Source organism: Burkholderiaceae bacterium (assembly GCA_024235995.1).
In the GTDB taxonomy this organism is placed as follows: Bacteria; Pseudomonadota; Gammaproteobacteria; order Burkholderiales; family Burkholderiaceae_C; genus Ottowia.
This window is the reverse complement of record JACKLI010000001.1, coordinates 893,484-950,490: the sequence shown is the minus strand read 5'-3', so window position 1 is coordinate 950,490 and position 57,007 is coordinate 893,484. Positions and strand designations below refer to the sequence as shown.

Below are 57,007 nucleotides of genomic sequence, written 5' to 3'. Positions count from 1 at the left end.
ACGCGTGCACCGTGCCGCGCAGCAGGCCCAGTACCACGAGCTGGAGCACGCCACCGGCTGGCGCAGCACCGGCGTCTATCACGAGCCGGATGCCAGGCGCAAGCTGGAGCGCCTGCTGGGCGTGCGCATCACGCGCTGGGACACCGATCCGGCGCAGGAAAACGGCGTCTTCTACCAGGGCTTTGCCGAAGGCGCCAAGGCCGAGGTGCCGGCCGTACACGCCGACTGGCCGCACGACGACGTGACCATCGTGGTCTACCTCACGCCCGGCCTGCCGGCCGACTGCGGCACCTCGCTGTGGTGCCACAAGCGCACCGGCCTGACGAACGCGCCGACGGCCGGCGACGCCCGGCGCCTGAAGCTGCCGCTGGCCGGGCTGCGCGCGCTGCTGGAGCGCGATGCCCGCCGGCGCGAGCGCTGGATCGAGACCGACCGCATCGGCTACCAGTGCAACCGCATGGTGGCCTATCCGTCGGGCTGCCTGCACAGCGCCACCCGGCACTTCGGCGGCGGCAACGACCATGGGCGGCTGTACCAGACCTTCCGCGTGGGGGTGGATTGGGCAAGCTTTCGCGCCAGTTGAGTCCGCGCTCAAACGGCGCCGTGGCGCACGCGCGGCTGGCTGAAGAACGCCAGCAGCAGACCCTGGTAGGCCCACAAATCCTTCGGCTTGGCGCGCACCATGCGCACCAGCAAATCGAGGCCCGCCGCATCCCGCACCGGCAACGCCTGGGCGATCAGCGCCACCTCGGTCAGCACTCGGCGCTCGTCGTCATTCAAGCGCCGGGGCAGGCGCACGAGCTGGCCCAAGCGCGCCACGCCATCGCGCTCGGCCGCGGCGCGATCGCCCCCGTAGGCGGAGGCGATCATCCGGGTCACCCGCGTGGTGACGTCGAACAGGTGCGGCGGCACCGCGCCGCCGAAGTTGAGCGCCACGTTGCTTTCGGTGAAGCGCAGCAGGGTCTTGTCGGGGCTGTGGTAGCCCGGCCGCGCGTCGATGCGCTTCTTTTCTTGTAGCGCCAGGCGCTGCAGCGGCGCCGACAGAGGCCGGAAACCATGCCGGTAATAGAACCAGAACGCGCCGCTGGCGATGCCGTCGGGGTTGTCCAGGCCGAACTGGTGCGCATCGACCTCGAAGTAGCGCACCTTGAAGGCCTGCCGGTAGGCGCGCAGCACCTGGCACATCATGAAGCCCGACTCGCCGCCGCGAAACGGCTCGAAGATGTTCATACCGAAGGCGGCGCGCTCGCCCATGACCCAGGCGCCGCCATACGCCACCGGCAGGCCGTTCTTGAACAGGGTGAAGCCGACGTAGGACTCCAGCGGCAGCTGGCGCTCGGGCGTCATGCCGAACAGGGCCACGGCCAGGCCGCGCTCCAGCGCGTACACGCGCAGCGCGCGCGCATCGAGGTAGGTGGCCGGATCGGTCTCGCGGCTGGTCAGGGCCATGGTGTTGCGCAGCACCCGGACCAGCTCGGCGCGCGCGTCGGCGCCCAGGCGGCGCGGCGGCGGCAGCGGCTGGTTCATCAGCGCCATGGGGTCGAAGCGGCGCAGCAGATCGGGCTGAAAAAAGACGCGCGCCACCGGCAGGCGGTTGCCGGCCTTGCTGAAGGCGGCGCTGGTGGGCTGCACGCGCACGTAGAGGTCGAGCGCGTCGAACAACTGGTCCTTGACGAAGGGCTGGGCGTCCAGGCGCGCCAGCTCGCCCACGATGAAGGCCAGCCGCCGCGCGGGCTTGACCTTGAGCGCGTCCAGCAGCGCGTCGTTGTCCAGGCTGGCGGTGGTCTCGTTGCGCTCCAGCGTGGGCAGCGTCAGCTTGAGCACCGCGTTCAGGTCCAGCAGCGGCTCGTCATAGCGATCGGGCACGACCTTGCAGTGCGGGTGCCCCAGCAGCCAGCGCACGCAGTCGTGCGTGAAGCGCGTGACGGTGTCGACCCACGGCATGCCGCGGTCGGCCCAGGCGGCCAGGTGCCGTCCGCGCCGGGCCTTGAGCCACACGGCCAGGCGGCGCAACTCGCGCTCGACCATGCCGCGCACCGCCTCATCGGGCGGATGCGCGGCGATGAACAGCAGCGTGTCGTGGTAGTCCGCCAGCGCGGCGTCGGCCGCCAGCGGCAGGGCCATCAGGCGCTGCAGCGCCTCGCGCTTGCGCTGGCTGGATTCGGCGTCGAACCGGTTGGCGCTCTCGCGCAGGGTGCGCAGCAGCGCGCTGCGTGACGGTGCTTGGGCCATGGCGCTCCTCCAGGGGACAACGGCGGCACCGGGCTGGCACCGCCGCGGCGGTGCGTGCGGGTCAGAACGGAATGTCGTCGTCCATGCCGCCAAAGCCGGCGTCGGGCCGGGCCGGCTCGGCGCGCGCGGGCGGGGGCGGCGGCCGGGCGGGCGGCGGGCGGGCGGGCCGCGGGGCGCGACGGGGCGTCGTAGCCGCCGCCGTAGCCGCCCTCGTCACCAGCCGGCGCGCCGGCGCCCTGGCGGCTGCCCAGCATCTGCATCTGGTCGACGCGGACCTCGGTGCTGTAGCGGTCCTGGCCGTCCTGGCCCTGCCATTTGCGGGTGCGGATGCTGCCTTCGACGTAGATCTGGCTGCCCTTGCGCAGGTACTGCCCGGCGATCTCGGCCAGCTTGCCGTTGAACACCAGGCGGTGCCATTCGGTGTGCTCGCGCGGCTCGCCCGACTGCTTGTCGCGCCACTTGTCGGTGGTGGCCAGGGTCACGTTGGCCACCTGGTCCCCGCTGGGAAACGAGCGCATCTCGGGGTCGCGCCCCAGGTTGCCGACGAGGATGACTTTGTTGACGGAGGCCATGGCGGAAGGGTCCCTGTGCTGTGCGTGGTGATTGGCCTCCCATTGTGCCGCATGGCCGCCGGCCGGCCCCGGGACGGTGGGTCAACGCGCCGGCGCGGCGGCGGCCGGGCGCAGCCCCGGCACGATCTGCGCCCAGCCCAGCACCAGCCACAGCGCCACCAGCACCGAGGTGCCGCCCAGCACGGCCGCATAGCCGCCGTGCTTGAGCAGCCAGCCGCCCAAGGCGCCGCCGGTGAACAGCCCCAGCGACTGCAGCGTGTTGTACACCCCCAGCGCCGCGCCGCGCGCGTTGGCCGGCGCCAGGCGCGAGATCAGGCTGGGCTGGCTGGCCTCGATCAGGTTGAAGGCAACGAAGAAGAAGAACATCACCCAGCCCATGGTCCACAGCCCCGGCGCCCGCGGCGCCAGCCACAACAGGGCCAGCTGCACCAGCAGCAGCAGCGCGATGCCGCCGCGCAGCACGGCGCGCAGGTAGCCGCGCCGCTCCAGCGAAAACAGCCCGCCCATCAGCACGAAGGAAGCCAGCACCGCCGGCAGGTACAGCTGCCAGTGGTTGGCCTTGGGCAGGCCGGCGCCCACCAGCAGCTCGGGCACCACCACCCACATCGACATCTGCACCGTGTGCAGCACGAACACGCCCAGGTCCAGCCGCCACAGGTTCGGGTGCAGCCACACGTCCTGCAGGCGCCCGCGCGGCTCGTCCTTGTGGCGCGCGGGCTCGTCGGGCGTGGCGCGCAGCACCACCACGACGCCGCCTACGGCCAGCAGCGCGGTCAGCCAGAACAGGCCCGACAGGTGGATGGCGCCGGCCAGCGGCGGCGCCACCACCAGCGACAGCGCGAACATGCCGGCGATGCTGATGCCCACCGCCGCCATGGCCTTGGTGCGCACCTCGTCGCGCGTCAGATCGGCCAGCAGCGCCGTCACCGCCGCCGACACCGCGCCCGCGCCCTGCAGCGCGCGGCCCACGATCAGCATGTGCACGCTGGGCGCCAGCGCCGCCACCGCGCTGCCCAGCGCAAACACCAGCAGGCCCGCCACGATCACCTTCTTGCGGCCGATGCGGTCGGACGCCAGCCCCAGCGGCACCTGCATCACCGCCTGCGTCAGGCCGTAGATACCCATGGCCAGCCCGATCAGCGCCGGGTCGTCGCCACCCGGGTAGCGCGCCGCCTCCAGCATGAACACCGGCAGCACCAGGAACAGGCCCAGCATGCGCAGCGCGAAGATGCCCGCCAGCGACTGGGTGGCGCGGCGCTCGTCGCCGGTCATGCGGTGGACGGGAGCGGTGGAGGGGGAAGTGGCAGTGGCAGCAGGCATCGACAGGCGGCACCCCAGAAAGAGCGTGGTGCGAAACGGTCAAACCCGGCATTTTCCGCCATCGCCGACCGAATGTCGCGAACGCGGCCCTGAAGGCCATCTTCAAGCCAGGGTGCCTGCCCGCCGCGCCCGCCGGCCAGGCGCGCATCCCGGCCAGCGGGTGCGTCATGCACGGCAATTTCCGATAATGGCAGGTTGCCCATGAACGACCTGTCCCACCACCACCCTCTGGCCGACGCCGACGCCGACGCGAGCGAGGGCCTGCCCCTGGCCGCCGCGCTGCGCCAGCAGCGCATCAGCGTGCGCGGCGCGCGCACCCACAACCTGAAGAACATCGACCTGGACATCCCCAAGGACCAGCTGGTGGTGATCACCGGCCTGTCGGGCTCGGGCAAGTCCAGCCTGGCCTTCGACACGCTGTACGCCGAGGGCCAGCGCCGCTACGTGGAAAGCTTGAGCGCCTACGCGCGGCAGTTTCTGCAGCTGATGGACAAGCCCGACGTCGATTTGATCGAGGGCCTGTCGCCGGCGATTGCCATCGAGCAGAAGGCCACCAGCCACAACCCGCGCTCCACCGTGGGCACGGTGACCGAGATTCACGACTACCTGCGCCTGCTGTTTGCCCGCGCCGGCACGCCGTATTGCCCCGAGCACGATCTGCCGCTGGCCATTCAGACCGTAAGCCAGATGGTGGACGCCGTGCTGGCCCTGCCTGCCGAGACGCGGCTGATGATCCTGGCGCCGGTGGCGCGCGAGCGCAAGGGCGAGTTCGGCGAATTGCTGACGCAGATGCAGGCGCAGGGTTATGTACGCTTTCGCATCGACGGGCAGATCGTGGAGGCCACGGACCTGCCCGCGCTGAAAAAAGCCGAGAAGCACGACATCGACATCGTGATCGACCGCCTGAAAGTCAAAGAGGACATGAAGGCGCGCCTGGCCGACAGCTTCGAGGCCGCGCTGCGCCTGGCCGGCGGGAGGGCGATTGCGCTGGAGATGGACTGCGGCGCCGAGCACCTGTTCAACAGCAAGTTCGCCTGCCCGGTGTGCAACCACTCCATCGCCGAGCTGGAGCCGCGCCTGTTCTCCTTCAACGCCCCGGCCGGTGCCTGCCCGCGCTGCGAGGGCCTGGGCAGCACCGAGGTGTTCGACGCGGAGCGCGTGGTGGCCTTTCCCAGCCTGAGCCTGGCCAGCGGCGCCATCAAGGGCTGGGACCGGCGCAACGCCTATTACTTCGCGCTGATCGAGGCGCTGGCGGCGCACTACCGCTTTGATGTGGAAGCGCCGTTCGAATCGCTGCCGGCGCGTGTGCAAGCCGCCATCCTGCACGGCTCGGGCGAGGAACAAATCAAGTTCAGCTACACCTTCGAGAGCGGTGCCTCGGCGGGCAAGAAGGTGAACAAGAAGCACCCCTTCGAAGGCATCCTGCCCAACATGGCGCGGCGCTACCGCGAGACCGACTCCACCGTGGTGCGCGAGGAGCTGGCGCGCTACCGCAGCCAGCAGCCCTGCCCCGACTGCGGCGGCTCGCGCCTGAATACCTCGGCGCGCCATGTGTTCATCGGCGAGGGCGCGCAGCGCCGCGCCATCTACCAGGTCAGCCACGTCACGCTGGGCGAGGCCAAGGCGTACTTCGACGCCCTGCAGCTGGCGGGCGCCAAAGCCGAGATCGCCGCCAAGGTGGTGCGCGAGATCGGCAACCGCCTGCAGTTCTTGAACGACGTGGGGCTGAGCTACCTGAGCCTGGAGCGCAGCGCCGAGACGCTCTCCGGCGGCGAGGCGCAACGCATTCGCCTGGCCAGCCAGATCGGCAGCGGCTTGACCGGCGTGATGTACGTGCTGGACGAGCCCAGCATCGGCCTGCACCAGCGCGACAACGACCGGCTGATCGCCACGCTCAAGCACCTGCGCGATCTGGGCAACAGCGTGCTGGTGGTAGAGCACGACGAGGACATGATGCGCGAGGCCGACCACATCGTGGACCTGGGCCCCGGCGCCGGCGTGCACGGCGGGCGCGTGATGGCGCAGGGCAGCTTCGCGCAAGTAGCGGCCACGCCCAGCTCGGTGACCGGGCAGTTCCTGCGCGGCGAGCGCGCCATCGCCGTGCCGCCCAAACGCCGGCAATTCAAAAATGATAGCTGCTTGCGCACAGTGGATGCGGGCCAGGGCCTCAAATCACCCAAAACTCCCGACGCCACCCCCACAGGCGTGCTACGCATCGTCGGCGCGCACGGCAACAACCTCAAGCAGGTCACGGCCGACTTTCCGGTCGGCCTGCTGACCTGCGTGACCGGCGTGTCGGGCTCGGGCAAGAGCACGCTGGTCAACGACACGCTGTACGCCGCCGCCGCGCGCGAAATCCACCGCGCCCACCTGGAGCCCGCGCCGCACCAGGCCATCGAGGGGCTGGACCAGTTCGACAAGGTCATCGCCGTCGACCAGAGCCCCATCGGCCGCACGCCGCGCAGCAACCCCGCCACCTACACGGGACTGTTCACCCCCATCCGCGAGCTGATGGCCGAGACCGCCACGGCGCGCGAGCGCGGCTACGGCCCCGGGCGCTTCAGCTTCAACGTGCCGCAGGGCTCGGGCGGCGGGCGCTGCGAGGCCTGCCAGGGCGACGGCGTGGTCAAGGTCGAGATGCACTTCTTGCCCGACGTGTACGTGCCCTGCGACGTGTGCCACGGCCGGCGCTACAACCGCGAAACGCTGCAGGTGCAGTGGAAGGGCCGCGACATCGCGCAAATCCTGGACATGACGGTGGAGCAGGCCAGCGCCTTCTTTGCCGATCAGCCCGCCATCGCGCGCAAACTGCAGACGCTGCTGGACGTGGGCCTGAGCTACATCACCCTGGGCCAGAGCGCCACCACCCTCTCGGGCGGCGAGGCGCAGCGCGTCAAGCTGGCGCTGGAATTGAGCAAGCGCGACACCGGCCGCACGCTCTACATCCTGGACGAGCCCACCACCGGCCTACACTTTGCCGACATCGAGCTGCTGCTGAAGGTGCTGCAGCAGCTGGTGGACGCCGGCAACACCATCGTGGTGATCGAGCACAACCTGGACGTCATCAAGACCGCCGACTGGATCATCGACATGGGCCCCGAGGGCGGCGACGGCGGAGGCACCGTGGTGGCACAGGGCACGCCGGAGACGGTGGCGGCCTGCGCGGGGAGTTTTACGGGGCGCTACCTCAAACCCCATCTGCGGCACGCAGCCGCAGGTGCTTGAAAACCCACCGGCCTCCACGAATCCCGGGACGGTTCACATTTCCTGACCTGCGCTATATTGGCCGGTGTCACACCCCCTCCAGGAGGACTGCATGTCGATCAAATCCATTTTCCAATCCACCGTGGCGGCACTGGCTTTCGTGGCCGCTGGGCCGCTGTTCGCCCAGGGCACGCCCATCAATGCCGCGGCGTTCGACGCGCTGGTCGCGCAGGGCCCCGTCGCCGATGCGGCGACCATCGCATCGAGCCCCTGGGCCAGCAAGATCAAGCAGGCCGGCACGCTGCGCCTGGGCGGCACGCAGACCTCGAATCTCTTCTCGCTGCTCAACGAAAAAGACGGCAGGATGCGCGGCTTCGACGCTGGCTTGGCGCAACTCATCGCGCGCTACATCCTGGGCGATGGGGCCAAGATCCAGTTCACGCAGGTGACTTCGTCCACGCGCGAGCAGGTGCTCATCAACGACCAGGTGGACATGGTGCTGGCCACTTACTCCATCACCCCCGCCCGCGCCGAGAAGATCTCGTTCGCCGGCCCGTACTACACCTCGCAGGCCGGGGTGCTGGTCAAGGCCAGCAACAAGGCGATCCAGTCGTACAACGATCTGGCCGGCAAGAAGGTTGCCACGCAGGCGGGCTCCACGGGGCCTGCGATCCTGGCGCAGTACGCGCCCAAGGCGGTCGTGCAGGAGTTCCAGACGCACCAGGAAGCCCTCGACGCGCTGCGCCAGGGACGCGTGGACGCCTACGTGACCGACTACACGCTGCTGCTCAACGCCCTGAGCCTCGGCTCCGGCGACACCAAGCTGGCGGGCGCGCCCTTTGGTGCGCAGGACCCGTACGGCATCGGCCTGCCCAAGGGTTCGGACGGCGTGGCCTTCGTCAATGCCTTTCTGAAGAAGGTGGAAGCCGACGGCACCTGGGCCAAGCTGTGGACCATCTCCATCGGCGAGCGCACCGGCAGCACGGCCGTGCCGACGCCGCCCGCGCTGCCCTGATCCAGCGCTGCACCGCTTTCCCCGTTTCGCTGGGCTAGCCCATGGGCGAGGTTTCCAGGCTCCTGGTCGACTACGGGCCTGCCTTCGGGCAGGCCCTTTTGCTAACCTGGAAGCTCACGGCACTGTCGTTCGTGCCCGGCTTCCTGCTGGGCGTGCTGGTGACGGTGCTGCGGCTGCTGCCGCTGCCGCCGCTGCGCTTCGTGCTGACCGGCTACGTCGAGATCTTCCGCAACATTCCCAGCGTGGCGCTGCTGATCTTCATCGTGTTCGCGCTGCCCGATCTCGAGGTCGTGATCGACTATGAGCCCAGCGTGATCCTGACGCTGGCGCTGGTCGCCTCCGCCTTCACGGCGGACTACCTGCGCGCCGGCATCAACACCGTCGCCAGCGGCCAGATCGAAGCCGCGCTCAGCCTGGGGCTGCGGCCGCTGCGCGTCATCACCGCCATTGTCTTGCCGCAGGCGCTGCGCGCGGTGGTGCAGCCCATGACCTCGCTGCTCATCGCGCTGATGCTGTCGACCTCGCTGGCGTCGCAGGTGCCGTTTCCGGGCCGGGAGCTGACCGCGCTCGTGTCCAAGATCGCCACCGACTCCGCCGCCGGCATTCCCGCATTCATGGTGGCCGCGGCGATGTACGTGGCGACGGGCCTGCTCATCGCCTGGGCGGGCGCCGCCCTGGAGAAGAAGGCACGGATTCTGAAATGAAACACCCCCAGTCTCCACTCGCTGCGCGATGTTTCGCCTCCCCCCTCAAGGGGGCATCGCCCCTGGCCGGGGAAACCCCAGCCACGGCGATCGCTGGCATGGCCTGCTCCGCGGCCACCGGACTCTTTAGGTTTCATGCCCTGCCGGTGATGCACAGCGCCATGGATCACTGAAATGGGCCGTCGGCTGCAAGACATCCTGTTTGGCGCGCCAAGCCCCCGGGCTCAGGCCGCCACGCGGGCGATGAGCGCGGTCTCGGCGGCCATGCTGCTGCTGCTCGCCGCGGGCATCGTGCTGCGCTTTCACAGCGCAGGGCAGCTCGACGCCCGGTTCTGGAACTTCTTCGCCTGGGCTACGACCTGGTCCTTCCTGGGCCAGGGTCTGCTCGGTACCATGGCGTCGGCGGCAATGGCCGCCGTCATCGCACTGGCCCTGGGGCTGGTGCTGCTGGTCGGGCGCCTGGCGCGGCCGCGGCTGCTGCGCTGGCCGAGCGTCGCGGCCATCGAGTTCTTGCGCGGCACGCCGACGCTGCTGCTCATCTATGTGTGTTTTCTGGTGCTGCCGCAAGTCGGCATCAAGCTCAGCACCTACTGGATGCTGACACTGCCCGTAGCCTTGAGTACCGCCGCCGTGGTGGCCGAGGTCTACCGCGCGGGCGTGCTCGCCGTACCGCGCGGCCAGACCGATGCCGCGCGCAGCCTGGGGCTGACCGAGGCCCAGGTGTTTTTCTCCATCGTCTTTCCCCAGGCCCTGCGCTACATCGTCCCGGCACTGGTCGCGCAACTGGTCATCGTGGTCAAGGACACCACCTTCGGCTACGTCGTGACCTACGGCGAACTGATGCAGAACGCCAAGGTGCTCATTGCCAACTACCACGCGCTGGTGCCCGTGTACCTCGTGGTCGCGGTGCTTTACTGCTTGGTCAACTACGCGATATCGAAGGCCAGCCAGCGGCTCGGTGGGCCGATGCATTGAGCTTCAGGCATGCGCGGCCTGCGCGGCAATGCGGCGCGCCAGTTGCAGGCGCTCTTCGGCGCGATCCAGCCCCTGGATGAAGCGCCGGGGTATGCCCTGCAGGCCCACCATGGCGCCCACCAGCGCGCCGGTGAGCATGGCACGCGCCTGGTTCTGGCCGCCGCCGTTGATGGCGTGCAGCACGGCGCATTCGAAATCGTCGGCAAAGCGGGCGGCCAGGTGATAGGCCGCCGGCAGCTGGTGATAGATGGCGCAGGGCATGCCGTAGACCAGCGAGACCTTCCACGCCGGCTCGATGCGCACGTCGGGGTCGAGCGCGGCGGCGGCGATGCAGCCCATGCCCAGCAGCGCGTCGGGCGAGGCGAACTGCCCGGCCTGGCGCGGCCGCTCCGGTCCGTCGGGCACGGCGTCCTCGCCCGGCTTGGTGACGCTGTGAAACGGCAGGCGGCCCTCGCGCACCAGGCCCATCAGCGTGCTGCTGATCTGCCCGTCGAAACGCACGCCCTGCACCAGCTGCCCCAGCGCCAGCGCGTAGGCGGTGGTCATCGCGCCCACCGTGGCGTCGATCTGCGTCAGCGCGGTGTTGCCGCTGACGTGGCGCGCCGCGGCCTGTGGGTCGCGCGCATCGCGCACGGCGATCGCCAGCACGCGCTCGGCGGCCTCGGTGGTGTCGGCCCAGCCGCCGACCTCGCCCCAGGGCTTGCCCAGCTTCACGCGCAGGCGGAACGACTCGCGCATCGACTGGCTGGTGTAGCCGCCGGGACCGTTGTTGGGCGTGCCGTCGATCAGCGGGAAGAAGTCGCGGTCCATGCGCTGGCAAAAATCGGACTCGTCGTAGCCGCCGCGCTCGGCCAGCGACTTCATGGTCAGCTCCAGCAGCCAGCCCGCCTGCGACGACTCGCCGGCCTTCAGCCCCGTGTGATAGCGCCCCGGCTTGGGCGTGGTGTAGTCGCTGATCCAGGGGCCGTGGGCGGCGTGCAGCTCGTCGAGGTCGTAGTACCAGTGCGGGCCCACGCCCAGCGCCTCGCCGATCAGCGCGCCCATCAGGGCGCCGGTGGCGCGGTCTTCAAAGGTGGTGGTGGACATGGCGGAACTCCGGTTCGATCCGCGCACGATAGCCCGATTGGCCGGCCGACGCTGCGGCCACCCGCGAAGCCTGCGTCGAGCACGTCAGTACTTCACTCGTACACCACCACCCGGTCGCCCACCTTCACCTGCTCGTACAGCCACTTGGCCACCTGGTAGTCGCGCAGCTGGCTGCAGCCGTGCGAGCCGCTGGCGTAGCCGTTCTCGGCAAAGTCGTCAGAGAAGTGGATGGCCACGTTGCCGGTGTAGAACAGGGCGTAGGGCATGGGCGTGCGCTCGCCGAAGATCTTGGACACCGTGTCGTTGTTCTTGTACCAGACGCGGAACTCGCCCAGCGGGCTGTCCCAGCCGGGGCGCGAAAACCGCGCCTCGCGCGTGAACTGGATCTGCCCGTCCACCACGTAGGACATCTTCTTCTGCGCCTTGGAGATGCACACCACCCGGCCGGTGGCGCAACGCGGATCGAGCTGCTGCGTGAGCGTGCTGGCCGGCGGCGCACTGAACAGCTGCGCGTAGCGCGGGTTGCGCGTGGCGGCGATCAGCCGGGCCCAGGCACGCTCGTCCATCACCTCGCTGGCGGGCAGGCCGGCCTTGACGCGCCAGGCGGATACGGCCTGCCGGGTGGCCGCGTTCAGCTCGCCGTCGGTGGGGCCGGTGTAGGAGCCGGCCTGCCGCAGGCGGTCCTGCAGCTCCATGATGTAGCCCGGGTGCTGCGGGCCGGTGAACCAGGGGCCGATGTCGGTGTTGTTCAGTTCGGCGGCGGTGGGGTCGAAGGACCTGGCGCGCAGCACGTCCCAGGTCTTCTGGTCGACCACGCCGGTGACGGGCAGGTCGTTTTCGCGCTGCAGCTTTTCGACCGCCGTGCGGGTGACCGCGCCGAACTGGTCGTTGGCGTCGTACGTGGCCAGGTAGCGGGCGTGCCGCAGGCGGATTTGCAGCTCGCGCACCTGGGGCGATGTCATCTTGAAGCGCAGCGGCTGCGCCAGCGGTGCGGGGGCACTGAAGGGGCGCGGCGGGATGTGGGCCTCGCGAGGGCTGGTGGACGCGGGCGGGGTGGTTTGCAGGTTGGCCTGGGCGGGCGCCATCGAACAGGCCAGGCCGCAGGCGGCGAGCAGGCTGAGGGAGAAAAAGCGTGACGGGTTCATGGGACGTGCAAGCGGTGCGGCGGTTTGGCAAGCGCAGCGGCGGATCGGATGGATGCGCTGCCGGCCCTCACCCCTGCCCTCGCCCAGAGGGAGAGGGGGTCAACAGCCTCTTGGTGAGTGGATGGGCGCAAGCGTAAGACACGCCCGCTGGCCTGCGATTGACGCCGATCAAGCCCCTAGCGCATGCGCCGCCACAGCGTGACCTCGGACAGCGTGTGCTGGAACTTGCGTTTCGTCTCGCGGATGACGAAGGGCACGCTGCGCGGTGCGCCCATCATGTCGAAGTGCGGGCCCAGCAGCGCCTTGAGGGCATCGAGCGTGCGCCAGCTCTCGCCGTCCTTCTTGAAGCCGCCCAGCCATTGGTCGCGCGGGGTGTGCTCGGCCAGCCAGGTGTAGGGCGAGGTGATCATCAGCACGCCGCCCACGTTCAGGCGTTCGTGGATGGTGGTGACGAACTGGGCCGGGTCGTACAGGCGGTCGATCAGGTTGGCGGCCAGGATCAGGTCGTAGCCGCCGAACTGCGGCTTGAGGTTGCAGGCATCGCCCTGCCAGAAGGCCACGCGCGCGGCGGTGTCCTGCAGGTCCAGGTCGGCCAGGTTGACGGCCTTGTATTCGACCAGCTCGCCCTCCTCCACCGCCGTGTAGCGCACCGTGTCGCCGCGCGCCAGGGCCACGCCCTGGTCGATGAAGCGGGCCGAGAAATCGACGCCCTCCACGTGGTCGAAGTGGCGCGCCAGCTCGAACACCGCGCGCCCCACGGCGCAGCCCAGGTCCATCGCCCGGCGGCGCGGGCCGTGGCCCACGGCCTCGACGGCGATCTGCGCCAGCGCCTGGGGGAAGTTGGGCACGCCGTAATACGTCGCCCCGTAGTGGAACTCCATGTACTGGGTGATCAGGTCGTCGGTCTCGTAGTGCGAGGCCGGCGCGCGCACCGGCGCCGCGGCCACCACGGTGCGAAAGCCCGCGTGCTGGAAGAAGTGGCGGCGGAAGGCGTAGCGCGACTCGGGCTCGGCCTCGTTGCCGCAGGCGATCCACGAGCCGCCCTTGATGAGGTTGTGCCGCTCGTCGAACGTAGGCGTGGTGAAGTCGTCATAGATCGGATGGGTCTTGAAGCCCTCGAACGGGTAGGTGGGCGTTTCGGTCCATTGCCAGGCGTTGCCCACCACATCGCAGAACGGCCCGTGCTTGAAATGGTCCACCGGGCAGGACGAGGCCCAGTGCCCCAGATAGAGGTTGGCGTTGGCCGGTTGCTCATCGCTCAATTGCCAGCCGCTGGTGGCCAGGATGCTGTGCCATTCGTCCTCAGTCGGCAGGCGCACCGGCTGGCCGGTCTGCTGCGCGCGCCAACGGCAGAAGGCGCGCGCCTCCAGGCAGTTGACTTCCACCGGCCAGTTCCAGGGCATCTCTACTACCTGCGTCATCAGGCGCAGGCGCCAGCCCTCACGGCCCTGCACCCAGAATGTTGGATGCATGGCCTTGGCGAAGTCGCGCCAGCGACGGCCTTCGTCGTCCCAGAAGGCGTCGTGCGCGTAGCCGCCGGCGGTGACGAACTCCAGGAACTCGCCGTTACTCACCAGCAGGCGGCTGGCCTGGAAGGCGGGCACCTCGGCAGTGTGGTGGCCGTACTCGTTGTCCCAGCCGTAGCGCTCGCTGTCGAAGGGCTTGCCCAGGGTGACGCTGCCCGCGGGCACGTCCACCAGCGTGTTGGGCGGCGCCTCGCCACTGTCCTGGCACACCGGCCACTGCGGCTGCGGGCGCACGTAGTCGAGGCGGTGCTGGCGGATCAGCACCGAAGATGTTTCCAGGTGGATGCGCTCGTGCTCCACGCCCATCACGATGGCCCACCAGGGGTTGTTCCAGTCCACGGGCAGGGTGAGCGGCGCGGTGTCGATCAGGCGCAGCACCAGGGCGCGCACCTGGTCGCGGTAGGCCTGCACCTTGGCCACGGGGGGCCAGTCGTAGTGCGCGTCGTCCAGGTCGTCCCAGCTCATCTCGTCCACGCCGACGGCGAAGATGGATTCCAGATGCGGGTCGATGCGCTCGGCGATCAAGCGCGTCAGCAGCAGCTTGTTGACGAAGAAGGTGGCGGTGTGGCCGTAGTAGAAGATCAGCGGGTGGCGCAGGGTGATGGGCCGCTGGACCCAGGCCGCGTCACACGCCAGGGTGCGAAACAGCGACTCGTAGGCGTCGAAGGTCTGCACGAAGTAATCGCGCAGGCGCTGGCGAAAGTCCTGCGGGTCGGCGGCGTGCAGGGCCAGGCGCCGTGGCAGCCTCACCAGGGCGGATGGCGATTTCAAGACGGTGGCGTCAACGCGGTTCATCGGTGTGTGGGACTCTTCGGGTCGTCGATGCCCGCAGGTTAGCACCGCGGCCAAGCCGCCCCGGCAGGCAGGGATTTGCCGCTCACCCCCGCGAGCGCGCGCGCTCGAACAGCTGCCCCAGCGCCTCGAAGGGCAGCAGGGCCGAGCCATGGCGGTTGGGCACGTCGCGCACCAGCGCGAACATCGCCAGCTCGGGCCAGTCGCTGTCCTCGCGCTCGCCCTTGAGGATGGCGCGCAGCTGCGCGCCCACGCGAAGCACCGTGGCCTCGTCCAGCTCGGCCAGGTGGTCGGCGACGATGCCGGTGCAGGCCTGGCCCAGCGCGCAGGCGCGCACGCTCCAGCCCAGCTGCTGCACGCGCCCCTCGGCAATCACCGCGTCCAGCGTCAGCGCGCTGCCGCACAGGCGGCTGCGCACGCTGACCGAATCGGCCGGCGGCACGGGCAGGCGCTGGTCGGCGTGCACGCGCCGCTGGTGGCGCTTGAGCGTGCGGTAGAAGTCCTCGAGGGATTCTTCGGTGAGTTCAAACATGGGCCGTTTCGCCAGGCTGGCGCATCTGATCCATGCCGCATTGTTGCGCGAGCGCGCGCGGCGCGCAGCAGCGGGCCGTCAGCCGGCGCGCGCGCTCGGCCGCTCGGCCACCCGGTCGCGCCAGGCCTGCAGCGCGGCAAAGCCCTCGGCGCCGGCGTTGAACTTCATCAGGCGCGCGAACTCGATGGCGCAAAAGGCGGTGATGTCGGCGATGGTGAAGCGCGCGCCGGCCATCCAGTTCTGTTTTTGTAGCACGTCGTCCAGCCAGCGTGCCGACTCGCGCACCTTGACGCCCTGCGACTGGCCAAAATCGGGAAACTGCGGCTGCTCCAGCGCGGCCAGGCCGGGGTGGGTGTGGCGCACGCAGTGGGCAATGGGCAGCAGCCAATACCACTCCACGCGGCGGTCGTGCATCTCGATGAAGGCGCGCTCGTCGAAGCCCTCGCCCATCAGATTGGGCTGGGGGTGCAGGCCCTCCAGGTAGCTGCAGATGGCGCGCGTTTCGCTCAGCACGCGGCCGTCGTCCAGCTCCAGCGCCGGCACGCGCGCCACCGGCACCTTGGCGCGATAGTCCGCCGCGCGGTGCTCGCCGGCGTTCAGGTCGATCGGCACGGAATCGATGCCGGTGATGCCCTTTTCATGCATGAACATCTGCACGCGGCGGGGGTTGGGGGCGCGGGGGGCAATGTAGAGTTTCATGATTTTGCTATTTTGTATGCAGCTGATTGCGGTTGATTGGTGCGGGCTGGAGCCATTTTTCGCTTAAATTTTTGCACCGGTGACCATGTTGCGCGCCTGGGCGGCGTACTCAGCCGCCTTGGCGTCGCCGTCGCGCGTCAGATCGACCTTGGCCGGGGGCTGCTCCAGGCCGCGCTGCACGGCCGGGCGGGCGCGGATGGCGCCGCGCCAGCGCTTGAGATGCTCCAGCCCCTCGATGTCGATGCCCGACCAGCGGTGCGTGCGCACCCAGGCCCAGTTGGCGATGTCGGCAATGGAGTAGTCGCCGGCCAGCCACTCGTGGCGCGCCAGATGGCCGTCGAGCACCTCGAACAGGCGCCGGCCCTCGGCCTGGTAGCGGTCGATGGCGGGCTGGATCTTCTGCGGGAAGTAGCGGTAGAACACGTTGGCCTGCCCCATCATCGGCCCCACGCCACCCATCTGGAACATCAGCCACTGCATGACGCGCGAGCGGCCCTTGGCGTCGGCGGGCATCAGGCGGCCGGTCTTTTCGGCCAGGTAGACCAGGATGGCGCCGGACTCGAACACGACGAAGTCATCCCAGTCGTGGTCGACGATGACGGGGATGCGGCCGTTGGGGTTGAGCGCCAGAAAATCGGGGCGCTTCTGCTCGCCGGCGGCCAGGTCGAGCACGCGCAGCTGGTAGGGCAGGCCCAGTTCCTCCAGCGCGATGGAGACTTTGTGGCCGTTGGGCGTGGCGGCGGTGTGCAGGGTGATCATGCGGGCATGGTAATAAGCATCTGAGAACTTTGTCTTTGGATGGCCGCGCCGGCGCGGGGACAATCGCAGCCCTTGTCCGTTTGCCCTTCGCCCCCCACCATGCGTTTCCTGCTTCGACTGCTGCTGCCCGGCCTGGCCTGGGCCGCCACCGGCCTGGCCCTGGCGGCGTCGCCGCTGGTCACGCCGCTGCAACTCAAGGCCCTGGGCGAGGCCGGCGCGCGCGTCATCGACATCCGCGAGGGCTCCGCCTACGCGCTGCAGCACGTGCCGGGCGCGGTGTCGGCCCCCTACGGGCGCTGGCGCGCCGCCGGCAAGAACCCCGGCCTGCCGCCCACGCTGTCCGAGATGACCGCGCTGGTGCAGGAGCTGGGCTTGAGCCCCGACACGCCCACCGTCGTGGTCTACACCGGCATCGACGCCACCGACTTCGGCGGCGCCGCGCGCGTGTACTGGACGCTCAAGTCGCTGGGCGTGCGCCAGCTGGCCATCCTCAACGGCGGCCTGACGGCCTGGAAGGCCGCCGGCCAGCCCGTCAGCGACCAGGCCGCGGTGGCGCCGCGCAGCCGCTGGCAGCCGCAGTTCAACCCCCAATGGCTGGCCACGCGCGAGCAGGTGCGCGCCAGCCTGGAGCAGCCGGGCGTGCTGCGCGTGGACGCGCGCCCCGCGCCCTACCACCAGGGCCGCATCGCCACCGACCTGGCGCACGCGCGCGGCACGCTGCCGGGCGCCGTCAACCTGGACAGCGAAAACTTCTTCGAGCTGGGCAGCGCCGCGCTGATGGACAGCATGGCGCTGGAGGACGAGGCCGACAAGCTGAAGGCCGCGCCCGGCGAACCCATCATCACCTTCTGCAACGCGGGCCACTGGTCGGCCACCGACTGGTTCGTGCTGTCCGAGCTGCTGGGCCGCCCCGGCGTGCGCATGTACGCCGGCTCGATCATCGACTGGACCAGCGCCCCCGCGCCCCTGCCCATGGACAACGAGCCCGGCCGCTGGCAGCAGCTGCGCTACGCCGCGCTGACCTGGGCGCACCGCAACCTCGGTACGAAAGCACCATGAACACCCTGGCTTCTCCTTCGATCACCGCACCGGGCGAGCCGACGGCAAGCCGCCCGGCCGCTTCCAGCGCCTGGCAGCGCCGCCTGCCGCTGTCCGTCGCCATCGCCGCGCTGTTCGGCTGGCTGCTGTGGTCGGTGTCGGCGCGCCAGGCGCTGCTGCTGCTGGTGGGCGTGGGGCTGGGCGCCACGCTGGCGGCGGCGCGCTTCGGCTTTACCACCGGCTGGCGCGTGCTGGTCGAAAAGCGCGACCCCAGCGGGGTCTACGGCCAGATCGTGCTGCTGGCCCTGCTGGCCGCGCTGTCGATGCCGATCGTGGCGCACTACGCCGAAACCACCGCCGCGCTGGGCCCGCTGTCCGTCAGCCTGCTGGTGGGCGCCTTCGTGTTCGGCCTGTGCATGCAGGTGGCCGACGGCTGCGGCTCGGGCCAGCTCTACAAGGCCGGGCTGGGCCTGCCGCTGAACATGGCCATCCTGCCGATGTTCGTGCTGGGCAGCTTTGCCGGCTCGGTGCAGCTGGGCGACTGGCTGGCGCTGGGCGCGCTGCCCGCCGTGGGCCTGGTGCAGCGCTGGGGCGCGGGCGGCGCGCTGGCGGCAACGCTGGCGGGCCTCGCCGTGGTCACCTGGCTCGTCGGGCGCTGGAGCGGCCAGCCCTTCGACCCGCGCCGCATCCCGCGCCGCTGGCTGTGGGGCGCGCTGGCGCTGGCGCTGCTGGCCACGCTCAACCTGTTCATTGCCGGCCAGCCCTGGGGCATCGTCTACGGCTTTGGGCTGTGGGGCGCCAAGGCGGCCACGGCGCTGGGCGTGTTCGACCCCGCTGCCAACGCCTTCTGGAGCGACCCCGGCCACGCCGAGCGCCTGCGCGAGACCCTGCTGCTGGACGTGACCAGCATCACCAACATCGGCATCCTGGCCGGCGCGCTGTGGGTGGCCGCGGGCCGCCAGCAAACGCCGCGCCCGCTGAGCGGCACGCAGTGGGCCGTGGGCCTGGTAGCGGGCTTCCTGCTAGGCTACAGCTCGCGCCTGGCCTTCGGCTGCAACGTGGGCGCCATGGTCAGCGGCATCAGCACCGGCAGCGTGCACGGCTGGGTGTGGGTGCCGCTGGCCTTTGCCGGCACCCTGGTGGGGCTGCGCGTGCGGCGCCGTTTCTTCTGAACGGAGCGCACCATGCTCAACGCCACCGCTCGCCGCACCCTGTTCTGGATTGCCCTGGTCGGCTTCATCGGCTGGGACTTCGTGCACTCGGCCCCCGTCAACCTGCGGCTGGAGCCGCCCATCATCACCGCCGGCTCGGGCACGCATGTGAATGCCGGGCACTGCGCGATGCCCAAGTAGGGCGCGGCCGAGGCGCTCGGCAAATCCTGATTTGATAGCTGCCGGGGCTTGTCCACCGGGCGCTGGCTGCTGATTGGGCTTGATTTGACCAGCGCGCGCCGCGCACGGCAGAATCGGGCGCATGAACCTGCGCCCGCCCCCTCTCTCCCGCACCGCCACCCACTGCGCCGCCTGGCTGGGTGCCGCCCTGCTGGCCGCCGGCTGCGCCAGCACCACCAGCGGCAGCGTGGCCGCGGGCGGCCAGGGCCGCTCGCAGCTGCTGCTGGTCTCGTCCGACGCGGTGATACAGCAGTCGCTGCAGTACTACGAGCAGCAGAACAAGCAGGCGCGCGCCAAGGGCGAGCTGATCACCAGCGGCGCCGAGTGGAGCCGCGTCAACGCCATCATGCAGCGCCTGACGCCGCAGGTGGCCGCGTTTCGCGCCGACGCCGCGCGCTGGCCCTGGCAGCTGGTGCTGATCGACGAGGACACCGTCAACGCGCACGTGATGGCCGGCGGCAAGATCACGGTCTACACCGGGCTGATCCGCAAGCTGAGGCTGACCGACGACGAGATCGCCGCCGTGATGGGCCACGAGATGGCGCACGCGCTGCGCGAGCACACGCGCGAGAAGATGTCGCAGGCGGCCGCGGGCGACTTGGCCATTTCCATCGGCGGCGCGCTGCTGGGCGTGGGCGAAGGCGGTCAGCAACTGGCGGGCCTGGGCAAGCAGCTGGCGCTGGACCTGCCGTTCTCGCGCGGCATGGAAAGCGAGGCCGACCTGTACGGGCTGGAGCTGGCGGCGCGCGCCGGCTACGACCCGCGCGCGGCGGTCACGCTGTGGCAAAAGATGGCGCAGGCCGGAGGCAGCAACGGCCCGGGCTTTTTGTCCACCCACCCGGCGCCGGGCGACCGCATGGCGGCGCTGCAGGCCGCCATCCCCAAGGTGATGCCGCTGTACGAGGCGGCGCGGCGCGGGCGCTGATTTACAGCGCCGCCTGGTGCGCAAAGCGCACCACGGTGACGCCGGCGCGCGCCTGGCGCGTGGAGGGCATGACCAGCACGCAGTCGTCGTAGGGCGTGCGCACCGCCTCCCCCTGCCCCGGACCGTCCTGATGGCCGATGACGGTGCCGGCCTTGTCGATCCGCTCCAGCCCGGTGAAGGGCCGCACGAAGGCGAAGCGCTCGCTGCGCGCCACGGCGGCGCCGTCCACCGTGAGCGCCCACTGGCGCGGCGCGTCGGGCAGCCGCCAGCCGGGCAGGGCCGCGTCGAGCGCGGCGCCATCCAGCGCGCCGGCCTGCTGCAGGAAGCGCAGGCACATGTCCTGCGCCACCCCGCGGCTGGACAGCGCGCCGTGAAAGCCGCACTCCAGCAGCAGCGAGCGGGTTTCGGGCGCCACGTGGTCGGGCTGGCCGAAGCGGCCGAAGTCGCGCATGCGCACGCCGTCCTGGTGGCCGGCGTCGATGACGATGTGGCCGGGCGTGCGCAGGCTGCGCGCCAGATCGAGGTTGCGCTCGTGCAGGCCCGTCAGCAGCAGGGGCGCGCCGGGCTCGTGCATGGAGTGCAGATCCAGCAGCCAGCTGGCGCGCTGCACGAAGGGCGCCAGCGCGGCGGCGCGCCGGCGCTCCAGCGTGTCGGCCGCCTGGATGCGCTCGGGCGTCCACTGGCGGTTCAAGTCCTGCTGGACGAAGCGCGCCGCGTCGGGGTCGGCGGCGTCGAAGCGGTCGAACGCGGCCAGGTTGCCAAACGCCAGCGTCAGCGTACCGCGCGCCGGGCGCAGGCCGGCCTCCAGCAGGCCCTTGAGCGCCCAGGCGCCGCACAGCTCGTTGCCGTGGATCAGCGCGCTGATCAGCACGGCCTCGCCGCTGGCGCCGCTGTCGAAGTGCCACACGCCCTCCACGCCGGTGTTGCCGGCGCGCCAGGGCGCGATGTCGGGGACGGGCAGATCGAAGGTCGGCATGGTCGGGCTCTCGGGCGAACGGGTCAGGGGCGGGCGGCGTTCAACTGATCGCGCGTGGCCTGCGCCGCCGCGCGCGCGGCCTGGGCAAAGCCGGCGCCGCTGCCGGCGTACAGGATGGCGCGCGAGCTGTTGACGACGATGGGACCATCGGCCCGCCAGCCGGCGCGCACCGTGGCCAGCGCATCACCACCCTGCGCGCCCACGCCAGGGATCAGCAGCGGCACGGTGGGCGCCAGCGCGCGCACGCGCTCGATCTCGGCCGGGTAGGTGGCGCCGACGACCAGGCCCAGCTGGCCGTTGGTGTTCCACGGCCCCTGGGCCAGGCGCGCCACGTGTTCGTACAGCTTCGGCTGCCCCTGGACATCGGCCAGCCGCTGGTTCTGCAAATCGTCGCCGCCGGGGTTGGAGGTGCGGCACAGCAGGAAGGCGCCCTTGCCCTCATACTGGAGGTAGGGCGCGACCGAGTCGAAGCCCATGAAGGGCGAGAGCGTGACCGCGTCGGCGCCGTAGCGCTCGAAGGCCTCGCGCGCGTACTGCTCGGCGGTGCTGCCGATGTCGCCGCGCTTGGCGTCCAGGATGACGGGCACCTGCGGCGCCATCTGGCGCAGGCGCGCGATCAGGCGCTCCAACTGGCTTTCCGCCCGGTGCGCCGCGAAGTAGGCGATCTGCGGCTTGAAGGCACAGGCCACATCGTGCGTGGCCTCGGCGATCGCCACGCAAAAGTCGTAAATGCCCTGGGCGTCGCGCGCCACGCCGGCGGGAAAGCGCGTCGGTTCCGGGTCCAGCCCCACGCACAGCATCGAGTGGTTTTGCTCTTGCGCCTGGCGCAGTTGGTCGATGAAGCTCATGGCCGTCAATTTTAGGGCGCGCCCTAAAATCGCCGTTTGCTTTTTCCTCACCCCCACCGCGCATGACCAAGCCCGCCCGCAAGCCCCAAGTCCCCAACTTCTCGTCGGGCCCCTGCGCCAAGCGGCCCGGCTACGACGTGGCCCGGCTCGACCTGCGCGCCCTCGGCCGCTCGCACCGTAGCGCCCTGGGCAAGGAGCTGCTGGGCGCGTGCAGCAGCGAGACGGCGCGCATCCTGGGCCTGCCCGCGGGCTACCGCGTGGGCGTCGTGCCGGCCTCGGACACCGGCGCGGTGGAGCTGGCGCTGTGGTCGCTGCTGGGCCCGCGCGGGGTGGACATGCTGGCGTGGGAATCGTTCGGCAGCGGCTGGGTGAAGGACGTGGTCAGCCAACTCAAGCTGCAAGACGTGACGCGCCACGAAGCCGGCTACGGCCAGCTGCCCGACCTCGGCAAGGTGAACTTCGACCACGACGTGGTCTTCACCTGGAACGGCACCACCAGCGGCGTGCGCGTGCCCGACGGCGACTGGATTGCCGATGACCGCGCCGGCCTGGCGATTTGCGACGCCACCAGCGCCGTCTTCGCCATGGACCTGCCCTGGCACAAGCTGGACGTGGTCACCTACTCGTGGCAGAAAGTGCTGGGCGGCGAAGGCGCGCACGGCATGCTGATCCTCAGCCCGCGCGCCGTCGAGCGGTTGGAAAACTACACCCCACCCTGGCCCCTGCCCAAGATCTTCCGCCTGACCAGCGGTGGCAAGCTGATGGAAGACATCTTTGCCGGCAGCCCCATCAACACCCCCAGCATGCTGTGCGTGGCCGACTACCTGGACGCGCTGGCGTGGTGCGACCGCGTGGGCGGCGTGGCCGGCACCATCGCGCGCAGCCAGGCCAACCTGAAGGTGGTCGAGGACTTCGTCGCCGCGCACCCGTGGATCCACTTCCTGGCGCAGGCGCCCGAGACCCGCAGCAACACCAGCGTGTGCCTCACGCTCGATTTGCCCGCCGACAAGGTCAAGGCATTGGCCAAGCTGCTGGAGACCGAGGGCGTGGCCTACGACATCGCCGCCTACAAGGACGCCCCGCCCGGCCTGCGCATCTGGTGCGGCGCGACGGTGGAGCAAAGCGACCTGGAGGCGCTGATGCCTTGGGTGGAGTGGGGATACAGGCAAGTCAGCGCCTGAGGGCCACGCGCTGGTACGGTCACCCCACCAGCCGGCTCATCGCCTCGCGGTACTTCGCCGCCGTCTGCGCGATCACCTCGTCCGGCAGTTCGGGCGCGGGTGCCGTCTTGTTCCAGGGCTGGCCGCCCACCTGCGCGGTTTCCAGCCAGTCGCGCAGGTACTGCTTGTCGAAGCTGGGCGGGTTGGCGCCTTCCTGGTAACCCTCCAGCGGCCAGTAGCGAGATGAATCGGGCGTGAGCACCTCGTCCATCAGCACCAGGGTGCCGGCGGCGTCCAGGCCGAACTCGAACTTGGTGTCGGCGATGATGATGCCCTTGGCCAGCGCGATGGCGGCGGCGCGCTGGTACAAAGCGATGCTGATGTCGCGGATCTGCGCGGCGAGCCCGGGGCCGATCATCTGCACCGTGCGCTCGTAGGTGATGTTCTCGTCGTGCTCGCCCACCTCGGCCTTGGCGGCGGGCGTGTAGATGGGCTGCGGCAGCTTGCTGGCGTTCTTCAGGCCGGCGGGCAGCGCCACGCCGCAGACCGCCCGGCCTTGCTGGTATTCCTTCCAGCCGCTGCCGGCCAGATAACCGCGCACCACGGCCTCGACCGGGATGGGCTTGAGGCGCTGCACCAGCATGCTGCGCCCGGCCACCTGCGCCACCTCATCGGGCGCCACCACGCTTTCGGGCGCGTCGCCGGTCAGGTGGTTGGGCACGATGTCCTTGAGCCGATCGAACCACCACAGCGCCATCTGCGTGAGCAGGGCGCCCTTGCCCGGGATGGGCTGGCCCATGATGACGTCGAAGGCGCTGATGCGGTCGCTGGCGACCATCAGGATGCGGTCGCTGCCGACGGCGTAGTTGTCGCGCACCTTGCCGCGCGCGAGCAGGGGCAGGCTGTGGAGCTGGCTGGTGTGCAGGGCGGCGGCGGTCATGGTGCTTGTCAAAAGTTTATGAAAGAAAAAAGCCGCTGGCGCCTGGAAAACAAGCGCGAGCAGCTTCTGGTTTGATAGCAATCGCGGCGCTTCAGACGACGCGCTGCGCCAGCTCGCCCTTGGCGTATTGGTCGGCCATGGCCGACAGCGGCAGGCCCTTGATCTTGCTGCCCTGGCCTTCGCAGCCGAACTCCAGGTAGCGCTGCTTGCACACGGCCTTGGCGGCCTCGCGCGCAGGTTTCATCCACTCGCGCATGTCGAACTTGTCGGGGCTCTCGGCCTGGAACTGGCGCACCGCGCCGGTCATCGCCATGCGAATGTCGGTGTCGATGTTGATCTTACGCACGCCATGCTTGATGGCTTCCTGGATTTCCTTGACCGGCACGCCGTAGGTCTGCTTCATCTTGCCGCCGTACTGGTTGATGATGGCCAGCAACTCCTGCGGCACGCTGCTGGAGCCGTGCATCACCAGGTGCGTGTTGGGGATGCGGGCGTGGATTTCCTTGACGCGCGAAATCGCCAGCACGTCGCCCGTGGGCGGGCGGGTGAACTTGTAGGCGCCGTGGCTGGTGCCGATGGCGATCGCCAGCGCGTCGAGCTGCGTCGCCTTGACAAACGCGGCGGCCTCCTCGGGGTCGGTCAGCAGCTGGCTGTGGCTGAGCTTGCCGGCCGCGCCGATGCCGTCTTCCTCGCCGGCCTCGCCCGTCTCCAGGCTGCCCAGGCAGCCCAGCTCGCCCTCCACCGTGGCGCCCGCCTTGTGCGCCATGGCGACGACCTCCTGGGTGACCGCGACGTTGTAGTCGAAGTCGGCCGGGGTCTTGCCGTCTTCGCGCAGGCTGCCGTCCATCATGACGGAGCCGAAGCCCAGCTTGAGCGCGCCGGCGCACACCGCCGGGCTGGTGCCGTGGTCCTGGTGCATCACCATCGGGATGTGCGGATAAGCCTCGGCCGCGGCCTGGATGAGGTACTTGATGAAGTGCTCGCCCGCGTACTTGCGCGCGCCAGCGCTGGCCTGCAGGATGACGGGCGCGCCGACCTCGTCGGCGGCCGACATGACGGCCTGCACCTGCTCCAGGTTGTTGACGTTGAAGGCGGGAATGCCGTAGTTGTGCTCGGCCGCGTGGTCGAGCAGCTCGCGCATGGAAACGAGTGGCATGGGGCAGTCCTCCGAGGGTTCAAAAAACCGGCGGGCGACACGCGCCCGCGAATCCCCCCGATTTTACCGGCCGGCGCCCGGTGGCACGGCTGGCGCGGCCTGGCCCGCCTGCACCAGCTGCACCGCCGCGCGCAGCGGCGCGTCGCCGATGGCGATGGCGCCCTCGAAGGGCCGGTCGATGACGTACACCGCGTGCACCTGCACGCCGATGAACAGGCCCAGCAGCAGCGTCATCCAGCGGCTGGCGCGCGCCTGGTTGGCGTGCGTCAGCGCGGCGAACGCCAGCACGATGACGGCGCAGATCAGCATGGCGCGCCACAGCAGCACGGGGATGTGACCAGCCGCCACCGTCAGGCGCATGTCGCGCGCGGCCGACAAGGCCTGCACGCCCCGCTCGAGCGCGCCGCGCAGCTCGGGCGGCTCGGCGGCAAAGCGCTGCAACGCGTCGGTGCGCAGGCGCGCCAGCTGCCGGCCGGTGGCGGCGTCGGCGCCGCTCCAGCTCATGGCGGGCCATTCGCGCGCCAGCACCTGCTGGCCGTAGGCGGCCAGCTGCTCCGACCAGGCGGCGGCCGTGGCCGGCGCGGCGCTGGCGCCCAGGGTGTGCAGCGCGTGGATGGCCGACACCTCGGCGCGCACGGCGCGCTCGGCATCGTCCACGTCGCGCAGCTCGACCGCTGCCATCAGGCCCATCCAGAACAGAAAGCCCGCCATCATGGGCGAGCCGATGGTGCCCACCAGGCCGCCCACCGCCGCCTGGCGCGCGGGGCTGCGCCGCACCCAGGCGCTGGCGGCCAGCGACAGCGCCAGCGCGGCGCCGGCGAACACCGCGTAAAAGGCCAGCGAGGACAGCCACAGGGGCCAGTACAGGACGACGGTCATCGATTCGGCTCACAGTTTGCAGACACGGCCGCGGCAGTCAGCCCGAGTAGCAGGCATGACGTGCGCCAAGTCGAGTATCCGATTGCCGCCGCTGCCGGTTGATTCTTGGATACCGTACAGCTTGAGCGCCTTGAACGTACGGCCTTGCCGTTTTGGTCGAGCGCCGCAATGAAACCCCGGCCTTTGGCGACCTTGTCGAGTGGTTGCTGGTTCATGGAGCGTCCGTCAGGAAAGTTCGAACACAAACGTCACGAGGGCAGCGGGCCCGCGAGACGGGCCGCCGTCATTGTAAGCACGGTGCTACCGCCAACTTGGCGTGCAACCGATCCCGGACAGCCGGATGCAGCGCCTCCTGTCATGCGCATGCAAGACACACGAAACGAAACCACAGTTACAAATCCGATATGAATAATGGCTATACTAAACATAGTGACAGGGGCGCGTATCCCACGTTGCCGCGTCAGGGGAGGAGATGACATGCATAAAGCCATTCATCGTGGCGCGTTGGCGCTGGGAGTCGTGCTGGGGCTCTACGCCAGCACCGCACAGGCATCGCTGACCGTACTGCGCAGTTTTGTCGGCAACTATGGCGTTTCGACCAGCGGCTGGGGCTCGCTCACGCAAGCCGGCACCTTGACCGCCCATGTGCCGGCCGGCGCTACCGTCAAGGCAGCCTACCTGTATACCTCGGCTTACCGATCGTTCGCCACCGACTCAACCATTGGCGGGACGTTCGAATCCAACGCCATCACGTACACCCCACTGGGCGTCAACGTCTCGGCTGACGGCCTGGAGGCCGGCCGTGCCGACGTGACGTCGATCGTCGCGCCGGTCATCAATGGCGGGCCTGGCGGGGCCTATAACTTCTCCATCACCGAAAACTCATCCCTGCAAGACGGCTCGGCCCTGGTCGTGGTGTACCAGTTGCCGTCGCTGCCGGTGTCCACCGTTGCGGTGCTGGACGGCTTCTCCGAATCCACAGGTGACAGCACGGCGCTGCAGTTTCCCACGCCGATCAACACCGCGGTTCCGGGCTTCTTCGCCGAGATGCGGCTGGGCATCGGCTTCAGTTGCTGCGGGCAGGCGTCACAGGTGGCGGTCAATGGCACGGTGATCACGCAGAACGCCGGCAACAATGACGACAGCGCCGATGCCAATCTTAATAACGGCAACCTGATTACGGTGGGTGGGGACAACGACCCGTTCTCTCCCATGTTGCCCACCTACGACGAAGATCATGAGCGCTACAACCTGATCCCGCAGATCACCAATGGCAGCACCACGATCGCTGTCGACACGGTCAACCCCTCCAACAATGACAACATCTTCCTGGCGGTGTTCCATGTGTATGGCCGCGCCGGCGTGAATGGAGAGCCGCCCGCCGCCGACACGCCACAGCCCGTGCCGCTGTGGTCGCCGGTCGGGATGGGCGTGGCGTCGTCGCTACTGGGCGTGCTGGGCGCGCTGGGTCTGGGCCGGCGCCGGCGCCGCGGCACTGCGGGCCACTGACACACAGTTTTGCCTGGGCGCCCGCGCTGGCGCGACCAGCGTGTGGGGCGTGTGCAGGGCCGACACCTCGGCGCGCGCAGCATAGTCGATGGCGCGGGCGAAAGGTCAGCCCACGCGGCAGATCTTGAGCATGTTGGTGCCGCCGGGCGCGCCCATGGGCTCGCCGCAGGTGATGGCGTAGATGTCGCCGGTGCCGACGATGCCCTGCGCCTTCAGGTGCGCCTCGGCCTGCGCCAGCGCCTCGTCGCGGTGGGCGCTGGTGTCCATCAGCAGCGGGCGCACGTTGCGGTACAGCGTCATCTTGCGCTGGGTGGCCACCTTGGAGGTGAGCGCGTAGATGGGAATGCGCACGCGGCGGCGGCTCATCCACAGCGCGGTGGAGCCCGAATCGGTCAGCGCCACGATGGCCTTGGCGCCCAGGTGGTAGGCGGTGAACAGCGCGCCCATGGCGATGGACTGGTCGATGCGCCCGAAGTGCTGGCCGCTGAAGTCGGCGTCCAGCTCGGCGGCGTCGTGCTGCTCGGCGGCCAGGCAGATGGCGGCCATCTGCTGCACCGTCTCCAGCGGGTACTTGCCGGCCGCCGTCTCGGCGCTCAGCATCACGGCGTCGGTGCCGTCCAGCACGGCGTTGGCCACGTCGCTCACCTCGGCGCGCGTGGGCACCGGGTTGGCGATCATGCTTTCCATCATCTGCGTGGCGGTGATGACCAGCTTGTCGGCGGCGCGCGCCATGCGGATCATCTTTTTCTGCAGCGCCGGCACCGCCGCGTTGCCCACCTCCACCGCCAGGTCGCCGCGCGCCACCATCACGCCGTCGCTGGCGGCCATGATCTCGTCCAGCCGGGGGATGGCCTCGGCGCGCTCGATCTTGGCGATCAGCCCCGGCCGGTGGCCCCATTCGGCGCCGGCCACGTGGCACAGCTGGCGCGCCATCTCCATGTCGGTGGCGTTCTTGGGAAAGCTGACGGCCACGTAGTCGGCGCGCAGCTGCATGGCGGTCTTGATGTCCTCCATGTCCTTGGCCGTGAGGGCCGGCGCCGTCAGGCCGCCGCCCTGCTTGTTGATGCCCTTGTTGTTGGACAGCTCGCCGCCCAGCTTGACGGTGGTGTGCACGGCCTCGCCGCGCACCGCATCCACCGTCAGCACGATCAGGCCGTCATTCAGCAGCAGGGTGTCGCCGGGCTTGACGTCGCGCGGCAGCTCCTTGTAGTCCAGACCCACGCCCTGCGCGTCGCCCGGCTGCTGGCGCGCGGCGTCCAGCACGAAGGGCGCGCCGGCCTGCAGCAGCACCTTGCCGCCTTCGAACTTGCCAACGCGGATCTTGGGTCCCTGCAGGTCGGCCATGATGGCCACCTCGCGGCCGGCGCGCTGGCTGGCCTCGCGCACCCGGCGCGCGCGCTCGACGTGGTCGGCCGCCGCGCCGTGGCTGAAGTTGAGCCGCACCACGTTGACGCCGGCGCGCACCATGGCCTCCAGCAGGGCGGGGTCGCTGGACGCGGGGCCGAGGGTGGCGACGATCTTGGTGGCGCTGTGGGTCATGGTTGGGGCGGTCCATCGATGCAGGCAGGCATTCTGGCATGCCGCCGTGGCACGCCGCCGTTTCGATACCCAATCGGACGCCAGCCGGCATGCAAAATTCCTGGACAGCTATCAATAAATGAGTCCATCACAGCTGCGACTCGATCGGCAGCCAGCTCAGCAGCCACACCAGCGCACGCAGGCCGGCGCTGGTTTCGGGCTCGTGCGTCCACGCGCGCTCGCCACCGGCCTGCCAGCGCAGGCTGCCGTCCGCGGCCAGCTCGACGCGCCAGGCGCTCTCGGGCCGGGTGCCGGCGTCGAACAGCCGCCGCACCTCGGCCGCCAGCGCCGGCTGGTCGAACACCACGCCCATCTCGGTGTTGAGCTGGGCCGAGCGCGGGTCGAAGTTGAACGAGCCGACGAAGCCGCGCGCGCCGTCGACCACGAAGGCCTTGGTGTGCAGGCTGGCGCCGCTGGAGCCGAGCAGCTCGCGCTCGGTGCCGGCGCGGCCCGGCCGCAGCTCGTACAGCGCCACGCCCTGGCGCAGCAGCGGCGCGCGCCAGCCCATGTAGCCGGCGTGCACCATGGGCACGTCGCTGGCGGCCAGCGAATTGGTCTGCACGCGCACCTGCACGCCCCGCCGCGCCTAGCCGGCCAGCAGCAGCGTGCCGGTGGCGCCGGGCACGAAGTAGGGCGAGATCAGCCAGCTTTCGCTCTCGGCCGAGAACAGCAGCGCCATGACGTCGAACAGCAGCCAGCCAGCGCGCTCCTGGCGCTGCGCCAGCGGCGCGGCTTTTTCGGGCGGGTCGGACAGCACGCGGATGCTGGGCGACCAGTGCAGGTCCAGGCCGCCGCCGGGCTGCAGCATGGCGTGCAGGTCGTCGCGCCCGGCCAGCGCCCGCACCCAGGGCGTGGCCTGGGCGTCGGCCCACCACTGGGCGCGGCGGGCGCCGAACTGCTCGGGCGTCCAGGGCTCGCCGCCTTCGCGCAGCGCGCCCAGCGGCACCACGGCGGCGGAGTTCCAGAAGGCGTCGAACACGGCGCTGGCCTGCGCCACGGCGGGGCCCAGCAGCAGCAGGTCGGTGTCGTGGAAGTTGGTGTCCGCGGCGGCGTCGAAGTACTCGTCGCCGACATTGCGCCCGCCGACGATGGCCAGCCGGTTGTCGGCGATCCAGGCCTTGTTGTGCATGCGGCGGTTGAAGCCGGCAAAGCGCAGGCCCATCTCCAGCGCGCGGCGCAGGCCGCCGGCGCGGTTGCGCGCCGGGTTGAACAGGCGCACCTCCAGGTTGGGGTGGGCATCCATGGCCCGCAGGGCCTGGTCGAGGCCGCCCGTGTTCAGGTCGTCGAGCAGCAGGCGCACGCGCACGCCGCGCTCGGCGGCCGCCATCAGCTCGTGCTGCAGCAGCCGGCCCGTCAGGTCGTCGTGCCAGATGTAGTACATCGCGTCCAGGCTGCGCTCGGCGGCACGTGCGGTGCGGGCGCGCACAACGAAGGCCGGCACCGCCTCGCTCAGCACGGCGGCGCCGCTGGCCCCCGCGGGCTGGGCGGCCAGCAGCGGGCGTGCCAGCCGGTCCAGCGCGGTGGCGGCGTCGGCCACCGGCAGCGCCGACGAAGGCTCGCCCTGGGCGCGGGCGGCAAAATGCCCCCAGGACCACAGCGCCAGCACCGACAGCACGGCCACGGCGGCCAGCACGATCAGGCTCCAGCGCAGGGCGGGTTTGAGCATCAAACAGGCCTTTTGCCGGCTTCCAATATGCCCGGTCAGCTACTGATTTCGAAGCTATCGGCCCGCCGCGCGCCGCTCCAGAATCTCGAACGCCGGCAGCTGCTTGCCCTCCAGCACCTCCAGAAAGGCGCCGCCGCCGGTGGAGATGTAGCCCACCTGCTTCTCGATGCCGTACTTGGCGATGGCCGCCAGCGTGTCGCCGCCGCCGGCGATGCTGAAGGCGGGCGACGCGGCGATGGCCTGCGCGATGGTCCTGGTGCCGTTTTCGAACGGCGCCATCTCGAACACGCCCACCGGGCCGTTCCAGACGATGGTGCCGGCCTGCATCAGCTGCGCGGCCAGGCGCCGGGCGGTGTCGGGGCCGATGTCCAGGATCATCTCGCCTTCGCCCACGGCGCTGGCCGGCTTGACGGTGGCCGCGGCGTCGGCCTTGAACTCGGTGGCGGTCACCACGTCGGTCGGGATGGGCACCTGCGCGCCGCGCGCGGCCATGGCCGCCATCACCGCGCGGGCCTCGTCCACCAGGTCGGCCTCGGCCAGGCTCTTGCCGATGGGCAGGCCGGCGGCCAGCATGAAGGTGTTGGCGATGCCGCCGCCGACGATGAGCTGGTCCACCTTGTCGGCCAGCGACTGCAGGATGGTCAGCTTGGTGCTGACCTTGCTGCCCGCCACGATGGCCACCAGCGGGCGCCGCGGCTTGGCCAGCGCGCGCTGCAGGGCGTCGATCTCGGCGGCCAGCAGCGGGCCGGCGCAGGCGATGGGCGCGTACTGCGCCATGCCGTAGGTGGTGGCCTCGGCGCGGTGGGCGGTGCCGAAGGCGTCATTCACATAGATGTCGCACAGCGCGGCCAGCTTGCGCGACAGCGCGTCGTCGCACTTCTTCTCGCCCTTGTTGACGCGGCAGTTCTCCAGCAGCACCAGCTGGCCGGGCTGCACGTCGACGCCATCGACCCAGTCACGCACCAGCGGCACCTCGCGCCCCAGCAGCTCGCCCAGGCGCGCGGCCACGGGGGCCAGCGAGTCGGCGGGCGTCAGCTGCCCCTCGGTCGGGCGGCCCAGGTGGCTGGTGACCATCACCGCCGCGCCGGCATCGAGCGCCATGCGGATGCAAGGCAGGCTGGCGCGGATGCGCGTGTCCTCGGTGATGGCGCCGGTGCTGTCCTGCGGCACGTTGAGGTCGGCACGGATGAAGACGCGTTGGCCGCGCGCGGCGCCTTGCGCGCACAGGTCGGAAAAGCGGATGACGTTCATGGTGTATCGGACGGGGGCAGCGGGAATGGTAGGGAACCGTCGGATTGTAGGAAGTGAATCACAACCCAAAGCCCACCCGCAGCACCAGGTACACCACCAGCCCGACGACGATGGACACCGTGAGCGCCTGGCGGTCGTTGCGGCGCCAGAAGCACCAGCCGGCGGTGACCAGCGCGCCCCAGGCCTGGGCGCTGCTCCAGGGCAGCACCCAGTGGCCGCCGGGCATGACGATGTCGGGGGCGATGGCCGCCGTCAGCGCGACGATCGGCGCGTAAGGCAGGCCGCGCCGCAGCCAGCGCGGCAGCTGCAGGTCGCGGTCGCTGAAGAAAAAGCCGCAGCGCGTGAGCACGGTGATCGCCGTCATGCCGGCGATGACCAGCAGGGTCCACCCGCGCAACTCACCCATGGCCCTGCTCCGGGTTGGGCGCGGCTTCGAGCCAGCGCTCCAGCCCCACGCTGGCCACCACCGCCACCACGATGGCGACCACGATGCCCAGCCGATAGGGCAGGCCCATGGCCAGCACCGCCGCGCCGCCGGCCAGCAGCGCCGACAGCGCGCGCACGCGCGAGGTGATGAGCGAGCAGGTGACGGCCAGCAGCGCCAGCGTGCCGGCAAACTCCAGCCCCCAGCGCGCCGGCAGCGCCGCGCCCAGGAAGATGCCCAGCATGTTCAGCGACTGCCAGAACAGCCAGTTCCAGCAGTTGCCGCCCCACAGGTAGGACAGCTGCGCGCGGCGCTGGCGCTCGGTGTCGGCCGGCCGGGGAAAGCGCCGGACGAACAGCACGTAGGTCATGTCGCCCATGAAGTAGCTCAGCCAGATGCGCTTGCCGCGCGGCAGAAAGCGCAGGTACTCGCGCAGGTGCACGCCGAACACCAGGAAGCGCAGGTTCACGCACAGCGCCGCGGCGAAGATCACCCACATGGGCGCGCCGGCGGCGATCAGCGGCAGCGCCGCCAGCTGCGCGCTGCCGGCGAACACCAGCACCGACATCAGCACCGACTCGCCCACGCTCATGCCGCTGCCCACCATGGCCACGCCGGTCATGAAGGCCCAGGCGGCCAGGCCCACAGACACGCTCGCCATGTCGCGCACGCCGACCCAGAACAAGGGGTGGCGCGCCGTGTGCGCCCAGCCGTCGATGCGCCGCGCCAGCCAGCTTGCCGGACGCGAGGGCACAGCCCCCTCGGGCGGCAGCTGGGGCGGCAGCGGCATGTTCATGGCGCCGGCGCTCCCGCCGCGTCCAGGCATGGGCCGGGCGCCAGCGCAAAGCCGGCCAGGAACTCGCGCGCCGGCAGGCGCTTGCCGCCGGCGCGCTGCAGCTCGGTCAGGCGCAGCACGCCACGGCCGCAGGCCACCGCCACGCCCTCGTCGCCTACAGACAAAATCTGGCCGCAGCGGGCATCCAGCGGGCGCAGGCAGCTATCGATTTGAGACTGCCACACCTTCAGCACCTTGCCGTCCAGCGCGGTGTGCGCGCCCGGAAACGGATCGAACGCGCGCACCCGCCGCTCGATCGCCTCGGCCGGCAGCGTCCAGTCGATCGCCGCCTCGTGCTTGTCGATCTTGGCGGCGTAGCTGACGCCTTCGGCCGGCTGCGGCGTGCGCACCAGGCGCTCGGGCTGGCGCAGCGCCTGCACGATCAGGCGCGCGCCCAGCGCGGCCAGCTCGTCGTGCAGGCTGGCCGTGGTGGCGCGCGGGGCGATCGGCAGCGCCTGCGCCAGCAGCATGTCGCCGGTGTCCAGCCCGGCGTCCATCTGCATGATGGTGACGCCGGTCTGCGCGTCGCCCGCCTCGATGGCGCGGTGGATGGGCGCCGCGCCGCGCCAGCGCGGCAGCAGGCTGGCGTGGATGTTGATGCACCCCAGGCGCGGCAGGGCCAGCACCCAGGGCGGCAGGATCAGGCCATAGGCGGCCACCACCATCATGTCAGCCTGCGCGGCCTGCAGGGCGGCCCGGGCGGCGACGGCGTCCTCGGGGTACTTGCCGTCCAGCCGCAGGCTGCGCGGCTGGGCCACGGCGATGCCATGCGCCTGCGCCAGCTGCTTGACGGGCGAGGCCTGCAGCTTCAGGCCGCGCCCGGCCGGGCGGTCGGGCTGGGTCAGCACCAGCGGCACGGCAAAACCCGCGTCCAGCAGCGCCTGCAGGGCGGTGCGGGCAAAGTCGGGCGTGCCGGCAAAGACGATCTTCAAACTCATGGCGCGACTGTGGCGCTCAGCGCGAGCCCGGCTCGATCTGGTCGGCCACGCTCTCGTCGCCCAGCGACCAGCCGCGCACCACGCCCTCGGGGTCGACGTCGATGAACAGCAGACGCCAGCTGGGGCCCAGCGCGTAGCGCCAGACCCAGATCTGGCCCTTGAAGTTGTGCACCGCCTCGACGCGCGCCGGCGCGCCGTACTCGCGCAGCACGTCGGCGCGGCGCCAGTGGTCGACCTGGATGCGCTGGGCAAACAGGCCCTCCTGCAGGGCCTGCTCGACCCGCGCCACGCGGCCGTCGGCATCCAGGTCGAGGTTGAACACGCGCTGGCCGGCCGGCTGGGATGAATACTGCAGCCGCGCCGGCTGGCCAGCGGCAGCCGGGTACTGCGCGGTGGGGCGGCCCAGCGTGGCCAGCACCTGCGCCTCGGGCGTGCCCGGCGCGATGCGGCTGGGCTCGGCCAGCAGCGCGCAGGCGCCCAGCAGCAGGGCCGCCAGCGCAGCCAGCAAGGCCCGGCGGGGGCCGAGACTCATGCCGGCTCCCGAACCGCGTCCACCTTGTCCTGGCGCTCGGCCTTGAGCAGCTTGGTCTTGATGCGCCCGCGCTTGAGCGGCGAGAGGTACTCGACGAAGACCTTGCCCACCAGGTGGTCCATCTCGTGCTGGATGCACACCGCCAGCAGGCCCTCGGCCTCGATCTCGCGCGCGCGCCCCTGCTCGTCCAGCGCACGCACGCGCACCCGGGCGGCGCGCTCGACGCCGTCGTAGATGCCGGGCACCGACAGGCAGCCTTCGTCGCCCTTGACGCGCTCGTCGCTGGCCCACAGCAGCTCGGGGTTGATCAGCACCTGCGGCGCGTCGCGCTCCTCGGACACATCGATCACGACCACGCGCTCGTGCACGTCCACCTGGGTGGCCGCCAGGCCGATGCCCTGGGCCTCGTACATGGTGGCCAGCATGTCCCGCACCAGCGTGCGGATACGATCGTCGACGGCGGCCACCGGCCGCGCCACCTTGTGCAGGCGCGGGTCGGGATAACGAAGAATGGAAAGCAAAGCCATGGAAGTTGTCGCCAGGATGTCGCTATTTTCGCTACTTTTCGCCTTTCGCGCCGCCTGCGCGCGCCATTCTCGTTGCCCCTGGACGGGCTTGGCTGCAGAATGTCCGATCAATTGTCAAGCGCCCCGATGCCCTTTCGCAAAACAATGAAACCTCTTTTTCACGTCCGCACAGGCCGGCGGCTGGCGCCGCTGGGCGCCCTGGTGGCCCTGCTGGGCGCCGCGCCGCTGGCCCAGGCGCAGCATGGCATCCACTCGCCCGTCACCCCCAAGCAGCGCGCCACCGCGCAACAGGCGGCGCAGGCCGGCGTGCCGCTGTCGGCGCTGGCGCCCGACGCGCCCGACGAATACACCGTACGCCGCGGCGACACGCTGTGGGGCATCTCGGGCAAGTTCCTGCGCTCGCCCTGGCGCTGGCCCGAGCTGTGGGGCATGAACCTGCAGGACATCAAGAACCCGCACCTGATCTACCCCGGCCAGCAGCTCTACCTGGAGCGCAACGGCGACCGCGCCCGCCTGCGCACGCGCCAGGCCGCCGACGGCCAGCCCGACGCCACGGTGCGCGTGTCGCCGCGCAACCGCGTCGAGATGCTGGACGCCAACCCGCTGCCCACGCTGCAGGCGCACCTGATCGAGCCCTTCCTGAGCGAGCCGCTGGTGGTCGACCAGCTCGAGACCTTCGAGCGCGCCCCGCGCCTGGTGGCGCTGCGCAACCAGGACCGGGTGCTGGTGGTCAAGGGCGACCGCGCCTACGCGCTGGGCCCGGACGACGCGCCGCTGCTCAAGGGCGCCGGCCGGCCGGACGACTACCGCGTGTTCCGCACCGCCAAGCCCCTGAAGGACCCGGTCAGCGGCGAAATCCTGGGCTACGAGGGCCAGTACGTGGGCCGCGTCAAGCTGGCGCGCAGCCAGTCGATGTCCGACGAAGTGGCCGACGTTGGCTACGTGCCGCCCTACCGCCCGCTGTCGGGCGAGCTGAACACCGTGCCCGACGAGGTGCGCGACCAAAAGCCGCGCCACGTGGCCATCCCGGCCACGGTGGACGTGGTGGGCAGCAAGGAAGAAATGCGCGCCGGCGACCGCCTGCTGCCCGAGCCGCCGCGCCAGTACCGCAACTACGTGCCGCACGCGCCGGCCCAGCCGGTCCAGGCGCGGGTGGTCTCGGTCTACGGCGACGCGGTGCGCTTTGCCGGCAACAACCAGGTGGTGGCCATCAACAAGGGCGAGCGCGACGGCATGCAAAGCGGCACCGTGCTGGCCCTGCTGTCGGCCGGCGCGCGCGTGGTCGACAAGACCGACGCCCGGCGCGAGCCCATCCAGCTGCCCGACGAGCGCAACGGCCTGGGCATGGTGTTCCGCACCTTCGATCGCGTGTCCTACGTGCTGGTGATGGAAGTCTCCAACCCGGTGCAGGTGGGCGACAAGCTGATCAACCCCCGCTGAGACGAGAACACCCCCGTTGCTCCACTCGCTGCGCGATGCTTCGGCATCCCCCCTCAAGGGGGCATCGCCAGTGACCGGGGAGACCCCGGCCACGGCGATCGCTGGCGTGGCCTGCTCCGCGGCCGTTCGGCTCCTTCGATGTCATGCCCTACCGGCGAACGGTGCATGGGTTGAACGCCAGGCCGTGTGAGGCGTTGCAACCCAGACGCCATGGACCCCGATGAGCTGGCCGCCTGGCTGCGCCTGACGCTCACGCCGGGCGTCGGCAACGACGCGGCGCGGCGCCTGCTGGCGGCCTTCGGTTTGCCGCAGGCCATCTTCGCGCAAGGCAGCGCGGCGCTGCGCCAGCTGGTCAGCCCGGCCCAGGCCAGCGCCCTGCTGCAGGAGCCCGACGGCCTGGCCGCCCTGCTGGCCGCCACCCTGCACTGGCTGGACAGCGCCGAGGACGGCCTGCCGCGGCGCGTCATCACGCTGGGCGACGCGCTGTATCCGGCCAGCCTGCTGGCCATCGAGGACCCGCCGGTGCTGCTGTACGCCACCGGTCAGCTCCAGCTGCTCGAATCCGCATCGAATCGGCCTCTGGACCGCGCCAATCATTCCCCATCAGCTTCACTATCAATAGCAGACGGCTGGCCCATGCAGGCGCTGGCGGTGGTGGGCAGCCGCAACCCCACGCCGCAGGGCGAGCACAACGCGCGCCAGTTCGCGCGCCACCTGGGCGCGGCGGGCCTGTGCATCGTCTCGGGCCTGGCCCTGGGCGTGGACGGCGCCGCGCACGAGGGCGCGCTGCAGGCCGTGGACGAAGCCGCGCCCGCGCGGCGGCTGGCCACCCTCGCCGTCATCGGCACCGGCATCGACCGGGTCTATCCGCGCCAGCACCGCGCGCTGGCGCACCGCATCGCGCGCCAGGGCCTGATCCTGAGCGAATACCCGCTGGGCACGCCGCCGCTGCCCGGCAACTTTCCCAAGCGCAACCGCCTGATCGCGGGCCTGGCCCAGGGCACGCTGGTGATCGAGGCGGCGCTGCAGTCGGGCTCGCTGATCACCGCGCGCCTGGCCGCCGAGCAGGGCAAGGAGGTGTTCGCCATCCCGGGCTCGATCCACTCGCCGCAGTCGCGCGGCGCGCACGCGCTGCTGCGCCAGGGCGCCAAGCTGGTCGAGACGGCCCAGGACGTGCTGGAAGAGCTGCGCTGGCCCGCCGCGCCCACCAGCCCTCCGGCCCCGGCGCCCGACGCGGGCGCCCCCACCGGCGACACCGCCGCCCTGCTGGCCGCCCTGGGCGCCGACCCGGTCGGCTTCGACGCCCTGCAGGCGCGCACCGGGCTGCCCACCGAGGTGCTGCAGGCGCGGCTGCTGGAGCTGGAGCTGGACGGCCGGCTAAGCCGCCTGCCGGGCGGCCTCTTTCAGCGCTTGATCCAGGCGTAAGCGGGTGCTTACTGCAACATCTGGCCCGGCTGGACCTGCAGCTTGGCCAGCGCGTCGCGCGTGGCGCGCACGGTGAGCGCCTCGTCCTCCAGCGGCACCAGCAGGCCGGCCTGCAGGTAGGCCGCCAGGCGCTGGGTCTGCAGCAGGTAGCTCTTGCCGGCGCGGCTGGCCAGCAGGTGCAGCTGGCCACGCGCGCTGCGCCACGCGTACTGCACCGGGGTGGCAACGCCCTGGTAGTCCAGGGTGAACCCGGTCCCCAGGTCGAGCGCGCGCGCCCATTGGACGATGGCCTCGGGTGGCTGCGAGCCACCGGCGGCAATCACCTCGACCGCGGCGGCGCTGGCGCCGAAGACCATCTCGATCACCGCCGGATCGAGCCACAGGTCGCCCTCCGGATCGTCGGTGACCACGTCCTCCAGCGCCGCCAGCGCGCCCGACAGCTGCTCCAGCTGAGCCTGCGTCAGGCCCTCGTCGCGCGCCACGAAGGCCTGCATCACGGCGTCGTTGACGATCTTGATCTGCCGGTCCTGCTCCTCGGCAGGCAGGGCCAGCAGCGTCATGCCCTCGCGCAGGCTGTGCAGCAGGCGCGGCAGCTGCTGCACCACGCGCGAGCGTTCGGCGCGCTCGGGCTTGGCGCTGACGGCCCACAGCAGGTCGGCCGCCGCCTGCTTGAAGCGCAGCGTGTCGGCGTGCTGCGGCCCCTGGCGCACGGCCGCGATGGCCAGCACGTCCGACCAGACGCGAAACAGGAAGTCGCGCACCTCGTCGCCGACCGGCAGGCTGGCCAGCATGCGGCGCAGCTCGATGGTGTATTGCACCGCCAGGGCTTCCTTCTGCTCGACCTGCTGCGCCAGCGTGGCCGCCTGCTGCACGCTGCCGGCCTCGGCCAGCGAGCTGCCCAGGAACTTGGTGAACTCGTCGAGCATGAGCTGGTACACGCGCCGGCCGGTCTCGGGGTATTGCTCGATCACCTGCACGATGCGCTTGATCTCGCGCTCCAGGCGTTCATCGCTTACCTTGGCGGCCTCAAAGCCCAGGGCGCAGGCGCCCATGCGGTCGATCAGCTGGCGCGCCGGGTGCTCGATGGAAGCGAAAAAGTCGGGCTCGGCCAGCGCCAGGCGCAGCACCGGCAGCTGCAGGCGCGCAAACCACACGCGGATGCCGGGCGCGATGCGCTCCTCGGCCAGGATGGCCTGGAACATCAGGGCCACGATCTCGATGATGGCCTTTTCGCTCGGCCGCTCGGCCTTGGCCTTCAGCTCGGTGGCGCGCTGGCGCAGCTGCCGCGCCACCCCACGCACGTCGGGCACACCCGTCTGCGCGCCGTCGCCACCGATCCATTCGGTGGCGGCGAAGGCCGGATCGGGCTCGGCCAGCGCCTGCGCCAGCGGCGGCGAAAGCGGCGGCGGCACGACGCCCGAGTCGTAATCGGTCGCGTTGTCGGAGAGCAGGCGCCGGATCTGGCCCAGCACCCCCTGCGCGCGCTGACGCACCCGAGCGATGGGCGACAGGCCGGTGACCAGGCGCGTTTCCTGCGCCGCCCGCGCCAGCACCGAGGGCCGGATGCCCGCGCGCCAGCCCGTGGTGGCACCACCGTCGCCGCCGCCCTGCGCACCGCCTTCCATTGGCGCCAGGGAGCCACCTTCGCTGCGCCCACCCACCCAGCGCTCGCCGCCCGGACGGGCGTAGCGGCCCGTCAGGCCCGCGGCCGGGGCCACGCTCGCTCCACCTGCCGACATACGAGGTGGCGCACCACCGCCCTGCGCCGAGGCGCCACCGAAGCCGCCCGGCAGGGCGCCCCAGCCGGAGCCTCCGGTGGCTGGACCGGAGCCGTCGGCCGGGCCATGGCCGCCGGCGGGACCGGACGAACCGGACGAACCGGACGAAGCGGGTGAACCGGGCGGCCGGCCGGGCGCCGCGGCGCCGCCGGGGCCCGCGGGGCGGCGCGTCCTCAGTTCCAACTCGGCGGCAATGCCCTGCTGCTGCAGGAAGGCGTTGGCCTGGATGTAGGCTTCCTTGTAGCGCTGCGCCAGCGCCGTCTGCACGCCGGCGTGCACCAGCGCCCACATGGGGCGCGTCAGGCCCTGGTCGGTCCAGGCCTTGAGCAGGGCCTGGGCCAGGACCTCGGGGCGCAACGGGTCGTCGCTGGCCAGGTCGTCGCCGCGTTCCAGCCGCTTCATGCGCAGGCGCAGGTCGTTCCATTCGCTGCCGGCGCCTTCGACCACCGCCGCGCCCAGGCGCGAGGCGATGATCTTGCCTTCGATCACGTCGTCGTCGACCAGACCGAAGTCCAGCGTGGGCTTGCCCACCGCGCGCGCGCTGGCCAGGGCCGCAGCCGCGTGCGCGGCACCGGCCGCCGCCCACTGGCGGTGCGCGGCATCCAGCCAGGCCGCGCGTACGCGCTTGAAGGCGCCCCCCGCCTCCATGGCCACCGACAGCTCGGCCATCGACAGGCGGGTGCCCCCGCGCAAGGCGCCGTCGAGTTGCCCGTCGATGGCGGCGCCCAGGGGGTCGATCATCGCGTCGACCGCGCGCGCGAAACGCTCGCGCAACTGGCGCGCGAGCGGGTGCTGCGGGGAAGCGGGCGGCGCGGAGGTGACCATGGGCGGGCGATCGTGGGCTCAGTATCGCACGCGTACCGGACGCTCAGGGAGCCCAACCGTGTCCAATAACAACCGCTTCGTGAACCAATGCCTACACCACCGCGCCGGCGTTGGGGTCGTTGGGATCGGCCTCGCCCGAGCGGTGGGTCTTGATCAGGTCCTCGCGCTTGATGCCCAGCCACATGGCGATGGCGGCGGCCACGAACACCGAGGAGTAGATACCGAACAGGATGCCGATGGTCAGCGCGACGGCGAAGTAGTGCAGCGTCTCGCCGCCGAACAGCAGCATGGACAGCACCATGATCTGCGTCGAGCCGTGGGTGATGATGGTACGGCTGATGTTGGCCGTGATGCCGTGGTTGATGATCTCCACCGTGCTCATCTTGCGAAAGCGCCGGAACGCCTCGCGGATCCGGTCGAAGATGATGACCGACTCGTTGACCGAGTAGCCCAGCACGGCCAGCACTGCCGCCAGCACCGAGAGCGAGAACTCCCACTGGAAGAAGGCGAAGAAGCCCAGGATGATGACCACGTCGTGCAGGTTGGCGATGATGCCGGCCACCGCGTACTTCCACTCGAAGCGCAGCGACAGGTAGATCATGATGCCGACCACCACGAAGGCCAGCGCCTTCAAGCCGTTGGAGGCCAGCTCCTTGCCGACCTGCGGCCCCACGAACTCGTTGCGCCGCAGCTGCACGTCGGCGTCGGCGGCCTGCAGCGCCGTCATCACCTGCTGGGTCTGCTGCGCCGAGGTCTCGCCCTTTTGCAGCGGCAGGCGGATCAGCACGTCGCGCGAGGTGCCGAAGTTCTGCACCTGCGCGTCGACGTAGCCCATCTTGGCCATGGTGTCGCGCACCTTGCCCAGGTCGGCCGGCTGGGTGTAGGCCACCTCGATCACGGTGCCGCCGGTGAACTCCACCGACAGGTGCAGCCCGCGCGTGACCAAAAAGAACACCGCCAGCGCGAAGGTGACGAACGAGACGACGTTCAGCACCAGCGCGTAGCGCATGAAGTTGTAGTCGCGGTGGATCTTGAAAAATTCCATGGTCTTGCTCCGCTCAGCCGGCGTCCGACACCAGTTCGCCCTTGGCCTTGGGCTTCCAGACGGTGCCGATGGACACGGTCTTGAGCTTCTTCTGGCGGCCGTACCAGAAGTTGACCACCCCGCGCGAGAAAAACACGGCCGAGAACATCGAGGTCAGGATGCCGATGACGTGCACCACGGCAAAGCCGCGCACCGGGCCCGAGCCGAAGGCCAGCAGCGCCAGGCCGGCGATCAGCGAGGTGACGTTGGAGTCCAGGATGGTGGCCCAGGCGCGGTCGTAGCCGGCGTGGATGGCCCCCTGCGGCGACATGCCCTCGCGCAGCTCCTCGCGCACGCGCTCGTTGATCAGCACGTTGGCGTCGATGGCCATGCCCAGCGTCAGCGCCACCGCCGCCATGCCTGGCAGGGTGAGCGTGGCCTGCAGCATCGACAGGATGGCCACCAGCAGCAGCAGGTTGACCGACAGCGCGATCGAGGAGAACACGCCGAACAGGTGGTAGTACAGCGTCATGAAGATGACGATCACCACGAAGCCCCACATCACGCTGTGAAAGCCCTTGTTGATGTTCTCGGCGCCCAGGCTGGGGCCGATGGTGCGCTCCTCGATGATCTCCATCGGCGCGGCCAGCGAGCCGGCGCGCAGCAGCAGCGCCAGGTCGTTGGCCTCGACCACGCTCATCGAGCCCGAGATCTGGAAGCGCGTGCCCAGCTCGGCCTGGATCACCGGCGCCGTCAGCACCTCGCCCTTGCCCTTCTCGAACAGGATGATGGCCATGCGCTTTTTCAGGTTCTCGCGGCTGACGTCGCGCATGATGCGCCCGCCCTTGGCGTCCACCGTCAGGTCCACCTTGGGCTGCTGGGTCTGCGAGTCGAAGCCGGGCTGCGCGTCGGTCAGGCTGTCGCCCGAGATGATGACCTGACGCTTGACGACCACCGGCGTGCCGTCGCGCTCGAGGAATTTCTCGTCGCCGAAGGGCACCGGCCCCTGGCCCAGCGCGGCGGCGCGGCCCTCGGCGCTGTCGTCCACCAGGCGCATTTCCAGCGTGGCGGTGCGCCCCAGGATGTCCTTGGCCTTGGCCACGTCCTGCACGCCGGGCAGCTCGACCACCACGCGGTCGGCGCCCTGCTGCTGGATCACCGGCTCGGCCACGCCCAGTTCGTTGACGCGGTTGTGCAGCGTGGTGATGTTCTGCTTGATGGCGTTGTCCTGCACGCGGCGCAGGGCCTCGGGCTTGTAGTTCAGCACCAGCCGGCCGTCGGTGGCGGTGGCGGCCGGGTCGACCTGCAGGTCGGGGAACTTGTCCTGCACCAGGCGGCGCACGGCGTCCAGCGCGGCCGGGTCCTGGCCGGCGCGCACCTCGATGGCCTGGCCTTCGCGCGAGATGCCGCCGTAGCGCACGTTCTTGTCGCGCAGCGCCACGCGCAGGTCGCTCACCTGGGTGTCCAGGTTCTTGGTCAGCGCCGTGCGCATGTCCACCTGCAGCAAAAAGTGCACGCCGCCGCGCAGGTCCAGCCCCAGGTACATGGGCTTGGCGTTGATCGCCTGCAGCCAGGCGGGCGTGCGCGACACCAGGTTGAGCGCCACGATGTAGCCGGGATCGGATGCGTCGGGGTTGAGCTGCTTCTCGACCAGGTCCTTGGCCTTGAGCTGGGCGTCGGTGGTGTCGAAGCGCGCCCACACCGAGCCGCCCTCCAGCGTGAGCTGGTTGGGCGGGGTGCCCGCCTGCTTGAGGATGCCCTCGACGCGCGCCTGGGTGTCGGCGTCGATCCGGGTGACGGCCTTGCCGGCCGTCACCTGCACGGCCGGCGCCTCGCCGTAGAAGTTGGGCAGGGTGTAGAGCACCCCGATCACCAGCGTGACGAGGATGATCGCGTACTTCCAGATCGGATAGCGGTTCATGGGAGAGGGGCCAGGTCGAAAGCGTGTGGCGGCCAAGTGGCCGGTGTGCCCGGCCCGGGCCGCGGAAGGGGCGGCGCGCGCCGCCAGCGGTTACTTGAGGGTGCCCTTGGGCAGCACCTGCACCACGGCGCTGCGCTGCATCTGGACTTCCACGCCCGGCGCCACCTGCACGGTGAGGTTGCCCTCGCCCAGCGCGGTCACGCGGCCCAGCAGGCCGCCGGAGGTCAGCACCTCATCGCCCTTGGCCAGGGCCTCGATCATGGCGCGGTGCTCCTTCTGCTTTTTCATCTGCGGGCGGATCATGATGAAGTACAGCACCACGAACATCAGCACCAGCGGCAGCATGCTCATCAGCGAGGAAGACACTTCGGTGGCGGCAACCGCCGGCGAAGTCTGGGCAAAGGCGTTGGAAATGAACACGGGGAAAAGCTCCTGAGGCAAGAAGGGCAGCGCGCGCGGGCCTAGCCGGACGCTGCCGGCGTCGAAGTCGCCCGTCAGCAGGCGAACCCTTTATTGTAAGTCGCGCCGGCCCCTGGAGCCGCCGCACGCCCACGCCAACGGGCCCGCCCCGCCTGTTCGCCCAGAAACTATCGAATCAATAGCTGATTGGGATTGTTTGGCGCGGGCCAGAAGCGTATTTGATGCCGAATCAGGCGGCGCGCGCGGCCGCCGCGGGCGGGTCGCGGTACTGCGCCCGCAGCGCGTCCCAGCGCTGGCGCGCGGCCGCCAGGTTGCGCGCCTTCACATGGCCGTAGCCCTTGATCTGCTCGGGAATGCGGGCGATTTCCAGCCCCGTGGCGTGGTTGGCCGCGCTCAGGGTGGGCAGCAGCTCCTCGATGCTGGCGCGGTACTGGCCGATCAGGGCGCGCTCGGTACGGCGTTCCTCGGTACGGCCGAACACGTCGAAGGCCGTGCCGCGCAGGCCCTTCAGCCGCGCCAGCAGGCGGAAGTTGCGCAGCATGCCGGGGCCGTATTTCTTCTTGACCAGCTCGCCCTGGTCGTTGCGCTGGGCCAGCAGCGGCGGCGCCAGGTGGTAGTTCAGCTTGAAGTTGCCCTCGAACATGCCCTCGATGCGCGCCAGGAACTGCGGGTCGCTGTGCAGGCGCGCCACCTCGTACTCGTCCTTGTAGGCCATCAGCTTGAACAGGCCCTTGGCCACGGCCTCGGTCAGGCTGGTCTTGCCCAGGGCGCCCTCGGCCTGCCGCACCCGGTCGACGAAGGCCTGGTACTGCTGGGCGTAGGCGGCGTTCTGGTAGCCGGTGAGAAATTCCACCCGGCGCGCGACGATCGACTCCAGCGTCTCGCGCGGCTTGAGCACGATGGGCTGCTCGCCCAGGCTGGCCAGCGCCTTCTTGACGCGCTCAGGATCGTGCGCGGCCTGGCGGCCACACTCGAACGCGGCCTTGTTGTTGTCCACCTGCACGTTGTTGAGCTCGATGGCGCGCAGCAGCGAGGCGCGCGTGAGCGGCACCCAGCCCTTTTGCCAGGCGTAGCCCAGCAGCATGGGGTTGACGTACAGCGTGTCACCCATCAGCTTGCCGGCCACGGTGTTGGCGTCGAAGCTGGCCACGCCGGCCTCGCCCACGGCGCGCGCGATGTCGGCGGCGCAGCGCACGGCAGGGTTCTGCCAGCCGCCGTCCCGGACGAAGGCGGCCGTGGGCGTGGCGTAGGCGTTCAGCGCCACGTGCGTGCGGCCCTCGCGCATGCGCGAGACCGTCTCCGGGCTCACCGCCACGATCGGGTCGCAGCCGATCACCAGGTCGGCCGCCGCCGCACTCACGCGCGTGGTGCGGATGTCGTCCTGGCTGGCGCCGATCAGCACGTGGCTCCAGGTGGCGCCGCCCTTTTGCGCCAGGCCCGCCGCGTCCTGCGTGACGATGCCCTTGCCCTCCATGTGCGCGGCCATGCCCAGCAGCTGGCCGATGGTGATGACGCCGGTGCCGCCCACGCCCGCCACCACGATGCCCCAGGCGCCGCCGGGCTGGATGGATGGCAACTCAGGCTCGGGCAGCGCGCCCAGCTCGAACGGCGACACGCTGGCCTGGGCCTTGGCTTTTTTCTTGAGGCTGCCGCCTTCCACCGTGATGAAACTGGGGCAAAAGCCCTTGACGCAGGAAACGTCCTTGTTGCAGGTGCTCTGGTTGATGGTGCGCTTGCGGCCGAACTCGGTCTCCAGCGGCTCCACCGACAGGCAGTTGCTTTTCACGCTGCAGTCGCCGCAACCTTCGCACACCAGTTCGTTGATGACCACGCGCACGGCCGGGTCGACCATGGTGCCGCGCTTGCGGCGGCGGCGCTTTTCGGTGGCGCAGGTCTGATCGTAGATGATGACCGTGGTGCCCTCGATCTCGCGGAACTCGCGCTGCACGGCGTCCAGCCGGTCGCGGTGCTCGATGGCGATGCCTTCGGGCAGGCCCTGGGCGCGCGCGCCCTCGTACTTCTGCGGCTCGTCGGTGACGACGGTGATCTTCTTCGCCCCCTCCGCGCGCATGTTCTGCGCGATCTGCACCACCGACAGGCCCTCGGGCCGCTCGCCGATGGGCTGGCCGCCCGTCATCGCCACCGCGTCGTTGTAGAGGATCTTGTAGGTGATGTTGACGCCCGCGGCCACGCTCTGGCGCACCGCCAGCGTGCCGCTGTGGTAGTAGGTGCCGTCGCCCAGGTTGGCGAACACGTGCTTTTCGTGGCTGAAGGGCTGCTGCCCGGTCCAGGGCACGCCCTCGCCGCCCATCTGCGTGAAGCCGATGGTGTTGCGGTCCATCCACACCGACATGAAGTGGCAGCCGATGCCGGCCATGGCACGCGAACCCTCGGGCACACGCGTGCTGGTGTTGTGCGGGCAGCCCGAGCAGAACCAGGGCTGGCGCTCGGCGCCGCTGCCTTCGGTCTTGAGCACCTGCAGCGTGTGCTGCGCGCCGTCCAGGATGGCGAGCTGGCGGTCGATGCGCGCCGTCATGTCAGCGTCCAGCCCGAGCTTTTTCAGCCGCTCGGCGATGGCGCGCGCGATCAGCGCCGGCGTCAGGTCGGCCGTGGCGCGCAGCAGCACGTTGGCCGTGGGGTTGGTGCGCGACCATTCGCCGCCGCCCATGTCGCCCTCGCCGCCGCTGCGGAACTTGCCCACCACATTGGGGCGCACGTCGGCGCGCCAGTTGTACAGCTCTTCCTTCAGCTGGTACTCGATCACCTGGCGCTTTTCCTCGACCACGAGGATTTCCTTCAGCCCGGTGGCGAACTGGCGCGTGGCCTGCGGCTCCAGCGGCCACACCACGCCCACCTTGTGCAGGCGGATGCCCAGCTGGCGGCAGCTGGCGTCATCCAGCCCCAGGTCCAGCAGCGCCTGGCGCGTGTCGTTGTAGGCCTTGCCGCTGGCGATGATGCCGAAGCGATCCTGAGGCCCCTCGATCACGTTGCGGTTCAGCCGGTTGGCGCGGATGTAGGCCAGCGCGGCATACCACTTCCAGTTGAACAGGCGCTCCTCCTGCGGCAGCGCCGAGTCGGGCCAGCGGATGTGCACGCCGCCGGGCGGCATCTCGAAGTCGGTGGGCACCACGATCTCGACCCGCGCGGGGTCGATCATGGCGGTGGCGCTGGACTCGACCACCTCCTGGATGGTCTTCATGCCGGCCCACACGCCGGCGTAGCGGCTGAGCGCAAAAGCGTGCACGCCCAGGTCCAGAATCTCCTGCACGCTGGCCGGAAAGAACACCGGAAAGCCGCAGGCCTCGAAGATGTGATCGCTCTGGTGCGCCGCCGTGCTGCTCTTGGCGATGTGGTCGTCGCCCGCCACCGCGATCACGCCGCCCCAGGGCGTGGTGCCCGCCATGTTGGCGTGCTTGAACACATCCGAGCAGCGGTCCACCCCCGGCCCCTTGCCGTACCAGATGCCGAACACGCCGTCGAAGCGGTTGCTGCCCGGCGGCGCAAAGCCCAGCTGCTGCGTGCCCCACAGCGCGGTGGCCGCCAGTTCCTCGTTCACGCCGGGCTGGAACACGATGTTCTGCGCCTGCAGGTATTGGCGCGCCGCCCACAGCGCCTGGTCGTAGCCGCCCAGCGGCGAGCCGCGATAGCCGCTGATGAAGCCCGCCGTGTTCTTGCCCGCCAGCGCGTCGCGCTGGCGCTGCAGCATGGGCAGCTTGACCAGGGCCTGGATGCCGCTCATGAAGGCGCGGCCATGGTCGAGGCTGTACTTGTCGTCCAGCGTGACGGTTTCCAATGCCTGACGGATGGATTCGGGCAGAGGGGCATTCATGGGGATGTGTCTCCTGTCATCGTCGCGGCACCCACGGCTGGCACGCGGCATCGATGCGGCAAAGTGTATGCGGCATTGCCACGGCGCGCGCGCCGCCGGGTGTCGCCAAGCCTACACTGCGCACCCATGCGAACGTTGTGGCAGGCGGGAATCTGGGTTGCGCTGGGTTGGGCGCTGGGCGCGACCACCGCCAGCGCACAAGCCCTGCCCCCCGAAGTGACCGAGGCCCTGGCACGTGCCGGCGTGCCCGAGTCCAGCGTGGCCATGGTGGTGGCGCCGTTGCCACCGCCGCCGGGCACCGTCAGCCACCAGCCCGAGCCCGTCAACGCCAGTGGCGAGGGCAACCCGACCGCCGCGCCGCAGGCCCTGCCCGCGCCGCGCCTGGCCTGGCGTGCCGACGCGGCGATGAACCCGGCCTCGGTGATGAAGCTGGTGACCACCTACGCCGGGCTGGACCTGCTGGGGCCCGGCTACTTCTGGAAGACGCGCGTCTACACCAGCGGCTACGTCAAGGGCGGCGTGCTGCACGGCAAGCTGCTGATCCAGGGCAGCGGCGATCCCAAGCTGGTGCGCGAGCGCCTGGCCGAGCTGATCGAGGCCATCCGCGCCAAGGGCATCACCGCCATCGACGGCGACATCGTGCTGGACCGCAGCGTGTTCAAGCTGCCGCCGCACGACCCGGCGGCCTTCGACGACGACCCGCTGCGCCCCTACAACGCAGGGCCCGACGGTCTGCTGGTCAACTTCAAGTCGCTGGTCTTTCACTTCAGCCCCGAGCCGCGGCGCAGGCAGGCGCGCGTGGAGGTGGAGCCGCCCATCGCCGGGGTCGACCTGCCGGCCACGGTGCCCACCGCCGGCGGCGCCTGCGGCGACTGGAAGACGCGGCTGGCGCTGGACTTCAGCAACCCGGGCGCGCCGCGTTTCAAGGGCCGCTACCCGGCGCGCTGCGGCGCGCAGAGCTGGGCCGTGGCCTACCCCGAGCCGGACGGCTACGCCCCGCGCGTGATCGAGGCCATGTGGCGCGCCGCCGGCGGCGCCCTGAGCGGCCAGGTGCGATGGCAGCAGCAGCCCGCGCGCGGCCAGCCGCTGGTGACGGGCCTGTCGCTGCCGCTGGGCGAGATCGTGCACGACATCAACCTGTACTCCAACAACGTGATGGCGCAGCAGCTGTTCCTCACCCTGTCGGCCGCCGGCGACGGGCGCGGCAGCTTTGCCGAGTCCACCAACACGCTCAAGCGCTGGTGGCGCGAGCGCTTCGGCCTGCGCGCCGCGCCCATCATCGGCAACGGCTCGGGCCTGTCGCGCGAAGGCCGCATCACCGCCGCCGCGCTGGTGGCGCTGCTGCAGCAGGCCGCTGCCGGCCCGCATGCCGAGGTGTTCGAGCGCTCGCTGCCCATCGCCGGCGTCAGCGGCACCCTGCGCCGCCTGGCCGCGCGCAGCCCCGGCTCGGAAGCCATCGGCAACGCCCGCCTGAAGACCGGCAGCCTGCGCGACGTGGCGGCCATTGCCGGCTACGCCTGGGGCCGCTCGGGCCAGGTCTATGCCGTGGTCGGCCTGGTCAACGACCCCAACGCCGACGCCGCGCGGCCCGCGCTGGACCGTCTGGTGGAATGGGCGGTGCGCGACCAGTGAGCGCCCCCGTCATGGCCCGATGGCGTGGTTCGGGCCGGGCTGCAGCCGCCCAAGGCCCCGCTTCGTGGCCCACATCGAAAAAACCCCCGGAACGTCGCCGTTCCGGGGGCCTCGGGTCTGACCTGGCTCGTCAGCTCACATCATGCCGAGCAGGCGCGGGAACCACAGGCTCAGCGTCGGCCAGTAGGTCACCACGCCCAAGAAGCCCAGCATGGCCAGCAGCCAGGGCCAGACGGCCACCGTCAGCTCGGTGATGCCCATCTTGGTGATGCCCGAGGCCACGTACAGGTTCAGGCCCACCGGCGGGTGGCACATGCCGACCTCCATGTTCACCACCATGATGATGCCGAAGTGCACCGGGTCGATCCCCAGCTTCATCGCCACCGGGAACAGGATGGGCGCGAAGATCAGCATGATCGACGAAGGCTCCATGAAGTTGCCCGCCAGCAGCAGGATGACGTTGACGGCCAGCAGGAAGGTGATCATGCCCAGGCCATGGCCCAGCATCCAGTCGGCCAGCGCCTGCGGGATGTTCTCGTTGGTCAGGATGAAGCTGAACAGCACCGCGTTGGTGATGATGTACAGCAGCATGGCGCTCATGTTGGCCGAGTTCAGCAGCACCTTGGGCACGTCCTTCAGGCCCATGTCCTTGTAGATGAACACCGCCACCACGAAGGCGTAGACCGCGCTCATGGCCGCCGCCTCGGTGGGCGTGAACATGCCGGTGTAGATGCCCCCCATGACCACGATGATGAGGAACAGCCCCCAGGCCGACTTGCGGAACGCCGCCCAGCGCTCGCCCCAGCTTGCCTTGGGCAGGCGCGGGTAGTTGTACTTGCGCGCGCGCCAGTACGTGACGCCGCCCAGCACGCCGGCCAGCGCCAGGCCCGGCACCACGCCGGCCATGAACAGCGCGCCCACCGAGGTGTTGGTGGCCACCGAATACATCACCATCACGATGGACGGCGGGATCAGGATGCCCAGCGCCCCCGAGGTGGTGATGACGCCGGCGCCGAACTGCTTGGGAAAGCCCGCCTTCACCATGGCCGGCAGCAGGATGGAGCCGATGGCCACCACGGTGGCCGGGCTGGAGCCCGACACCGCGGCAAACAGCGCGCAGGCCAGCACGCCGCCCAGGCCCAGGCCGCCGTACCAGTGGCCCACCATGGAGGTGGCGAAGTTGATCATGCGCCGCGCCACGCCCCCGTGCGTGAGGAAGTTGCCCGCCAGGATGAAGAACGGGATGGCCATGATCTCGAAGCTCTCGATGCCCGTGAACAGCTTGAGCGCCACCGATTCCAGCGGCACCTGGGTGAAGGCAAACAGAAAGGTCAGGACCGTCAGGCCCAGCGAGATCGACACCGGCATGCCGGTGAGCATCAGCACCAGCAGCAAAACGAAGATGATGGCGGCGTTCATGGCTTGCTCCCACCTTCGCGGTCGGACTCGTTGGGGTGCAGGTTGTCGCGCAGGGCGTAGGGGTTGATCTCCTGCGCGGCAGCCTCCTCGACGTTTTCCTCCAGCCCGTCGACGTGGTCGTGGTCGTGGTGGGGCAGCTCGCCGGTGCGGATGAAGCCCACCAGCACCTGCAGGAACCGGAAGCACATCAGCCCCGTGCCCAGCGGAATGGCGCTGTACACGATCCAGGTGGGCCATTCGAGGTCGGGGGTGGTGGGCCCTTCGATCAGGTCCTCCACCGGCAGTCCGAACAGGCTGAACAGGTCGTGGTGCGCGCCGTTCTCCCACACGAAATGGCCGCCCATCCAGGCCACCACGCCGGTGAACAGCGCGCCGGCGGCCAGCCCGAAGATGATGAACTTGGCGCGCACCTTCTCGTTCAGGCGGTTGATGAGCACGTCCACCCCCACGTGGATGCCCGTGCGCACGCCGTAGGCGGCGCCGAACTTGGCCATCCACACGAACATGATGATGGTCAGCTCCTGCGCCCACGACAGGTTGATGGTGAGCAGCCAGTCCTGCAGGCCGGGAATGGCCATGCCCGCCAGGTAGCGGTGCATCACGGCGACGAAGACGATGAGCGTGGCAGCGCCCATCAGGAAGGTGATGAGCCACTCTTCCAGGTGGTCCAGGATTTTCATGTGGGAAGTTCCCCCAGGTTGGGCATCGAGCGCCGAGCGCTGCGCGGCGGCCGCGCAGCGCTCTCAGCCCGCGAGATCCATCACAGCTTGGCCGGATCGAAGCCCGTGGCCTTGTACACGTCCTGGATGATGTCCTTGCCGATGCGGCCGGCCATCTTCTGGTGCACCGGCACCAGCGCCTTCTTCAGCGCCGCGCGCTCTTCCTTGGTGGGCGTGTAGATGGTGGTCTTGCCGCTCTTCTTCACCGCCTCCAGCGCATGGTCGTTCTCGTCCTGCGCGATCTGGTTGGCATAGGCCGTCGCCTGGCGCATGGCGTCCTCGAGCTGGCCGCGCACGTCGGCGGGCAGGCCGTCCCAGAACTTCTTGTTGACGATGACCGCGTAGCCCAGGTAGCCGTGGTTGGTCAGCGACAGGTGCTTTTGCACCTCGTTCATCTTCTGGGTGTAGAAGTTGGACGGCGGGTTCTCCGTGCCGTCCACCACGCCGGTCTGCAGCGCCTGGTAGGTTTCGCCAAACGCAATCACCTGCGGAATGCCGCCCAGCGCGCGGATCTCCTCCTCCAGCACCTTGGACGACTGGATGCGGTACTTCAGGCCCTTGTAGTCGGCCACGGTGTGCAGCGGCTTGTTGGCCGAGAAGTCCTTGAAGCCGTTGTCCCAGTACGCCAGGCCGGTGATGCCGCGCGCCTCCAGCTTCTTGAGCAGCTTGGCACCCACCGGCCCGGTGGTGACCTTGTGCAGTTCGTCGCTGTTGTCGAAGATGAAGGGCAGGTCGAACACCTCGAACTCCTTCACGCCCAGCGGGCCGAACTTGGCCAGCGAGGGCGCCAGCATCTGCACCGAGCCGAGCTGCAGCGCCTCCATCTCCTCCTTGTCCTTGTACAGCGCGCTGTTGGCGTAGACCTCGACCTTGACCTTGCCGTGGGTCAACTCGGCCGCCTTCTTGGCAAAGAACTCGGCGGCCTTGCCCTTGGGCGTGTCCTGCGCCACCACGTGGCTGAACTTGATCACGGTCTGGGCCTGGGCGGCCAGGGTGGCTCCAAAGGCCAGCAGGCCGCAGACCAGGATTTTCTTGACGGGAAATGGCATGACAGTCTCCTTCGACGATGGTGAATGACAACGTCGCGGACTGTAGGCATTGCGCCGGGGCGGCGTAACTGTGGCGTTCCACAGCTAGGGTTATCCCCGAGCCAGCGCTGCCTGCACTCGGTCGAGCCAATGCTGGCCGATGCGCCCCTGCAGGCCCTGATACACCTGCCGCGTGGCCTGGCGCAGGCGCTGGCGCTGCGTCTCGTCGATGGGGTGGATGCGCGTGGTGCCGCTGGCGCGCAGGGCGGCCAGGGCATCGTCGTTCTCGCGCTGCGCAATGGCGTTGCCCCACTCGAGCGCCTCGTCCACCGCCTGGCGCACCAGGCGGCGGTCGGCGGCGGCCAGCGCGCTCCAGAAGCGCTGGTGCACCACCACCGCATAGCCCAGGTAGCCGTGCCGCGTCAGGCTCAGGTCGGTCTGCACCTCGTTCATGTGCTGGGTCCAGAAGTTGGAGCTGGGGTTTTCCGTGCCGTCGACCACACCGGTGGCCAGGGCCCGGCGCGTTTCGCCAAACGCCAGTTCCACGGGCCGCGCGCCCAGCGCACGCATCTGGTGGGCCAGCACGCGCGAGCTTTGCACCCGCATGCGCAGGCCCGCGTAGTCCGGCAGCACCAGCAGGGGCCGGTTGGCGCTCATGTGCTTGAAGCCGTTGTCCAGGTAGCCCAGGCCCACCATGCGCTGGCGCGCCAGCAGGGCGAGCAGGTCGCGCCCGACGGCGCCGTGCGTGACACGCCGCACCTGCGCGCGGGAGTCGAACAGGAAGGGCAGGTCGAACAGCTCGAACTCCGGAAACCCCAGCGGCCCGAACTTGGACAGCGACGGTGCCAGCATGTCCACCGCCCCGAGCTGCAGCGCCTGCATCTCGTCGGCATCGCCATACAGCAGCGAGTTGGGGTAGATCTCGACCTGGATGCGGCCCTGGCTGAGCGCGTGCAGCCGCTGCCGCAAGCGCTCCAGCGCCAAGCCCTTGGGCGTCTGCCGCGCCACCACGTGCGACAGGCGGATGGTGATTTTCGATTCGGCCCGGCCCCGCGTGGACGGCACCGGCAGCGCCGCCGCGGCCAGGGCCTGCAGGCAGCGGCGGCGGGCAACAGGGGCTGCGCACATGCTCGTTATTATCGAATGCCGCGGCCTGCACCCATGTCCTGGACGACGCCCCAATCCTCCGACGACTTCGCCCTGCTGCACGCCAGCGGGCGCGGCCTGCCCGACCGCAACCGCCGGACCGTGCTGTGGATGATGGGGCTGGCCGTGCTGATCGTGGGCGCGGTGGTGGCGCTGGTGTGGTACCTCAACCACTTCGAGAACGAGGAGGAGGAGCGCCGCCGGGGCGCCGACGCGCAATGGCTGGAGCGCAACGTGCAGTTCCACTTCCGCCGCCTGGAAGACGACCTGGCGCAGCGCGCGCGCCAGGTCGCCATCGACGGACCCCAGGCCCTGCACGACGCCACGGACCCAGCCGACGCGCCCGACGCCGTGCCGGCCGGCCTGCTGTGGCGCGCGCCCGGCGTGGTGCTGGCACGCGCCTGGCTGGCTGGCGACGCCCCCGGCAGCGGCGACCTGGCCGCCTGGGAGCAGGACAAGGCGCTCAACCCCGAGAACCATCTGGCCCTGCAAACCCTGCAGGACATCGTGGGCAACCTGCGCCGCGCCAGCTACGCCGGGCCCATGCGCCTGGCCGACGGCAGCGTGACCGACCGCGTCTGGCTGGCCGTGCCCTACTTCGACGGGCTGCACCTGAAGGGCATCTACGTGGCGCAGCTCGCCATGCGGCAGGCGGTCGATGCCCTGCTGCCCGGCTGGTTTTTGCAGAACCAGACGGTGCGCCTGGTGGTGGACGCCGTGGGCCTGCCCGCCGGCATGCCCGCCAGCGGCCCCTACCGCACGGTGATGAACCTGCCCGGCACCGACCTGATGCTCGAGGTCGTGCCGCAGGGGCCGCGCGCCTCGCCCGTGCCGCGCATCTTCTTCGTGGTGGCGCTGCTGTTCCTGCTGGGCATGCTGGCCAGCCTGGCCGCGCTGCGGCGCGACTTCGTCAAGCGCCAGCAGGTGCAGCAGCGCCTGCTGGCCGAGGTGGCGCTGCGCTCGGCCATGGAGCGCTCGGTCGCCATCGGCATGCGCGCCTGGGACTTCAAGGGCCGCATCCTGTACGTCAACCAGGCCTTCTGCGCCATGGTGGGCTACAGCGCGCAGGAGCTGCGCGGCACCAGCGCGCCCCTGCCCTACTGGCCCGCCCACCAGAGCGACGAGCTGGCCCTGCTGCACGCGCACGTCATCCACCAGGGCACCGAGGCGCAGGGCATCGAGGTGCAGTTCCAGCACCGCGACGGGCATGGCGTGGACGTGCTGATCCACGAGGCGCCGCTGCTGGCCGCCGACGGCACGCAGCTGGGCTGGATGAGCTCGGTGCTGGACATCAGCGAGCGCAAGCGTGCCCAGCAGCTGGCCGCGCTGCAGCAGGAAAGGCTCGATGCCTCGGGCCGGCTGGTGGCGGTGGGCGAGGTGGCCTCGACGCTGGCGCACGAGCTCAACCAGCCGCTGGGCGCGCTGGCCTCGTTCGCCAACGGCCTGCTCAACCGCCTGCGCGCCGGCAGCATCACGCCCGCGGAGGTGCAGCCGGTGGTGCAGCGCATGGCCCAGCTGGCCGAGCGCGCCGGCGGCGTGATCCAGCGCGTCAACGCCTTCGCACGCCGGCGCGAGCTGACGCTCTCGCGCGTGGACCTGGCGGCGCTGGTGCGCCGCGCCGTGGCCGCCGCGCAGGAGGCGCGCAGCGTCCCGGTCACGCTCGATCTGCCGACGCAGCCGGTCTGGGTGCAGGGCGACGCGCTGCTGCTGGAGCACCTGGTTCACAACCTGTGCGGCAATGCGCTGGACTGGGCCGGGCTGGGCCCGCGCGAGCCGCGGGTTCGAGTGCGGCTGGACACCCCCGCCGGCGCCGAAAACCAGGTGCGCCTGAGCGTCGCCGACAGCGGCCCCGGCGTGCCCGAGCACGCCCAGGCGCGCATCTTCGACGCCTTCTTCAGCACCAAGGACGGCGGCATGGGCATGGGCCTGGCCATCTGCCGCTCCATCGCCGAGGCGCACCACGGCCGCATCGGCGTGGGGCAGGACGCGGGGCTGGGCGGCGCCCAATTCACCGTCGAGCTGCCCCTGGCACCGCCACCCGCCGCCACCGACTCGGGAGACCCGCCATGACCGCGCCGCTGCAAGCCGTGGACATCCACATCGTGGACGACGACGCCGACGTGCGCGACGGCCTGGCCTGGCTGTTCGACTCGCGCGGCTACCAGCCGCGCGCCTGGGCCAGCGGCACGGCACTGCTGGAGGCCGCGCGCGCCCTTCAGGGCCGCTGGGGCGAGGCCGTGGTGCTGCTGGACATGCGCATGGAGCCGCTGTCGGGGCCCCTCACCTTCGAGCGGCTCAAGGCCCTGGGCTGCCCCTGGCCGGTGCTGTTTCTCACCGGCCACGGCGACGTGGGCAGCGCGGTCGAGGCGGTGAAGAACGGCGCCTGGGACTTCCTGGAAAAGCCGTTCCAGGACAACGTGCTGGTGGACCGCGTGGAGCAGGCCATGCAGGCCGTGCTGGCGCGCACCGACGCCCAGCGCGAGCTGCAGCGCCTGCGCCAGGCCCTGGCCAGCCTGAGCCCGCGCGAGCGCGAGGTGCTGGACGAGCTGATCCGCGGCCACTACAACAAGAACATCGCCGAGCACCTGGGCATCACGGCGCGCACGGTAGAGTTTCACCGCGCCAACATCTTCGAGAAGATGGGGGTGGAGTCGGCCGTCGAGCTGGCGCACCAGATCGGGCGGCTGGCCTCCGTGGACGGCGGCCAGCCCTCCTGATGCGGGGCCACGCCCAGGTTTCTATATTTTTGTAGCAAGTTGGCCAGTTCCACCGCCGACTTGACGTCCATTTTCTCGAACACGCGGGCACGGTGCACCTCCACCGTGCGCACGCTGATGCCCAGCTCGTCGGCAATGCGCTTGTTGGCCAGACCGCCGGCCACGCGCTCCATCACGGCGCGCTCGCGCTCGGTCAGCTCGCCGACGCGCGCCTGCACCTCCTGTCGGGCTGCACGCTGCGCCAGACGCTGGCGCGACAGGGCCAGCGCCTGCTCGACGCGGTCGACCAGCGCGTTGTCGGAAAAGGGCTTCTCGCAAAAATCGAAGGCCCCGCGCTTGACGGTGTCCACCGCGGTCGGCACGTCGGCGTGGCCGGTCAGGAAGATCACCGGCCACAGCTCGGGCACGCCGCGCGCCAGCAGGCGCTCGAACAGCGTCAGGCCGCTGGTCACCGGCATGCGCACGTCCAGCAGGATGCAGCCGGGCGTGCTCGGCTCGGCCGCGCCCAGCGCCTGCTCGAACGCCGCGGCGCTGTCATGGCCCTGCGCCA

49 protein-coding genes (2 of these 49 only partly in view) are annotated in these 57,007 nt (G+C 70.3%); 16 read left to right on the top strand and 33 right to left on the bottom strand.

All coding sequences use genetic code 11. From position 1 onward, the window contains the following. Positions 1–583 carry the 3' portion of a hypothetical protein gene (locus tag H6927_04655; protein MCP5217383.1) on the top strand. 74 nt of this gene lie to the left of the window's left edge, so only the last 583 of its 657 coding nucleotides appear in the window; its start codon lies off the left edge, out of view; it ends in the stop codon at positions 581–583. Between the two features lie 8 nt (positions 584–591). Here the strand turns inward: H6927_04655 and H6927_04650 are convergent, their stop codons facing one another. From H6927_04650 to H6927_04640, 3 genes are all read right to left on the bottom strand, one after another. Continuing rightward, entirely contained in the window at positions 592–2,232 is a 1,641-nt protein-coding gene (locus H6927_04650; GenBank protein ID MCP5217382.1) for a hypothetical protein, read from the bottom strand. Continuing rightward, positions 2,124–2,804, bottom strand: coding sequence for a single-stranded DNA-binding protein (gene ssb / locus H6927_04645; GenBank protein MCP5217381.1), 681 nt, complete (start codon positions 2,802–2,804; stop codon positions 2,124–2,126). Before ssb ends, H6927_04650 begins: the two co-directional genes overlap by 109 nt. 81 nt (positions 2,805–2,885) lie before the next feature. Beyond that, positions 2,886–4,076 (bottom strand): MFS transporter, encoded by a 1,191-nt coding sequence (locus H6927_04640; GenBank protein MCP5217380.1) that lies wholly within the window; start codon positions 4,074–4,076, stop codon positions 2,886–2,888. A 249-nt stretch (positions 4,077–4,325) separates the two neighbouring features. Here H6927_04640 and uvrA point away from each other — a divergent pair, with 249 nt between their 5' ends. The 4 genes from uvrA to H6927_04620 all read left to right on the top strand — a co-directional run bounded on the left by uvrA (position 4,326) and on the right by H6927_04620 (position 10,022). Beyond that, positions 4,326–7,349, top strand: coding sequence for an excinuclease ABC subunit UvrA (gene uvrA / locus H6927_04635; GenBank protein ID MCP5217379.1), 3,024 nt, complete (start codon positions 4,326–4,328; stop codon positions 7,347–7,349). Between the two features lie 91 nt (positions 7,350–7,440). Beyond that, entirely contained in the window at positions 7,441–8,343 is a 903-nt protein-coding gene (locus tag H6927_04630; GenBank protein MCP5217378.1) for a glutamate ABC transporter substrate-binding protein, read from the top strand. Between the two features lie 41 nt (positions 8,344–8,384). Beyond that, positions 8,385–9,047 (top strand): ABC transporter permease subunit, encoded by a 663-nt coding sequence (locus H6927_04625; protein ID MCP5217377.1) that lies wholly within the window; start codon positions 8,385–8,387, stop codon positions 9,045–9,047. A 174-nt stretch (positions 9,048–9,221) separates the two neighbouring features. Then, the gene (locus H6927_04620) at positions 9,222–10,022 is read left to right on the top strand and encodes an amino acid ABC transporter permease (GenBank protein ID MCP5217376.1); all 801 of its coding nucleotides are present in this window, start codon (positions 9,222–9,224) and stop codon (positions 10,020–10,022) included. 3 nt (positions 10,023–10,025) lie between these two features. Here H6927_04620 and H6927_04615 read toward each other — a convergent pair whose 3' ends face one another. The 6 genes from H6927_04615 to H6927_04590 form a co-directional block, all read right to left on the bottom strand. Beyond that, a complete protein-coding gene (locus tag H6927_04615; protein MCP5217375.1) occupies positions 10,026–11,108 on the bottom strand; it encodes an ADP-ribosylglycohydrolase family protein in 1,083 nt (360 codons plus the stop codon). A 92-nt stretch (positions 11,109–11,200) separates the two neighbouring features. Next, a complete protein-coding gene (locus tag H6927_04610; GenBank protein MCP5217374.1) occupies positions 11,201–12,253 on the bottom strand; it encodes a murein L,D-transpeptidase in 1,053 nt (350 codons plus the stop codon). Positions 12,254–12,429: 176 nt separating this feature from the next. Next, the gene (gene ovoA, locus H6927_04605) at positions 12,430–14,574 is read right to left on the bottom strand and encodes a 5-histidylcysteine sulfoxide synthase (protein ID MCP5217373.1); all 2,145 of its coding nucleotides are present in this window, start codon (positions 14,572–14,574) and stop codon (positions 12,430–12,432) included. 82 nt (positions 14,575–14,656) lie between these two features. After that, the gene (locus H6927_04600) at positions 14,657–15,103 is read right to left on the bottom strand and encodes an iron-sulfur cluster assembly scaffold protein (protein ID MCP5217372.1); all 447 of its coding nucleotides are present in this window, start codon (positions 15,101–15,103) and stop codon (positions 14,657–14,659) included. Positions 15,104–15,181: 78 nt separating this feature from the next. Beyond that, positions 15,182–15,802 (bottom strand): glutathione S-transferase family protein, encoded by a 621-nt coding sequence (locus H6927_04595; GenBank protein MCP5217371.1) that lies wholly within the window; start codon positions 15,800–15,802, stop codon positions 15,182–15,184. A gap of 63 nt (positions 15,803–15,865) precedes the next feature. Further along, complete coding sequence (locus tag H6927_04590) at positions 15,866–16,561, bottom strand: glutathione S-transferase N-terminal domain-containing protein (GenBank protein ID MCP5217370.1); 696 nt, start codon at positions 16,559–16,561, stop codon at positions 15,866–15,868. 99 nt (positions 16,562–16,660) lie between these two features. Between H6927_04590 and H6927_04585 the strand changes: the two genes are divergently transcribed. The 4 genes from H6927_04585 to H6927_04570 all read left to right on the top strand — a co-directional run bounded on the left by H6927_04585 (position 16,661) and on the right by H6927_04570 (position 19,915). Beyond that, positions 16,661–17,620, top strand: a complete 960-nt coding sequence (locus H6927_04585) for a sulfurtransferase (GenBank protein ID MCP5217369.1) — start codon at positions 16,661–16,663, stop codon at positions 17,618–17,620. Continuing rightward, a complete protein-coding gene (locus H6927_04580) occupies positions 17,617–18,771 on the top strand; it encodes a YeeE/YedE family protein (protein ID MCP5217368.1) in 1,155 nt (384 codons plus the stop codon). Before H6927_04585 ends, H6927_04580 begins: the two co-directional genes overlap by 4 nt. A gap of 12 nt (positions 18,772–18,783) precedes the next feature. Beyond that, positions 18,784–18,951 (top strand): hypothetical protein, encoded by a 168-nt coding sequence (locus H6927_04575; GenBank protein MCP5217367.1) that lies wholly within the window; start codon positions 18,784–18,786, stop codon positions 18,949–18,951. 121 nt (positions 18,952–19,072) lie between these two features. Then, on the top strand, positions 19,073–19,915 hold the full coding sequence (locus H6927_04570) for a M48 family metallopeptidase (protein ID MCP5217366.1): 843 nt from the start codon (positions 19,073–19,075) through the stop codon (positions 19,913–19,915). Position 19,916: 1 nt separating this feature from the next. Here H6927_04570 and H6927_04565 read toward each other — a convergent pair whose 3' ends face one another. Then, the gene (locus tag H6927_04565) at positions 19,917–20,891 is read right to left on the bottom strand and encodes a succinylglutamate desuccinylase/aspartoacylase family protein (protein MCP5217365.1); all 975 of its coding nucleotides are present in this window, start codon (positions 20,889–20,891) and stop codon (positions 19,917–19,919) included. Between the two features lie 23 nt (positions 20,892–20,914). Next, positions 20,915–21,739 carry an orotidine-5'-phosphate decarboxylase gene (gene pyrF, locus H6927_04560; GenBank protein MCP5217364.1) on the bottom strand — a complete coding sequence of 275 codons (825 nt, stop codon included), beginning with the start codon at positions 21,737–21,739 and terminating at the stop codon, positions 20,915–20,917. Positions 21,740–21,801: 62 nt separating this feature from the next. Here pyrF and H6927_04555 point away from each other — a divergent pair, with 62 nt between their 5' ends. Further along, a complete protein-coding gene (locus tag H6927_04555) occupies positions 21,802–22,920 on the top strand; it encodes a phosphoserine transaminase (GenBank protein MCP5217363.1) in 1,119 nt (372 codons plus the stop codon). A gap of 19 nt (positions 22,921–22,939) precedes the next feature. Here the strand turns inward: H6927_04555 and H6927_04550 are convergent, their stop codons facing one another. The 3 genes from H6927_04550 to H6927_04540 all read right to left on the bottom strand — a co-directional run bounded on the left by H6927_04550 (position 22,940) and on the right by H6927_04540 (position 25,874). Then, positions 22,940–23,839 (bottom strand): phosphoribosylaminoimidazolesuccinocarboxamide synthase, encoded by a 900-nt coding sequence (locus H6927_04550; protein ID MCP5217362.1) that lies wholly within the window; start codon positions 23,837–23,839, stop codon positions 22,940–22,942. Between the two features lie 91 nt (positions 23,840–23,930). Next, complete coding sequence (locus H6927_04545; GenBank protein ID MCP5217361.1) at positions 23,931–24,995, bottom strand: fructose-bisphosphate aldolase class II; 1,065 nt, start codon at positions 24,993–24,995, stop codon at positions 23,931–23,933. Positions 24,996–25,058: 63 nt separating this feature from the next. After that, positions 25,059–25,874: a hypothetical protein gene (locus H6927_04540; protein ID MCP5217360.1), complete on the bottom strand. Its 816-nt coding sequence runs from the start codon at positions 25,872–25,874 to the stop codon at positions 25,059–25,061. A gap of 477 nt (positions 25,875–26,351) precedes the next feature. Between H6927_04540 and H6927_04535 the strand changes: the two genes are divergently transcribed. Further along, positions 26,352–27,383, top strand: coding sequence for a PEP-CTERM sorting domain-containing protein (locus H6927_04535; protein MCP5217359.1), 1,032 nt, complete (start codon positions 26,352–26,354; stop codon positions 27,381–27,383). A 105-nt stretch (positions 27,384–27,488) separates the two neighbouring features. Here H6927_04535 and pyk read toward each other — a convergent pair whose 3' ends face one another. From pyk to H6927_04490, 9 genes are all read right to left on the bottom strand, one after another. Next, positions 27,489–28,922, bottom strand: coding sequence for a pyruvate kinase (gene pyk / locus H6927_04530; GenBank protein ID MCP5217358.1), 1,434 nt, complete (start codon positions 28,920–28,922; stop codon positions 27,489–27,491). A gap of 127 nt (positions 28,923–29,049) precedes the next feature. Continuing rightward, positions 29,050–29,523: a hypothetical protein gene (locus H6927_04525; GenBank protein ID MCP5217357.1), complete on the bottom strand. Its 474-nt coding sequence runs from the start codon at positions 29,521–29,523 to the stop codon at positions 29,050–29,052. Positions 29,524–29,547: 24 nt separating this feature from the next. Then, positions 29,548–30,627 carry a phospholipase D family protein gene (locus H6927_04520; GenBank protein MCP5217356.1) on the bottom strand — a complete coding sequence of 360 codons (1,080 nt, stop codon included), beginning with the start codon at positions 30,625–30,627 and terminating at the stop codon, positions 29,548–29,550. Between the two features lie 54 nt (positions 30,628–30,681). Beyond that, the gene (locus tag H6927_04515; GenBank protein ID MCP5217355.1) at positions 30,682–31,878 is read right to left on the bottom strand and encodes a phosphoglycerate kinase; all 1,197 of its coding nucleotides are present in this window, start codon (positions 31,876–31,878) and stop codon (positions 30,682–30,684) included. Between the two features lie 58 nt (positions 31,879–31,936). Next, positions 31,937–32,284, bottom strand: a complete 348-nt coding sequence (locus H6927_04510; GenBank protein MCP5217354.1) for an AzlD domain-containing protein — start codon at positions 32,282–32,284, stop codon at positions 31,937–31,939. Next, positions 32,277–33,092, bottom strand: a complete 816-nt coding sequence (locus H6927_04505; GenBank protein MCP5217353.1) for an AzlC family ABC transporter permease — start codon at positions 33,090–33,092, stop codon at positions 32,277–32,279. Before H6927_04505 ends, H6927_04510 begins: the two co-directional genes overlap by 8 nt. Positions 33,093–33,094: 2 nt before the next feature. Further along, positions 33,095–34,069 (bottom strand): methionyl-tRNA formyltransferase, encoded by a 975-nt coding sequence (locus H6927_04500; protein MCP5217352.1) that lies wholly within the window; start codon positions 34,067–34,069, stop codon positions 33,095–33,097. Between the two features lie 22 nt (positions 34,070–34,091). Further along, positions 34,092–34,607, bottom strand: a complete 516-nt coding sequence (locus H6927_04495) for a hypothetical protein (GenBank protein MCP5217351.1) — start codon at positions 34,605–34,607, stop codon at positions 34,092–34,094. After that, complete coding sequence (locus H6927_04490) at positions 34,604–35,134, bottom strand: peptide deformylase (protein ID MCP5217350.1); 531 nt, start codon at positions 35,132–35,134, stop codon at positions 34,604–34,606. The genes H6927_04495 and H6927_04490 overlap by 4 nt, the downstream gene beginning before the upstream one ends. 144 nt (positions 35,135–35,278) lie before the next feature. Between H6927_04490 and H6927_04485 the strand changes: the two genes are divergently transcribed. Then, entirely contained in the window at positions 35,279–36,574 is a 1,296-nt protein-coding gene (locus H6927_04485) for a LysM peptidoglycan-binding domain-containing protein (GenBank protein ID MCP5217349.1), read from the top strand. Positions 36,575–36,784: 210 nt separating this feature from the next. After that, a complete protein-coding gene (dprA, locus tag H6927_04480; protein ID MCP5217348.1) occupies positions 36,785–37,999 on the top strand; it encodes a DNA-protecting protein DprA in 1,215 nt (404 codons plus the stop codon). 8 nt (positions 38,000–38,007) lie between these two features. Here dprA and H6927_04475 read toward each other — a convergent pair whose 3' ends face one another. The 5 genes from H6927_04475 to H6927_04455 form a co-directional block, all read right to left on the bottom strand. Continuing rightward, positions 38,008–40,602, bottom strand: a complete 2,595-nt coding sequence (locus H6927_04475; GenBank protein MCP5217347.1) for a DUF1631 family protein — start codon at positions 40,600–40,602, stop codon at positions 38,008–38,010. 91 nt (positions 40,603–40,693) lie between these two features. After that, complete coding sequence (gene secF, locus H6927_04470; GenBank protein ID MCP5217346.1) at positions 40,694–41,647, bottom strand: protein translocase subunit SecF; 954 nt, start codon at positions 41,645–41,647, stop codon at positions 40,694–40,696. A 13-nt stretch (positions 41,648–41,660) separates the two neighbouring features. Next, on the bottom strand, positions 41,661–43,547 hold the full coding sequence (gene secD, locus H6927_04465) for a protein translocase subunit SecD (GenBank protein ID MCP5217345.1): 1,887 nt from the start codon (positions 43,545–43,547) through the stop codon (positions 41,661–41,663). Positions 43,548–43,637: 90 nt separating this feature from the next. Next, a complete protein-coding gene (gene yajC, locus H6927_04460; protein MCP5217344.1) occupies positions 43,638–43,967 on the bottom strand; it encodes a preprotein translocase subunit YajC in 330 nt (109 codons plus the stop codon). A 229-nt stretch (positions 43,968–44,196) separates the two neighbouring features. Next, positions 44,197–47,796 carry an indolepyruvate ferredoxin oxidoreductase family protein gene (locus H6927_04455; GenBank protein ID MCP5217343.1) on the bottom strand — a complete coding sequence of 1,200 codons (3,600 nt, stop codon included), beginning with the start codon at positions 47,794–47,796 and terminating at the stop codon, positions 44,197–44,199. 126 nt (positions 47,797–47,922) lie between these two features. Here H6927_04455 and dacB point away from each other — a divergent pair, with 126 nt between their 5' ends. Next, entirely contained in the window at positions 47,923–49,428 is a 1,506-nt protein-coding gene (dacB, locus tag H6927_04450) for a D-alanyl-D-alanine carboxypeptidase/D-alanyl-D-alanine-endopeptidase (GenBank protein MCP5217342.1), read from the top strand. Between the two features lie 135 nt (positions 49,429–49,563). Here the strand turns inward: dacB and H6927_04445 are convergent, their stop codons facing one another. The 4 genes from H6927_04445 to H6927_04430 form a co-directional block, all read right to left on the bottom strand. Further along, positions 49,564–50,847 carry a TRAP transporter large permease subunit gene (locus H6927_04445; protein ID MCP5217341.1) on the bottom strand — a complete coding sequence of 428 codons (1,284 nt, stop codon included), beginning with the start codon at positions 50,845–50,847 and terminating at the stop codon, positions 49,564–49,566. Next, positions 50,844–51,527: a TRAP transporter small permease gene (locus H6927_04440; GenBank protein ID MCP5217340.1), complete on the bottom strand. Its 684-nt coding sequence runs from the start codon at positions 51,525–51,527 to the stop codon at positions 50,844–50,846. Before H6927_04440 ends, H6927_04445 begins: the two co-directional genes overlap by 4 nt. 80 nt (positions 51,528–51,607) lie before the next feature. After that, positions 51,608–52,615 carry a TRAP transporter substrate-binding protein gene (locus H6927_04435; GenBank protein MCP5217339.1) on the bottom strand — a complete coding sequence of 336 codons (1,008 nt, stop codon included), beginning with the start codon at positions 52,613–52,615 and terminating at the stop codon, positions 51,608–51,610. A 90-nt stretch (positions 52,616–52,705) separates the two neighbouring features. Continuing rightward, positions 52,706–53,722: a DctP family TRAP transporter solute-binding subunit gene (locus H6927_04430; GenBank protein ID MCP5217338.1), complete on the bottom strand. Its 1,017-nt coding sequence runs from the start codon at positions 53,720–53,722 to the stop codon at positions 52,706–52,708. Positions 53,723–53,755: 33 nt separating this feature from the next. Between H6927_04430 and H6927_04425 the strand changes: the two genes are divergently transcribed. Then, positions 53,756–55,810 carry a PAS domain S-box protein gene (locus tag H6927_04425; GenBank protein ID MCP5217337.1) on the top strand — a complete coding sequence of 685 codons (2,055 nt, stop codon included), beginning with the start codon at positions 53,756–53,758 and terminating at the stop codon, positions 55,808–55,810. Beyond that, a complete protein-coding gene (locus H6927_04420) occupies positions 55,807–56,457 on the top strand; it encodes a response regulator transcription factor (GenBank protein ID MCP5217336.1) in 651 nt (216 codons plus the stop codon). Before H6927_04425 ends, H6927_04420 begins: the two co-directional genes overlap by 4 nt. On the opposite strand, the gene H6927_04415 is transcribed toward H6927_04420, so the two are convergent. Next, positions 56,355–57,007: the 3' portion of a response regulator transcription factor gene (locus H6927_04415; GenBank protein ID MCP5217335.1), read on the bottom strand. The gene runs 85 nt beyond the window's last position; 653 of the gene's 738 nt are visible here — the last part of the coding sequence; the start codon falls outside the window, past its right edge; it ends in the stop codon at positions 56,355–56,357. The two genes, H6927_04420 and H6927_04415, sit on opposite strands and share 103 nt — an antisense overlap.

Coding starts and splice junctions, on each gene's coding strand:
- pyrF (MCP5217364.1), bottom strand. CDS start 21,739: ATGAGCTTCATCGACCAACTGCGCCAGGCGCAAGAGCAAAACCACTCG.
- uvrA (MCP5217379.1), top strand. CDS start 4,326: ATGAACGACCTGTCCCACCACCACCCTCTGGCCGACGCCGACGCCGAC.
- secF (MCP5217346.1), bottom strand. CDS start 41,647: ATGGAATTTTTCAAGATCCACCGCGACTACAACTTCATGCGCTACGCG.
- H6927_04585 (MCP5217369.1), top strand. CDS start 16,661: ATGCGTTTCCTGCTTCGACTGCTGCTGCCCGGCCTGGCCTGGGCCGCC.
- ovoA (MCP5217373.1), bottom strand. CDS start 14,574: ATGAACCGCGTTGACGCCACCGTCTTGAAATCGCCATCCGCCCTGGTG.
- H6927_04455 (MCP5217343.1), bottom strand. CDS start 47,796: ATGAATGCCCCTCTGCCCGAATCCATCCGTCAGGCATTGGAAACCGTC.
- H6927_04545 (MCP5217361.1), bottom strand. CDS start 24,995: ATGCCACTCGTTTCCATGCGCGAGCTGCTCGACCACGCGGCCGAGCAC.
- H6927_04600 (MCP5217372.1), bottom strand. CDS start 15,103: ATGTTTGAACTCACCGAAGAATCCCTCGAGGACTTCTACCGCACGCTC.
- H6927_04430 (MCP5217338.1), bottom strand. CDS start 53,722: ATGTGCGCAGCCCCTGTTGCCCGCCGCCGCTGCCTGCAGGCCCTGGCC.
- H6927_04495 (MCP5217351.1), bottom strand. CDS start 34,607: ATGAGTCTCGGCCCCCGCCGGGCCTTGCTGGCTGCGCTGGCGGCCCTG.
- H6927_04445 (MCP5217341.1), bottom strand. CDS start 50,847: ATGAACGCCGCCATCATCTTCGTTTTGCTGCTGGTGCTGATGCTCACC.
- H6927_04640 (MCP5217380.1), bottom strand. CDS start 4,076: ATGACCGGCGACGAGCGCCGCGCCACCCAGTCGCTGGCGGGCATCTTC.
- H6927_04420 (MCP5217336.1), top strand. CDS start 55,807: ATGACCGCGCCGCTGCAAGCCGTGGACATCCACATCGTGGACGACGAC.
- H6927_04535 (MCP5217359.1), top strand. CDS start 26,352: ATGCATAAAGCCATTCATCGTGGCGCGTTGGCGCTGGGAGTCGTGCTG.
- H6927_04620 (MCP5217376.1), top strand. CDS start 9,222: ATGGGCCGTCGGCTGCAAGACATCCTGTTTGGCGCGCCAAGCCCCCGG.
- H6927_04625 (MCP5217377.1), top strand. CDS start 8,385: ATGGGCGAGGTTTCCAGGCTCCTGGTCGACTACGGGCCTGCCTTCGGG.
- H6927_04575 (MCP5217367.1), top strand. CDS start 18,784: ATGCTCAACGCCACCGCTCGCCGCACCCTGTTCTGGATTGCCCTGGTC.
- H6927_04630 (MCP5217378.1), top strand. CDS start 7,441: ATGTCGATCAAATCCATTTTCCAATCCACCGTGGCGGCACTGGCTTTC.
- H6927_04515 (MCP5217355.1), bottom strand. CDS start 31,878: ATGAACGTCATCCGCTTTTCCGACCTGTGCGCGCAAGGCGCCGCGCGC.
- H6927_04650 (MCP5217382.1), bottom strand. CDS start 2,232: ATGGCCCAAGCACCGTCACGCAGCGCGCTGCTGCGCACCCTGCGCGAG.
- H6927_04615 (MCP5217375.1), bottom strand. CDS start 11,108: ATGTCCACCACCACCTTTGAAGACCGCGCCACCGGCGCCCTGATGGGC.
- H6927_04595 (MCP5217371.1), bottom strand. CDS start 15,802: ATGAAACTCTACATTGCCCCCCGCGCCCCCAACCCCCGCCGCGTGCAG.
- H6927_04610 (MCP5217374.1), bottom strand. CDS start 12,253: ATGAACCCGTCACGCTTTTTCTCCCTCAGCCTGCTCGCCGCCTGCGGC.
- H6927_04440 (MCP5217340.1), bottom strand. CDS start 51,527: ATGAAAATCCTGGACCACCTGGAAGAGTGGCTCATCACCTTCCTGATG.
- H6927_04475 (MCP5217347.1), bottom strand. CDS start 40,602: ATGGTCACCTCCGCGCCGCCCGCTTCCCCGCAGCACCCGCTCGCGCGC.
- H6927_04425 (MCP5217337.1), top strand. CDS start 53,756: ATGTCCTGGACGACGCCCCAATCCTCCGACGACTTCGCCCTGCTGCAC.
- secD (MCP5217345.1), bottom strand. CDS start 43,547: ATGAACCGCTATCCGATCTGGAAGTACGCGATCATCCTCGTCACGCTG.
- H6927_04565 (MCP5217365.1), bottom strand. CDS start 20,891: ATGCCGACCTTCGATCTGCCCGTCCCCGACATCGCGCCCTGGCGCGCC.
- H6927_04555 (MCP5217363.1), top strand. CDS start 21,802: ATGACCAAGCCCGCCCGCAAGCCCCAAGTCCCCAACTTCTCGTCGGGC.
- dacB (MCP5217342.1), top strand. CDS start 47,923: ATGCGAACGTTGTGGCAGGCGGGAATCTGGGTTGCGCTGGGTTGGGCG.
- H6927_04505 (MCP5217353.1), bottom strand. CDS start 33,092: ATGCCGCTGCCGCCCCAGCTGCCGCCCGAGGGGGCTGTGCCCTCGCGT.
- H6927_04580 (MCP5217368.1), top strand. CDS start 17,617: ATGAACACCCTGGCTTCTCCTTCGATCACCGCACCGGGCGAGCCGACG.
- H6927_04590 (MCP5217370.1), bottom strand. CDS start 16,561: ATGATCACCCTGCACACCGCCGCCACGCCCAACGGCCACAAAGTCTCC.
- ssb (MCP5217381.1), bottom strand. CDS start 2,804: ATGGCCTCCGTCAACAAAGTCATCCTCGTCGGCAACCTGGGGCGCGAC.
- H6927_04520 (MCP5217356.1), bottom strand. CDS start 30,627: ATGCTCAAACCCGCCCTGCGCTGGAGCCTGATCGTGCTGGCCGCCGTG.
- H6927_04540 (MCP5217360.1), bottom strand. CDS start 25,874: ATGACCGTCGTCCTGTACTGGCCCCTGTGGCTGTCCTCGCTGGCCTTT.
- pyk (MCP5217358.1), bottom strand. CDS start 28,922: ATGACCCACAGCGCCACCAAGATCGTCGCCACCCTCGGCCCCGCGTCC.
- H6927_04490 (MCP5217350.1), bottom strand. CDS start 35,134: ATGGCTTTGCTTTCCATTCTTCGTTATCCCGACCCGCGCCTGCACAAG.
- dprA (MCP5217348.1), top strand. CDS start 36,785: ATGGACCCCGATGAGCTGGCCGCCTGGCTGCGCCTGACGCTCACGCCG.
- H6927_04570 (MCP5217366.1), top strand. CDS start 19,073: ATGAACCTGCGCCCGCCCCCTCTCTCCCGCACCGCCACCCACTGCGCC.
- H6927_04485 (MCP5217349.1), top strand. CDS start 35,279: ATGAAACCTCTTTTTCACGTCCGCACAGGCCGGCGGCTGGCGCCGCTG.
- H6927_04510 (MCP5217354.1), bottom strand. CDS start 32,284: ATGGGTGAGTTGCGCGGGTGGACCCTGCTGGTCATCGCCGGCATGACG.
- H6927_04550 (MCP5217362.1), bottom strand. CDS start 23,839: ATGACCGCCGCCGCCCTGCACACCAGCCAGCTCCACAGCCTGCCCCTG.
- H6927_04435 (MCP5217339.1), bottom strand. CDS start 52,615: ATGCCATTTCCCGTCAAGAAAATCCTGGTCTGCGGCCTGCTGGCCTTT.